Annotated in this window: 52 protein-coding genes and 1 riboswitch (1 of these 53 cut by a window edge); of the genes, 32 read left to right on the top strand and 20 right to left on the bottom strand. The window is 63.4% G+C overall.

The window, feature by feature from the left end; all coding sequences use genetic code 11:
- Window positions 1-348, top strand: the 3' end of a protein-coding gene (locus AC1D08_RS02450) for a UdgX family uracil-DNA binding protein (protein WP_477225148.1). 1,116 nt of this gene lie to the left of the window's left edge; only the last 348 of its 1,464 coding nucleotides appear in the window; its start codon lies beyond the left edge, outside the window; the stop codon is at window positions 346-348.
- Between the two features lie 2 nt (window positions 349-350).
- Here AC1D08_RS02450 and AC1D08_RS02445 read toward each other — a convergent pair whose 3' ends face one another.
- The 4 genes from AC1D08_RS02445 to AC1D08_RS02430 all read right to left on the bottom strand — a co-directional run bounded on the left by AC1D08_RS02445 (window position 351) and on the right by AC1D08_RS02430 (window position 4,723).
- Window positions 351-1,610 carry a glycerate kinase type-2 family protein gene (locus AC1D08_RS02445; protein ID WP_457150435.1) on the bottom strand — a complete coding sequence of 420 codons (1,260 nt, stop codon included), beginning with the start codon at window positions 1,608-1,610 and terminating at the stop codon, window positions 351-353.
- On the bottom strand, window positions 1,607-2,110 hold the full coding sequence (locus AC1D08_RS02440) for a heme-degrading domain-containing protein (RefSeq protein WP_457150436.1): 504 nt from the start codon (window positions 2,108-2,110) through the stop codon (window positions 1,607-1,609). The genes AC1D08_RS02445 and AC1D08_RS02440 overlap by 4 nt, the downstream gene beginning before the upstream one ends.
- 80 nt (window positions 2,111-2,190) lie before the next feature.
- Entirely contained in the window at window positions 2,191-3,504 is a 1,314-nt protein-coding gene (gene guaD / locus AC1D08_RS02435) for a guanine deaminase (protein WP_477225146.1), read from the bottom strand.
- A gap of 1 nt (window position 3,505) precedes the next feature.
- The gene (locus AC1D08_RS02430) at window positions 3,506-4,723 is read right to left on the bottom strand and encodes a urate hydroxylase PuuD (RefSeq protein WP_457150438.1); all 1,218 of its coding nucleotides are present in this window, start codon (window positions 4,721-4,723) and stop codon (window positions 3,506-3,508) included.
- A 136-nt stretch (window positions 4,724-4,859) separates the two neighbouring features.
- Between AC1D08_RS02430 and AC1D08_RS02425 the strand changes: the two genes are divergently transcribed.
- The 3 genes from AC1D08_RS02425 (at window position 4,860) to AC1D08_RS02415 (ending at window position 8,195) form a co-directional block, all read left to right on the top strand.
- The gene (locus AC1D08_RS02425; protein ID WP_095083019.1) at window positions 4,860-5,780 is read left to right on the top strand and encodes a LysR family transcriptional regulator; all 921 of its coding nucleotides are present in this window, start codon (window positions 4,860-4,862) and stop codon (window positions 5,778-5,780) included.
- Window positions 5,781-5,919: 139 nt separating this feature from the next.
- Window positions 5,920-6,933, top strand: coding sequence for an LLM class flavin-dependent oxidoreductase (locus AC1D08_RS02420; RefSeq protein WP_477422496.1), 1,014 nt, complete (start codon window positions 5,920-5,922; stop codon window positions 6,931-6,933).
- Window positions 6,930-8,195, top strand: coding sequence for an LLM class flavin-dependent oxidoreductase (locus tag AC1D08_RS02415; RefSeq protein ID WP_457150440.1), 1,266 nt, complete (start codon window positions 6,930-6,932; stop codon window positions 8,193-8,195). The genes AC1D08_RS02420 and AC1D08_RS02415 overlap by 4 nt, the downstream gene beginning before the upstream one ends.
- A gap of 13 nt (window positions 8,196-8,208) precedes the next feature.
- Here AC1D08_RS02415 and xdhC read toward each other — a convergent pair whose 3' ends face one another.
- The 4 genes from xdhC to uraH all read right to left on the bottom strand — a co-directional run bounded on the left by xdhC (window position 8,209) and on the right by uraH (window position 13,369).
- Window positions 8,209-9,099, bottom strand: a complete 891-nt coding sequence (xdhC, locus tag AC1D08_RS02410; protein WP_457150441.1) for a xanthine dehydrogenase accessory protein XdhC — start codon at window positions 9,097-9,099, stop codon at window positions 8,209-8,211.
- Window positions 9,100-9,161: 62 nt separating this feature from the next.
- Entirely contained in the window at window positions 9,162-11,510 is a 2,349-nt protein-coding gene (gene xdhB, locus AC1D08_RS02405) for a xanthine dehydrogenase molybdopterin binding subunit (RefSeq protein WP_457150449.1), read from the bottom strand.
- The gene (xdhA, locus tag AC1D08_RS02400; protein WP_457150442.1) at window positions 11,510-12,991 is read right to left on the bottom strand and encodes a xanthine dehydrogenase small subunit; all 1,482 of its coding nucleotides are present in this window, start codon (window positions 12,989-12,991) and stop codon (window positions 11,510-11,512) included. The genes xdhB and xdhA overlap by 1 nt, the downstream gene beginning before the upstream one ends.
- A gap of 3 nt (window positions 12,992-12,994) precedes the next feature.
- Window positions 12,995-13,369, bottom strand: coding sequence for a hydroxyisourate hydrolase (gene uraH / locus AC1D08_RS02395; RefSeq protein WP_457150443.1), 375 nt, complete (start codon window positions 13,367-13,369; stop codon window positions 12,995-12,997).
- Window positions 13,370-13,572: 203 nt separating this feature from the next.
- Between uraH and puuE the strand changes: the two genes are divergently transcribed.
- The 14 genes from puuE (at window position 13,573) to AC1D08_RS02325 (ending at window position 29,809) form a co-directional block, all read left to right on the top strand.
- Entirely contained in the window at window positions 13,573-14,991 is a 1,419-nt protein-coding gene (gene puuE / locus AC1D08_RS02390) for an allantoinase PuuE (protein WP_457150444.1), read from the top strand.
- A gap of 9 nt (window positions 14,992-15,000) precedes the next feature.
- Window positions 15,001-15,864: a bifunctional allantoicase/(S)-ureidoglycine aminohydrolase gene (locus AC1D08_RS02385; protein ID WP_457150445.1), complete on the top strand. Its 864-nt coding sequence runs from the start codon at window positions 15,001-15,003 to the stop codon at window positions 15,862-15,864.
- Window positions 15,861-16,364: an ureidoglycolate lyase gene (locus tag AC1D08_RS02380; protein ID WP_095083037.1), complete on the top strand. Its 504-nt coding sequence runs from the start codon at window positions 15,861-15,863 to the stop codon at window positions 16,362-16,364. The genes AC1D08_RS02385 and AC1D08_RS02380 overlap by 4 nt, the downstream gene beginning before the upstream one ends.
- A complete protein-coding gene (locus tag AC1D08_RS02375; RefSeq protein ID WP_457150446.1) occupies window positions 16,364-16,957 on the top strand; it encodes a nucleoside deaminase in 594 nt (197 codons plus the stop codon). Before AC1D08_RS02380 ends, AC1D08_RS02375 begins: the two co-directional genes overlap by 1 nt.
- A gap of 82 nt (window positions 16,958-17,039) precedes the next feature.
- Window positions 17,040-19,025, top strand: a complete 1,986-nt coding sequence (locus AC1D08_RS02370) for a CocE/NonD family hydrolase (RefSeq protein WP_477302418.1) — start codon at window positions 17,040-17,042, stop codon at window positions 19,023-19,025.
- Between the two features lie 154 nt (window positions 19,026-19,179).
- Window positions 19,180-20,766 carry an ABC transporter substrate-binding protein gene (locus AC1D08_RS02365; RefSeq protein WP_477225142.1) on the top strand — a complete coding sequence of 529 codons (1,587 nt, stop codon included), beginning with the start codon at window positions 19,180-19,182 and terminating at the stop codon, window positions 20,764-20,766.
- 16 nt (window positions 20,767-20,782) lie between these two features.
- Window positions 20,783-21,742, top strand: coding sequence for an ABC transporter permease (locus AC1D08_RS02360; protein ID WP_477225141.1), 960 nt, complete (start codon window positions 20,783-20,785; stop codon window positions 21,740-21,742).
- 9 nt (window positions 21,743-21,751) lie between these two features.
- Window positions 21,752-22,576, top strand: coding sequence for an ABC transporter permease (locus tag AC1D08_RS02355; RefSeq protein WP_095083047.1), 825 nt, complete (start codon window positions 21,752-21,754; stop codon window positions 22,574-22,576).
- Window positions 22,576-24,231: an ABC transporter ATP-binding protein gene (locus AC1D08_RS02350; protein WP_095083048.1), complete on the top strand. Its 1,656-nt coding sequence runs from the start codon at window positions 22,576-22,578 to the stop codon at window positions 24,229-24,231. Before AC1D08_RS02355 ends, AC1D08_RS02350 begins: the two co-directional genes overlap by 1 nt.
- Window positions 24,232-24,407: 176 nt before the next feature.
- Window positions 24,408-25,997 carry an ABC transporter substrate-binding protein gene (locus AC1D08_RS02345; protein WP_457151936.1) on the top strand — a complete coding sequence of 530 codons (1,590 nt, stop codon included), beginning with the start codon at window positions 24,408-24,410 and terminating at the stop codon, window positions 25,995-25,997.
- Between the two features lie 86 nt (window positions 25,998-26,083).
- Entirely contained in the window at window positions 26,084-26,923 is an 840-nt protein-coding gene (locus AC1D08_RS02340) for an alkaline phosphatase family protein (RefSeq protein WP_457151935.1), read from the top strand.
- A 222-nt stretch (window positions 26,924-27,145) separates the two neighbouring features.
- Window positions 27,146-27,712, top strand: coding sequence for a sigma-70 family RNA polymerase sigma factor (locus tag AC1D08_RS02335; protein ID WP_457151934.1), 567 nt, complete (start codon window positions 27,146-27,148; stop codon window positions 27,710-27,712).
- Window positions 27,709-28,377, top strand: coding sequence for an anti-sigma factor (locus AC1D08_RS02330; RefSeq protein ID WP_457151933.1), 669 nt, complete (start codon window positions 27,709-27,711; stop codon window positions 28,375-28,377). Before AC1D08_RS02335 ends, AC1D08_RS02330 begins: the two co-directional genes overlap by 4 nt.
- Window positions 28,367-29,809 (top strand): S8 family serine peptidase, encoded by a 1,443-nt coding sequence (locus AC1D08_RS02325; protein ID WP_457151932.1) that lies wholly within the window; start codon window positions 28,367-28,369, stop codon window positions 29,807-29,809. Before AC1D08_RS02330 ends, AC1D08_RS02325 begins: the two co-directional genes overlap by 11 nt.
- Here the strand turns inward: AC1D08_RS02325 and AC1D08_RS02320 are convergent.
- Both AC1D08_RS02320 and AC1D08_RS02315 read right to left on the bottom strand, forming a co-directional pair.
- Window positions 29,781-30,311, bottom strand: coding sequence for a hypothetical protein (locus AC1D08_RS02320; RefSeq protein ID WP_457151931.1), 531 nt, complete (start codon window positions 30,309-30,311; stop codon window positions 29,781-29,783). The two genes, AC1D08_RS02325 and AC1D08_RS02320, sit on opposite strands and share 29 nt — an antisense overlap.
- A 21-nt stretch (window positions 30,312-30,332) precedes the next feature.
- A complete protein-coding gene (locus AC1D08_RS02315) occupies window positions 30,333-31,151 on the bottom strand; it encodes a class I SAM-dependent methyltransferase (protein WP_457151930.1) in 819 nt (272 codons plus the stop codon).
- Window positions 31,152-31,229: 78 nt separating this feature from the next.
- On the opposite strand from AC1D08_RS02315, the gene AC1D08_RS02310 reads away from it, so the two are divergent.
- Window positions 31,230-32,138 carry a LysR family transcriptional regulator gene (locus AC1D08_RS02310; protein WP_457151929.1) on the top strand — a complete coding sequence of 303 codons (909 nt, stop codon included), beginning with the start codon at window positions 31,230-31,232 and terminating at the stop codon, window positions 32,136-32,138.
- A 36-nt stretch (window positions 32,139-32,174) separates the two neighbouring features.
- On the opposite strand, the gene AC1D08_RS02305 is transcribed toward AC1D08_RS02310, so the two are convergent.
- Entirely contained in the window at window positions 32,175-33,197 is a 1,023-nt protein-coding gene (locus AC1D08_RS02305) for a substrate-binding domain-containing protein (protein WP_477422493.1), read from the bottom strand.
- A 362-nt stretch (window positions 33,198-33,559) separates the two neighbouring features.
- Between AC1D08_RS02305 and AC1D08_RS02300 the strand changes: the two genes are divergently transcribed.
- From AC1D08_RS02300 to AC1D08_RS02280, 5 genes are all read left to right on the top strand, one after another.
- On the top strand, window positions 33,560-34,915 hold the full coding sequence (locus AC1D08_RS02300) for an ABC transporter substrate-binding protein (protein ID WP_477392860.1): 1,356 nt from the start codon (window positions 33,560-33,562) through the stop codon (window positions 34,913-34,915).
- Between the two features lie 254 nt (window positions 34,916-35,169).
- A complete protein-coding gene (locus AC1D08_RS02295; RefSeq protein ID WP_095083068.1) occupies window positions 35,170-36,183 on the top strand; it encodes a carbohydrate ABC transporter permease in 1,014 nt (337 codons plus the stop codon).
- Between the two features lies 1 nt (window position 36,184).
- On the top strand, window positions 36,185-37,339 hold the full coding sequence (locus tag AC1D08_RS02290) for a carbohydrate ABC transporter permease (protein WP_457153518.1): 1,155 nt from the start codon (window positions 36,185-36,187) through the stop codon (window positions 37,337-37,339).
- A gap of 4 nt (window positions 37,340-37,343) precedes the next feature.
- Complete coding sequence (bglA, locus tag AC1D08_RS02285) at window positions 37,344-39,008, top strand: beta-galactosidase BglA (RefSeq protein ID WP_457153517.1); 1,665 nt, start codon at window positions 37,344-37,346, stop codon at window positions 39,006-39,008.
- A 41-nt stretch (window positions 39,009-39,049) separates the two neighbouring features.
- On the top strand, window positions 39,050-40,162 hold the full coding sequence (locus AC1D08_RS02280) for an ABC transporter ATP-binding protein (protein WP_457153516.1): 1,113 nt from the start codon (window positions 39,050-39,052) through the stop codon (window positions 40,160-40,162).
- A 75-nt stretch (window positions 40,163-40,237) separates the two neighbouring features.
- On the opposite strand, the gene AC1D08_RS02275 is transcribed toward AC1D08_RS02280, so the two are convergent.
- Entirely contained in the window at window positions 40,238-40,477 is a 240-nt protein-coding gene (locus AC1D08_RS02275) for a DUF680 domain-containing protein (protein ID WP_095083076.1), read from the bottom strand.
- A 69-nt stretch (window positions 40,478-40,546) separates the two neighbouring features.
- Window positions 40,547-40,747, bottom strand: a complete 201-nt coding sequence (locus tag AC1D08_RS02270) for a DUF680 domain-containing protein (protein ID WP_095083078.1) — start codon at window positions 40,745-40,747, stop codon at window positions 40,547-40,549.
- 511 nt (window positions 40,748-41,258) lie between these two features.
- Window positions 41,259-41,460, top strand: a riboswitch (cobalamin riboswitch).
- A 114-nt stretch (window positions 41,461-41,574) separates the two neighbouring features.
- On the opposite strand from AC1D08_RS02270, the gene AC1D08_RS02265 reads away from it, so the two are divergent.
- Window positions 41,575-42,822 (top strand): aromatic ring-hydroxylating oxygenase subunit alpha, encoded by a 1,248-nt coding sequence (locus AC1D08_RS02265; protein WP_477422491.1) that lies wholly within the window; start codon window positions 41,575-41,577, stop codon window positions 42,820-42,822.
- 80 nt (window positions 42,823-42,902) lie between these two features.
- Entirely contained in the window at window positions 42,903-44,003 is a 1,101-nt protein-coding gene (locus tag AC1D08_RS02260) for an FAD-binding oxidoreductase (protein ID WP_457151091.1), read from the top strand.
- A gap of 63 nt (window positions 44,004-44,066) precedes the next feature.
- On the opposite strand, the gene AC1D08_RS02255 is transcribed toward AC1D08_RS02260, so the two are convergent.
- The 6 genes from AC1D08_RS02255 to AC1D08_RS02230 all read right to left on the bottom strand — a co-directional run bounded on the left by AC1D08_RS02255 (window position 44,067) and on the right by AC1D08_RS02230 (window position 50,235).
- The gene (locus tag AC1D08_RS02255) at window positions 44,067-44,813 is read right to left on the bottom strand and encodes a ferredoxin reductase (protein WP_477302439.1); all 747 of its coding nucleotides are present in this window, start codon (window positions 44,811-44,813) and stop codon (window positions 44,067-44,069) included.
- Window positions 44,810-45,421, bottom strand: coding sequence for a sulfite oxidase-like oxidoreductase (locus AC1D08_RS02250; RefSeq protein ID WP_457151074.1), 612 nt, complete (start codon window positions 45,419-45,421; stop codon window positions 44,810-44,812). Before AC1D08_RS02250 ends, AC1D08_RS02255 begins: the two co-directional genes overlap by 4 nt.
- Window positions 45,422-45,570: 149 nt before the next feature.
- Window positions 45,571-47,094, bottom strand: coding sequence for a DegQ family serine endoprotease (locus tag AC1D08_RS02245; RefSeq protein WP_477422489.1), 1,524 nt, complete (start codon window positions 47,092-47,094; stop codon window positions 45,571-45,573).
- A 256-nt stretch (window positions 47,095-47,350) separates the two neighbouring features.
- Window positions 47,351-48,070, bottom strand: coding sequence for an MBL fold metallo-hydrolase (locus AC1D08_RS02240; RefSeq protein ID WP_457151092.1), 720 nt, complete (start codon window positions 48,068-48,070; stop codon window positions 47,351-47,353).
- Between the two features lie 52 nt (window positions 48,071-48,122).
- Window positions 48,123-49,289, bottom strand: a complete 1,167-nt coding sequence (locus tag AC1D08_RS02235) for a diphosphate--fructose-6-phosphate 1-phosphotransferase (RefSeq protein WP_457151076.1) — start codon at window positions 49,287-49,289, stop codon at window positions 48,123-48,125.
- Window positions 49,290-49,470: 181 nt separating this feature from the next.
- Window positions 49,471-50,235: a L,D-transpeptidase gene (locus AC1D08_RS02230; protein ID WP_477422487.1), complete on the bottom strand. Its 765-nt coding sequence runs from the start codon at window positions 50,233-50,235 to the stop codon at window positions 49,471-49,473.
- Window positions 50,236-50,315: 80 nt separating this feature from the next.
- Between AC1D08_RS02230 and AC1D08_RS02225 the strand changes: the two genes are divergently transcribed.
- The 4 genes from AC1D08_RS02225 to xylB all read left to right on the top strand — a co-directional run bounded on the left by AC1D08_RS02225 (window position 50,316) and on the right by xylB (window position 54,323).
- Window positions 50,316-50,597: a hypothetical protein gene (locus AC1D08_RS02225; RefSeq protein ID WP_457151078.1), complete on the top strand. Its 282-nt coding sequence runs from the start codon at window positions 50,316-50,318 to the stop codon at window positions 50,595-50,597.
- A 94-nt stretch (window positions 50,598-50,691) separates the two neighbouring features.
- Window positions 50,692-51,315 (top strand): LysE family translocator, encoded by a 624-nt coding sequence (locus AC1D08_RS02220; protein ID WP_457151079.1) that lies wholly within the window; start codon window positions 50,692-50,694, stop codon window positions 51,313-51,315.
- 149 nt (window positions 51,316-51,464) lie between these two features.
- Complete coding sequence (locus tag AC1D08_RS02215; protein WP_457151080.1) at window positions 51,465-52,787, top strand: tetratricopeptide repeat protein; 1,323 nt, start codon at window positions 51,465-51,467, stop codon at window positions 52,785-52,787.
- An 81-nt stretch (window positions 52,788-52,868) separates the two neighbouring features.
- Window positions 52,869-54,323, top strand: a complete 1,455-nt coding sequence (gene xylB / locus AC1D08_RS02210; protein WP_457151081.1) for a xylulokinase — start codon at window positions 52,869-52,871, stop codon at window positions 54,321-54,323.
- Window positions 54,324-54,361: 38 nt separating this feature from the next.
- Here xylB and AC1D08_RS02205 read toward each other — a convergent pair whose 3' ends face one another.
- Entirely contained in the window at window positions 54,362-54,724 is a 363-nt protein-coding gene (locus AC1D08_RS02205; protein WP_457151082.1) for a nuclear transport factor 2 family protein, read from the bottom strand.
- Between the two features lie 113 nt (window positions 54,725-54,837).
- Here AC1D08_RS02205 and xylA point away from each other — a divergent pair, with 113 nt between their 5' ends.
- Window positions 54,838-56,163 (top strand): xylose isomerase, encoded by a 1,326-nt coding sequence (gene xylA, locus AC1D08_RS02200; RefSeq protein WP_477422485.1) that lies wholly within the window; start codon window positions 54,838-54,840, stop codon window positions 56,161-56,163.
- 145 nt (window positions 56,164-56,308) lie between these two features.
- Entirely contained in the window at window positions 56,309-56,785 is a 477-nt protein-coding gene (locus AC1D08_RS02195) for a GNAT family N-acetyltransferase (protein WP_457151084.1), read from the top strand.
- Window positions 56,786-56,789 lie beyond the last annotated feature (4 nt).

Genomic DNA, 56,789 nt, shown 5'->3' with positions numbered 1-56,789 from the left:
GCAGTCAAGCACTTCAAGTTCGAGCCGCGCGGCAAGCGGCGCATCCATTCCAAACCGAATGCCGGCGAGGTTCAGGCCTGCCGCTGGTGGACAGACAAGGAGTTCGAGCTGATCAAGCCGAATCTGGCCGTGGCACTCGGCGCAACGGCGGCCTTGTCGCTGCTTGGCAAGGCGATCCCGGTGACAAAAATGCGCGGCCAGGTGATCGAACGCGAGGACGGCTTGCGTGTCTTCATCACCATCCACCCCTCCTTTATCCTGCGCATCCAAGAGCCCGCGGACAAGGAAGCTGAACGCCAGCGGTTCCTGCAAGACATGAAGCAGGTGAAGCGGCTGATGGCCGCTTGAGGTTACCGGATCAGAATTGCCCGCAGGTCGTTTACATTCGTGCCAGTCGGGCCGGGTACGAATAGATCGCCTATCGCATTGAAGGCCGTCCAGGCATTGTTGCCCGCAAGCATCGCCTTGGCGTCGACGCCGGCCGCGCGCATGCGCGACACGGTCGAACCGTCGGCGAAGGCCCCGGCATTGTTTTCCGAACCGTCGATGCCGTCTGTGTCGGCGGCGAGCGCGTGAATGCCTTGCGCGCCGTTGATGCCGATGGCGAAGGCGAGCAGGAATTCCGAATTGCGGCCGCCCTTGCCTTTTGCGCGCAAGGTCACTGTCGTCTCGCCACCGGACAGGATCAGCACTGGCTTTGCGAATGGCCGGTTGCGCGTCGCCACTTCGCGCGCGATGGCCGCATGGACGCCGCCGACCTCACGCGCCTCGCCTTCGATGGCATCGGAAAGGATGACGGCTTCGATGCCTTGCCGTTTCGCCTCAGTGGCCGCTGCTTCGAGCGAGACGCCGGCCGAGGCAATCAGATGCACCTCGTTGCGTGAAAAGCAGGGATCATTGGGGTTTGGTGCATCGGCGGCAGGCGTGCTGATATGCGCCATCACCGCAGCCGGCAGTTTCATCCCATAGGCTGCAATCGACGCCATCGCGTCTTGACGGCTGCCGGTATCCGGCACGGTCGGACCGGAGGCAACCAGGGCAGGATTGTCGCCGGGAATGTCGGAAACGACCAGGGACACCACCTTGGCCGGCCAGGCGGCGGCAGCCAACCGTCCACCCTTGATGGTGGAAAGATGTTTGCGGATGGTGTTCATCGCTGCGATCGGCGCACCAGACGCGAGGAGCGCCTCATTGACGGCAATCTCGTCGGCCAGCGTCAGGCTGCCGGCGGGCGATGGCAAAAGCGCCGAACCACCGCCGGAAATCAGCGCCACGACTAGATCATCCGCTGTCAGCCCTTGGACCTTGGCGAGCAGGCGTTGCGAGGCTTCCAGGCCCGCGGCGTCCGGCACCGGATGCGCCGCCTCGATGATCTCGATGCGCTCGCATGTCGCGCCATAACCGTAGCGGGTGACGACCAGCCCCTCGATCGGCCCGTCCCAGACCTTCTCGAAGGCCGCTGCCATCTGCGCGGAGCCTTTTCCCGCGCCAATGACGATGGTGCGGCCCTTGGGCCTCGCCGGCAAATGATCCCGGATGGTTCGCTCCGGATCGGCGGCGGCGACGGCGGCGTTGAAGATGGAGGTGAGGAACGTCTTGGGGTCGCTCATTGTTCTTCCGGGGGCAGTGCCAGACCGCGCTTGTCGATGCCCAAATGATCGCAAAGTGCCTCGACGACGACGCCGTGATCCTGGCGCTCCGGCAGGCCGGAAACGGCGATCACACCGATGACGCCGGCGCCCTTGACCGTGACCGGGAAACCACCTCCGGCCAGCACATAATCAGCAATATCCAGCCCTTCGCCGATCTTGAAGGTGCGATCGGGGCGCTGTTGTTCCAGCACCATGCGGTAGGTGCTTTTCAGGAACCGCTTGACCACATTGATCTTGCGCCGCGCCCAGTCGGGATTGGAGGCGTTCGAACCTGGCATCGCGGCATAGAACAGCGGGCGGTCGAAAGTCCTGATGTCGACGATAACAGGCAGGTTCTCGGCCAAGGCTCGATCACGGATGGCCGAGCCGATCTTGAAGGCCACGGCCTCATCGAAGGCGGGAAAGACAAGAACGTCTTCCTGTCTCGTGATCAGAGCGATGTCTTCGGCAACGGCCATGTCGTTCCCCTGTCAACTTCGCCGCACGCTTTGACCGATGGCTGCCGCCGGGTCAAGCAAGGAAACACATCGGAGGGTGCCTAAATCGCCATGTCGGATTTGGCCGCTCGCCCGGCCACATAGACCTCGCGCACGGCGCGATCGTCGCCCAGCGTCTGCAAGAGAAACAATTCCTGTGCCAGCGTCTCGACCGTTTCCATCCTGAGCCGCATCGCCGATGTAGCCCTGGCATCGAGTACGACGATGTCGGCGTCGCTGCCTTCATCCAGCGAGCCGACCTTTTCCGCCACCGACAGCGCCTCGGCATTGCCGCGCGTCATCTGCCAGAAGGACTGGAAGGGATTGAGCTTCTCGCCATTCAGCGCAATCACCTTGTAGCCTTCGTCCATGGTGCGCAGCATGGAATAGTTGGTGCCGCCGCCGACATCGGTGGCGGCGGCGATCCGGATCGGTTTGTCGCGGCGGCGAAGGCGCTGGTAGCCGAACAGGCCGGAGCCGAGGAACAGGTTCGAGGTCGGACAGAACACCGCCACCGAACCGCTGTCCGACAGCGCATCCGCCTCACGGTCCGACAGATGGATGCAATGGCCGAACAGGCTCTTTGTCCCCAACAGCCCAAAGTGCTCGTAAACGTCGGTGTAGTCGCGCGACCACGGATAGAGTTCCTGGGTGAAGGCGATTTCGGCGTGGTTTTCCGACAGGTGCGTCTGCATGTGCAGGTCGGGGTACTCCCGGCACAGCGCGCCGGCCATCTCCATCTGTTCCGGTGACGAGGTGATGGCGAAGCGCGGTGTGATCGCATAGTGCTGGCGACCCTTGCCGTGCCATTGCGCGATCAGGGCCTTGCTGTCGTCGTAGCCGGATTGCGGCGTGTCGAGCACACCGTCGGGTGCATTGCGGTCCATCATCACCTTGCCGGCGATGTTGAGCATGTTGCGGTCATGCGATTCGGCAAAGAAGGCCTCGGCGGATGCCTTGTGCACCGAGCAGTAGGCGGCCACCGTCGTGGTGCCGTGGCGCACCATCTCGTCGAGGAACAGCCGTGCGACGCGGCGGCCATGCTGCGCATTGGCGAATTTCGTCTCTTCCGGGAAGGTATAGGTGTTCAACCAGTCGAGCAGTTCGGCGCCATAGGAGGCGATGATCTGCATCTGCGGGAAATGCACATGCGCGTCTATGAAGCCCGGCAGCAGCAGATGCGGCCGATGGTCGATCTTTTTCGCTGCGTCGCCTGCCTGTTTCTCGACGTCTGCATAGGCACCGGCGGCGACGATCCGGCCGTCGCGGATCAGCAGGCCACCATCCTCCTCGTAGCGCCAGGCGGAATGGTCATCGATGGTTTGCGGCCAGCGCACGAAGGACAGCGTGCGGCCGCGCAGAAGTGTCGAGGTCATGCTATTTCCCTGCGCCTTCGAACCAGGCCACCAGCAGCGCCCGTTCCTTGTCGGTAATCTGCGAGACGTTGGCCGGCGGCATGGCGTGGCTGCGGCCGGCCTGCAGATAGATCTCGCGGGCATGGTTGGCGATGTCGGCGTCGGTGTCGAGCATCACCCCCTTTGGCGCGTGGTAGATACCCTCATAGACCGGCTCCGCCGCGTGGCACATCGAGCAGCGGCCAAGCACGGTATCGCGCACGGCCGGGAAATGCGCTGATGCGACATAGATCTGCGCGGCGGCCGATTCTTTCGGCTCGCCGGTCAGCACCTTCGGCGCGGTCGACAGCCAGATGATGATGATGAACAGGACAACGGCTCCCAGCCAGGTCCAGGTCGGGTTACCCTTGCGCGCATGGACGCTGTTGAAATAGTGCCGGATCAGCACGCCGATGATGAACACCAGCGAGGCGATGACCCAGTTGAACTGCGTGCCAAACGCCAGCGGATAGTGGTTCGACAGCATCAGGAACAGCACAGGCAGCGTCAGGTAGTTGTTGTGCAGGGAGCGCTGCTTGGCGATCTTGCCGTATTTCGGATCGGGCTTGCGGCCGGCGATGAGGTCGGCAACAACGATCTTCTGGTTGGGGATGATGACCATGAAGACGTTGGCCGACATGATCGTCGCGGTGATGGCGCCGAGATGCAGGAAGGCGGCACGGCCGGTGAACAGATGGGTGAGGCCCCAGGCGATGAACACCAGCACGCAGTAGAGCACCAGCATCAGGCCGGTGTCGCTTTTTCCCAGCGGCGAACGGCACAGCAGGTCATAGACCACCCAGCCGACGCCGATCGTCGCCAGCGACAGCAAGATGCCGACCGGCACCGACATTGGCAACACATTGGGATCGATCAGGAACAGATCGGCTCCGGCATAATAGACGACGCACAGCATCGCAAAACCGGACAGCCAGGTGGCGTAGGATTCCCATTTGAACCAGGTCAGGTGCTCAGGCATCTCGGCCGGCGCCACCAGATATTTCTGGATGTGGTAAAAGCCGCCGCCATGCACCTGCCATTCCTCGCCGAAGGCGCCGACAGGCATGCCAGGGCGCTGCCGCAGGCCGAGATCGAGCGCCACGAAGTAGAAAGACGAACCGATCCAGGCGATGCCGGTGATGACATGCAGCCAACGCACGGCGAAGCTCAGCCAGTCCCAGAAAATCGCGAAATCCATCATTGAAGTCGTCCCTGCCGATGACGCGACTTTACGGTGTCGCGCGCAAACGGAAAGAGGCGAGGTGCGCGATGACTTTCAAAAAAAAATGGAAAATACTAGGTTGTTGAACGCAGCTGGATGAGAGCCACGAAACCGCATGGCCTATCTCGACAACATCGCCGTCTTCGTTCGCGTCGTCGAGCTCGGCAATTTGTCGGCGGCAGGCCGCGACATGCGCATTTCGCCGGCGGTCGCCTCCAACCGCATCAAGGAGCTGGAGAAGCATCTGGGCGTGCGGCTGTTCAACCGCACCACACGGCAATTGATGCCGACCGAGCATGGCACGGTTTTCTATTCGGGCGCCAAGCAGGTGCTGGAGGCGATCACCGAAGCGGAAGCCGCCGTTTCGGCACTGTCCGGACAACCGCGCGGCACCATCCGCGTGACGGCACCGCTCGGCCTCGGCCGCCGGCTGGTGGCCTCGGGCATCCCCGATTTCCACGACAAATATCCCGACATCGAAGTGCGGCTGAGGCTCTCGGACCACAATGTCGATATCATGAAGGAAGGCATCGACGTCGCCTTCCGGCTCGGCATCATCGAGGATTCCAGCCTCAGGATGCGCGGCATCATGGAATGCGAACGCGTACTGGTGGCAGCGCCGAAGTATCTGGAAGCGCGCGGCGAACCCGTTGAGCCGCAGGAACTGATCGGCAAGAAGCACGACTGCCTGATGCTGCGCTATTCCGGCGCGCGCGAATATGTGTGGACGTTGCAGACCCCCACCGGCCAGCAGAAATTCGAGGTGCACGGGCCCTACGACACCGACGATGGCGACGTGCTGACCGGCTGGGCGCTGTCCGGCCGCGGCATCATCAACAAGCCGCGCTTTGAGGTCGAGCCGTTCATCCGCGACCGGCGGCTGAAGGTGATCCTTAGCAACACGCCGCCGACGCCGGTGCAGTTCGCCGCCGTCTATCCGCACAAGAAGCTGCAGGACCCCAAGGTGCGGCTGCTGCTCGACTTCATGGCCGAGCGCTGCCAACGGCTGATCAAAGATCTTCTCGCTGGCAAGTAAGGGTTGGCTGGCAAGCAAGGCTGGTTCGAAAGTGATGGCTGGCAAGCAAGTGACCGGCAGTTGGCCCAGCGCCGGCGGTTGCCATCGCTGGACGTGACGAACATAGTTCCGATGGTATTTCGCCTTGCAGGGACCATCGATGGACAACGGCGCCACAATGCATCTTGCCGTTTCACCGCTTCCGGGAACCTCCGAGCCATCGCCAGGAGCCGAGCCGGACTTCAGCCTTCTGGCGCGGTTTGTCCAAAGGGCCGAAGTGGCCGGTCTGGACATGGTGATTTTCGCCGATTCCGCGCCGGCTTCCGGCAGCGATGCCGCGACGATGCCCTTCGAAGCGACGACCTTGGTGGCCGCGCTGGCGACGGTAACGATCACGATCGGGCTGGTCGCGGCGGCCTCGACGGTTGCCCACCAGCCCTACAATCTGGCGCGCCGTTTTGCTTCGCTCGACATCATCAGCCATGGCCGCGCTGGCTGGAACGCGACGATGGCGCAGGCCCCGCGTGAGGCAGCCAATTTCAGCCGCCCGGACGGGTTTTCCGCTGACGATTTTCGCCGCCGCAGCGAGGAATATTTCGCCATCGTTCAGGGCTTGTGGCAAGGCTGGGACGAAGACGCGCTCAAGTTCGACAAGAGCGGCGGCCGCTTCCACGATCCCGAAAAGATGCACCTGCTCGACCACAGGGGCGAATTCTTTTCGGTGCGCGGGCCGCTGAACGTCGCGCGCTCGCCACAGGATACGCCGGTGCTGGTGCTGTCCGGCCTGTCAGCGGCAGACATGGACATTGCCGCTCGCACCGCCGATGTCGTCCTGCTGGACAGCGAACCGATCGAGAGCGTGAAAACCCGCCATGACGATCTGAAGCGCCGCGTTGCCGCCTGCGGACGCGACCCGGATGTCGTGAAGGTGCTGATGAATGTCTCGCACGTCATTGATGAAAAGCTTGCCGTCACCGCCGATCGTCTCGACGACATGTTCCGGTCGAAAAGCTGCGATGGGTTCAACATGCAGATGCCGGCGGAGCTTTCGGCACTCGACAATTTTGTCGATATGGTTTTGCCGGCGCTGCGGCGACGCGGCCTGTTTCGAGAAAGCTATCGCGGGACAAATTTGCGGTCGCATCTTGGGATTGCCGGCGGAGGTGATCGATGACCGCCGCTTCCCGCCAGATGAAGCTTGGCGCCTTCCTGTGGGCGACAGGCCATCATATCGCCGCCTGGCGCCATCCCAACGCACATGTGACCGCCGGCATCGACATCGACCATTACATCCAGCTGGCGCGCACAGCGGAGGCGGCGAAGTTCGATATGGTCTTCTGCGAGGATGCCGCCGGCCTGCGCGAAGCCAATGTCGCCATCGCCAGCCAGACCTCGCGCTCGATCGGCTTCGAGCCGATCAGCCTTCTGTCGGCGCTGGCCGTCCAGACCAGCCGCATCGGCCTCGTCTCCACCGCGTCGACAAGCTACAACGAGCCCTACGGCCTGGCGCGGACCTTCCTGTCGCTCGACCATCTGAGCGGCGGTCGGGCCGGCTGGAATCTGGTCACTTCGGCCAGTCCCATCGAGGCCGCCAATTTCGGTTCGACCGGCTTGCGGCCGCATGCCGATCGCTACGAGCGGGCGCGTGAGTTCGCTGATGTGGTCACCGGACTTTGGCGCGGCAATCCAGATGGGGCTCCCGGTCACGATGGCCAGAGCTTTTCGGTGAGGGATCCGCTCGATCTGCCGCGTTCGCCGCAGGGCGCACCGGTGCTAGTTCAGGCCGGCGCCTCGGATGTCGGCCGCGACCTTGCCGCCCGCACCGCCGATGTGGTGTTCACGGCGGCGCAGACCTTCGAGGAAGCGAAGGCCTTCTACGACGATCTCAAGGGGCGCCTGGTGGCCTATGGGCGAGAGCCCGACGACATCAAGATCATGCCCGGCGTCGCACCAGTAGTGGCTGAAACCGCGGCGCAGGCCCAGGAAAAATACGAGGAATTGCAGGAGCTGATCCCCGACGATGTCGGCGTTGCGCTGCTGTCCAGCTACCTCAGCATCGCCGATCTGTGGCGCTATCCGATCGATGGGCCGCTGCCCGAGCTGCCGCCCAGCGAAGGCATGCAGAGCCGGCAAGCGCTGGTCATCGAGCAGTCGCGCCGCGACAACCTCTCCATCCGCCAGCTGGCGCGGCATTTCGCCGGCGCCCGCGGCCACTGGCGCATCGTCGGAACGGCGGCCGAGATCGCCGACGAGCTGCAGGCGCGGTTCGAAGGAGGTGCTGCCGACGGCTTCAACGTCATGCCCTCATATTTCCCCGGCGAACTCGATGCCTTTGCGACACTCGTCGTGCCGGAACTGCAGCGGCGTGGCCTTTTTCGCAAGGATTATGAAGGCCGCACGCTGCGCGACCATCTGGGCTTGAAGCGGCCGATGTAGCTGCGATGTAAGATTATCCGGCTAACACCCTGTCACGCTGGACCTGACGACCGGCGTTTGACGCTGCGCTGTGAATGACCATCGCGGTCATGATTTCTGCGGCCGCGAGTGCGGCGATGACAGGCGGGCGCTTGTCCTTGACGGCATCGCCGCCGATCGGCGAGACGAAGCGGGCAAACTCGGCCTCGCTGCCGTCCGCCGATTTCAGGAACCAGTTCTTGAACGTCGCTTTCTTGGTCTTCGAGCCGATCATGCCGACATAGGCGGTATCGTTGCGCTTCAACGCTTCGGCGACGATCAGGAAATCCAGCGCATGGTCGTGGGTGAGGATGGCGAAAGCGGTGCCGGCCGGCGCATCGCGCACCATCGCTTCGGGCATCGGCGTCAACCGGGTCTCGACGGTTTCCGGCATGCCTTCGAGCGCCTCGGCCCGCGTCTCGATGACGACGGCGTGCACAGGGAGAAGGGCCACCGCGGAGGCCAGCGCCTGGCCGACATGGCCGCCGCCGAAGATATAGACATAGGGCAGGTGTGCCTCTTCTGTCTCAGCCGATGCAACCAGCTCGGCTGCCAGCCCTGCGTCAACGAGCCGGATCAACACTTCGACGCGCCCGCCACAGCATTGGCCGATCTCGGGGCCGAGCGGCACGTCTAAGGTCGCGCAGACCTCGTCAACCTCGATGCGGGCATCCCTTGAGGGGGAGACAAGCATCTGCCGCGCCTTGTCGATCGCCATGTATTCGAGCTGGCCGCCGCCGATCGTGCCAAGAATCGTCGCCTGCGAGACGAGCATCAAGGCGCCCTTCTCGCGTGGCGTCGAGCCCTTGGTGCCCGCCACTTCGACCAGGGCAACCCGGCCGGCGGTACTGAGAAAGGCTTTCAGACTTTGCACTTTCGAGTTCATTTCTCACGTTCCCGAATGGGAAATGTAGGCTTTTTCGGCCTGAATTGCACGTTTTGCCGATTTCAGGCGGTCTTGACCTCGTTCTTCAGCCGCTCGATCGCCATCAGCACCCGTTCCGGCGTCGCCGGCGCATCGAGACGCGGGCAGATCCTGTGGTCGGCGACGCTGGCCACCGCGTCCGACAGCGCGTGCAGCACCGACATGCCGAGGGGGAACGGCGGTTCACCGACTGCCTTGGAGCGGTGGATCGTCGGCTCGCTTGCTTCCGGCCAGTCGGCCAAGGTGACGTTGAAGATCTTCGGCCGGTCCGACGCCAGCGGGATCTTGTAGGTCGAGGGCGCGTGCGTGCGCAGCCGGCCCTTGCCGTCCCACCACAGTTCCTCGGTCGTCAGCCAGCCCATGCCCTGGATGAAGCCGCCCTCGATCTGGCCGATATCGATGGCGCGGTTCAGCGAGCGGCCCGTGTCATGCAATATGTCGGTGCGCTCGACCATGTACTCGCCGGTCAGCGTGTCGACCGAGACTTCCGAGCAGGAGGCGCCATAAGCGAAGTAGTAGAAGGGGCGGCCCTGGCCCTTGTCACGGTTCCAGTGGATCTTTGGCGTTTTGTAAAAGCCCGCCGCCGAAAGCTGGATACGGGCCATATATGCCTGTTTGACGAGGTCGGCGAAGGCGATCTCCTGGTTGCCGATGCGCACCCGGTTGGGCAGGAACAGCACCTGGTCGCGCGGCACCTGATATTTTTCGGCCGCGAAATCGGTCAACCGATCCTTGATCTGGCGAGCGCCATTCTGCGCCGCCATGCCGTTGAGATCGGAACCGGATGACGCTGCGGTGGCCGAGGTGTTCGGCACCTTGCCGGTCGTCGTCGCGGTGATCTTCACCTGATCGAGATCGATCTGGAACTCTTCCGCCACCACTTGCGCCACCTTGACGTAGAGGCCCTGCCCCATCTCCGTGCCGCCGTGGTTCAGATGCACCGAGCCATCGGTGTAGACATGCACCAGCGCGCCGGCCTGGTTGTAGTGCGTGGCCGTGAACGAGATGCCGAACTTGACCGGCGTCAGCGCCAGGCCACGCTTGATGAAACGGCTGTTGGCATTGAAGGCCGATATCTCGCGCCGCCGCCGCGCATAGCTGGCGCTTTGCTCAAGCTCGGCGACGATGCGCTGTATGATGTTGTCCTCGACCGTCTGGTGGTAGGGCGTGATATTGCGGTCGCTTGTGCCGTAAAAATTCTTCTTACGAATTTCGAGCGGATCCTTGCCGACGGCGAAGGCAACCTCGTCGATGACGCGCTCGGCGCCGACCATGCCTTGTGGACCGCCGAAACCACGGAAAGCGGTGTTCGACACGGTGTTGGTGTAGAGCGGCGCTGACTGTGCATGCACCGCCGGCCAGAAATAGGTGTTGTCACAGTGGAACAGCGCGCGATCGGTCACCGGACCCGACAGGTCCGAGGAGAAGCCGCAGCGCGCCGCGAACATGAAATCGACGCCGAGAATGTTGCCCTCGTCATCGAAGCCGACTTCGTAGTCGACGAGGAAGTCATGACGCTTGCCGGTGGCGATCATGTCGTCGTCGCGGTCGGGCCGGATTTTCACGGCGCGATGGTGCTTTTTCGCGGCGATGGCGGCCAATGCCGCAAACTGGTTGCCTTGCGTTTCCTTGCCGCCGAACCCGCCGCCCATGCGGCGGATTTCCACCGTGATGGCGTTGCTCGGCACGCCGAGCGCATGGCTGACCATGTGCTGGACTTCGCTCGGATGCTGGGTCGAGGAATAGATGGTGACGTCCTCGTCCTCGCCGGGCACGGCCATGGCGATATGGCCCTCGAGATAGAAGTGCTCCTGACCGCCGACGCGCATCTGGCCTTTGAGCCGGCGGGGCGCGGCCTTGATCGCTGCCGCGGCGTCGCCGCGCTTCAGGGTCAGTGGCGGCGTGACTAGCTTGTCCTTACGGGGATCAAGTTCGCCGATGTCGGTGACGAAAGGCAATTCCTTATATTCGACCTTGGCCAGCCTGGTGGCGCGGCGTGCCTGCTCGCGCGTCTCGGCAATGACGCAGAAGATCGGCTGGCCGTAGAACTGCACCTTGCCGTCAGCCAGCACCGGCTCATCATGGCGCCCCGTCGGCGAAATGTCGTTTTCGCCAGGCACATCTTTGGCCGTCAGCACGTCGACGACCCCGGGGGCGGTGCGCACAGCCGACAGGTCCATGCTGGTGATGGTGGCATGGGTGGCAGCCGAAAGCCCAAGGCAGCCATGCAGCGTGCCGGCCGGTTCCGGCATGTCGTCGATGTAGACGGCGGTGCCGCTGACATGCTTGTGGCCCGAATCATGCCGCTGGTCGGTGGCGACGCCGCCGGTGATCTTTTCGGCCTTGGGATTGGGGGTGGCGTGCTTGTTCATCATGCCGCCTCGTGCCTTGAAACCTGGATCGGCTCCCTGGTGCCGCTGGTCTCGGCGAAGAAGCGCAGCAAAAGGTTGCGCGCCGCCAGGGCGCGATATTCGGCCGAGGCCCGCATGTCTGTCAGCGGGGTGAAATCATCAGCATACTTTGCCATCGCAGTCACAACCGTCTGTTCGGTCCACGGCTTGCCGACCAGCGCTTTTTCGACAGCCGACGCCCGCTTCGGTATCGCCGCCATGCCGCCATAGGCGATGCGCACATCGGCGACCGTGCCATCCTTGGCCAGGTTCAGGAAGAAGGCGCCAAGGGCAGCCGTGATGTCCTCATCGCGGCGCTTGGTGATCTTGTGGACAGCGAATTTCGTGCCTTTGGCGGGGATGGGAACGTGCACCGCCTCGACGAACTCGCCAGGCTGTCGGTCCTGCTTGCCATAGGCGACAAAGAAGGTTTCCAGTGGGATCGTCCGCCGCTTCTTGCCCTTGCGCAGCGTCAGGCGCGCGCCGAGCGCGATCAGGGGCGGTGGCGTATCGCCGATCGGCGAACCGTTGGCGATGTTGCCGCCGATGGTGCCCATGTTGCGCACCTGATCGCCACCGATGCGATCGAACAGCGGCCCCATCGCCGGGATGCGCTTGGCGAGCGTCGAGAACGCGTCGGTGTAGGTGACGCCGGCGCCGATGGTGATGACGCCGTTGGCTTCGGCGATGGTGCAAAGCCCGTCGAGATCACCGATGAAGACCGCCGGCGAAATATCGCGCATGTGCTTGGTCACCCACAGGCCGACATCGGTCGAGCCGGCAACGATGGTGGCGCCGGGTTCCTTGTCAAGCACGGCGGCGAAATCGTCGACGTTGGCCGGCACGACGAGCCGCTCCTTGCCGACGCCGATCTCGATCCGCGCGCCGTCATGCATGGCCTGGAGCCTTGCCGTGATTGTCTTGCGCTCGACCGCCAGCGGGTCCTTCGCCGCCTTGCCGTAGCTGGAGATGGCGCGGGCCGCGCGCATGATCGCCTCGTAGCCTGTGCAGCGGCAGAGATTGCCTTGCAGCGCCTTTTCGATGGCTTCATTCGACGGGTCGGGCGACCTCATCCACAGGCCATAGAGCGACATGACGAAGCCCGGCGTGCAGAAGCCGCACTGCGAGCCATGGAAATCGACCATCGCCTGCTGCACCGGGTGCAACTGGCCGGGAAGACCGCGCAAATGCTCGACAGTCACGACATGGGTGCCGTCCAGCGAGCCGAGGAAGCGGATGCAGGCGTTGACGCTTTCATAGACGAGACCGCCTGCCGAGAGCTTTCCGACCAGCACGGTGCAGGCGCCGCAATCGCCCTCGGCGCAGCCTTCCTTGGTGCCGCGCAGCGAACGGTCGAGCCGCAGCCAGTCGAGCAAGGTCGCGTCTGGCGCCACCGACGAAAGCGCGACGCCCCTGCCATTGAGAATGAAGCGTATCTCGTTGCGGATACGGACCTTGGCCATGCGTCAGCTCCCCCTGTAGGTCGAATAGCCGTAGGGCGAGACGAGCAGCGGCACATGATAGTGCACGGGTTCGGCCATGCCGAAGCGGATCGGTATCACGTCGAGAAAGGCCGGCTTGGGCAATTTCGTCCCCTGCTGGCGCAAATAGTCGCCCGCGGCAAAGATCAGTTCATATTCGCCGGCGCGGAACTCGGCGCCGGCAAGCAGCGGTGCGTCGCAACGGCCATCATCATTGGTGACGACGGTCTTCAGATGTGTGCGCGTATCGCCCTCGAGGTGATAGAGCGCGATCGACAATCCCGCCGCCGGCCTGCCGGTCGCGGTGTCGAGGACATGGGTCGTCAGACGCCCGCCATCGGCTTTCGACGTTTCTGCCACTGGCCGCCTCCCATTTCCTGTACGAGCGAACTGGCCCGGTACAGTCGAACATTGCTGATGAATTGTGCGCCAATTAAAGGCGATGCATAAGTCCCGGTCGAGCGGAGTGCGACAAAAACACTTTCAAAAATTTTCGGGGGAATGCGCGAGCAGCCCTTTCGATATCCTGATCATACATCGGGCAATGCCCGGCGGGAGGGACGATGCGTTACATCAGAGACATGTGCGGCTATGGAGCCAATCCGCCGGATCCGAAATGGCCTGGTGGTGCGCATGTCGCCGTGCAGTTCGTCGTCAACTACGAAGAGGGCGGCGAGAACTGCGTGCTCCACGGCGACAAGGCTTCGGAAGCCTTCCTGTCGGAGATCGTCGGCGCCGCACCCTGGGTGGGCCAGCGCCACTGGAACATGGAATCAATCTACGAATACGGCGCCCGCGCCGGTTTCTGGCGGCTGCTCAGGCTGTTCACCGAGGCCGAGGTGCCGGTGACCTGCTACGGCGTCGCCACCGCGCTCGCCCGCTCGCCCGACCAGGTCACGGCGATGCAGGAAGCCGGCTGGGAGATCGCGTCGCACGGGCTGAGATGGATCGACTATCGCGACCACAGCGCCGAGGACGAGCGCCGCGACCTCGAAGCGGCGATCAGCCTGCACTACGAGGTGACAGGCCAGCGCCCGACCGGCTGGTACACGGGGCGCACATCGGTCAACACGGTGCTGCTTGTGGCTGAGGAAGGCGGCTTCGCCTATGTGTCGGACACCTATGACGACGAGCTGCCCTATTGGTTCGAGCACGAAGGAGGCGCCCAGCTCATCATCCCCTACACGCTCGACGCCAACGACATGCGCTTCGCGACGCCACAAGGCTTCAATTCAGGCGACCAGTTCTTTGCCTATCTGAAGGACAGTTTCGACACGCTCTATGCCGAGGGCAAGGCCGGCCGGCCGCGCATGATGAACATCGGCCTGCATTGCCGCCTCGTCGGGCGGCCGGGCCGGGTGGCGGCGCTGAAGCGCTTCGTCGACTACGTGAAGTCGCACGACAAGGTCTGGCTGGCACGGCGCATCGATATCGCCCGCCACTGGCAAGAAAACCACCCCTATCGACCCGCAGCACTCAGACCGTCCAAGATGGAATTCGAGACGTTCGTCCACACTTTCGGCGGTGTCTTCGAGCATTCGCCCTGGATCGCCGAACGCGCCTTCGAGTTGGAGCTGGGCCCGGCGCATGACTCATCCGGCGGCCTGCACAACGCGCTTTGCCGCGTCTTCCGTTCCGCAAGCGAGGCCGAGCGGCTTTCAGTGCTCAACGCCCATCCCGACCTTGCCGGCAAACTGGCCAAGGCCAAACGGCTGACGGCGGAATCGACCAAGGAACAGGCCTCAGCCGGACTCGACGCGCTGACCGACAAGGAGCGCGAACTGTTTTCCAAGCTCAATGCCGCATACGTCACCACCTTCGGCTTCCCGTTCATCATCGCGGTGAAAGGCAAGACCAAGGAGGAGATCCTGGCGGAATTCGAGGCACGCATCGGCAACAGCCGCGGCGTTGAATTCGAGACCGCCTGCAAACAGGTCGAGCGCATCGCGCTGCTCCGCCTCAAGGACATGCTTCCGCAATAGGTTTAACCCATGGATACGATCAGGATGCCCGACCGAACCTATTACGCGCCGCATGGCGGCCACCCTGGCCAGAGTGAGCTGCTGACCGGCCGCGCCGTCTTCACCGAGGCCTATGCCGTCATCCCCAAGGGGGTGATGCAGGACATCGTCACCAGCGCCTTGCCGTTCTGGGACAAGACCCGCGTCTGGATATTGTCGCGGCCGCTGTCCGGCTTTGCCGAGACGTTTTCGCAATACATTGTCGAGGTCGCGCCCGGTGGCGGCAGCGAGAGGCCGGAGCCCGATGCAGGCGCCGAAGGGGCCTTGTTCGTGGTCGAAGGCGAGTTGACCGTTCTGCTTGCCGGCAAGAAGCATGTGCTCAGACCGGGCGGCTTCGCCTTCCTACCGCCGGCCAGCGCCTGGACGGTTCGCAACGAGAGCAAGACCGAGGTCCGCTTCCATTGGATCCGCAAGGCTTACGAGGCGGTCGACGGTCTAGAGGCGCCGGAAGCCTTCTTCACCAACGAACAGGACATCGCGCCAACGCCGATGCCCGGCACCGAAGGCCGCTGGGCGACGACCCGTTTCGTCGATCCTGCCGATTTGCGCCACGACATGCACATGACCATCGTGACGCTCGAGCCCGGCGCGGTCATTCCCTTCGCCGAGACGCATGTCATGGAGCACGGGCTTTATGTGCTGGAAGGCAAGGCGGTCTACCGCCTCAACCAGGACTGGGTCGAGGTCGAGGCCGGCGACTTCATGTGGCTGCGCGCCTTCTGCCCCCAGGCCTGCTATGCCGGCGGCCCGGGCAAATTCCGCTATCTGCTCTACAAGGACGTCAACCGCCACGCCAAGCTCGGCGGTGCCGGCATTGCTAGGCGGGCGCCGTGACCCGCATCGTCGCGCGGCCGCTGACCCGCGAGAGCTTTGCCGCCTTCGGCGACGTCATCGACATGGGCGGCGACAATCACTACCCGATCAATGGCGGCAAGGCCGAGCGCTACCACGATCTTGCCACGGCGCAAGCGACAGGGCCGAACGCCCGCGTGCTGATCTCGATGGTGCGCGGCACGCCTTACGAATTGCCGCTAAAGCTGACCATGGTCGAGCGCCATCCATTCGGCAGCCAGGCTTTCATTCCGCTGTCGCCCCGGCCGTTCCTTGTCGTCGTCTGCCACGACGGCGATGGGGGACCGGGTGAACCGCAGGCCTTCATCACCGCGCCCGGACAAGGCATCAACTATTCCCGCAACCTCTGGCACGGCGTGCTGACGCCGCTCGGCGAGGCGCAGGATTTCCTGATCGTCGACCGCGGCGGCGACGGTTCCAACCTGGAAGAATTCCATTTCTCGCACGCCTACGAGATCCATCTCCCCGACGAGAGCTTGTAATGACCGACATTTCCCTGATCGACCGCCTGCTCGACGTGATCGAGCACGACATCGTGCCGAAGACGGCCGACGGTGTTGCCCATGGCAACAAGCTGTTCGGCGCGGCGATCCTGCGCAAGGACGACCGTTCGCTGGTACTGGCCGAAACCAACAACGAGATCGAAAACCCGCTCTGGCATGGCGAGGTGCATTGCCTGAAGCGCTTCTATGAAATGCCAAAGGCCGAGCGCGTCGATACGAAAGACGCCATCTTCATCGCCACGCATGAACCCTGCTCGCTCTGCCTATCGGCGATCACCTGGACCGGCTTCGACAATTTCTACTATCTGTTCAGCCATGAGGATTCGCGCGACAGCTTCGCCATCCCGCATGATCTGAAGATTCTCAAGGAAGTCTTCACCCTCGATCCCGGCGGCTACAATGCCGAGAATGCCTACTGGAAGAGCTTTTCGATCCGCAGATTGGTACGGTCACTCCCCGAGGCCGAGCGCCAGCGGCTGGAAACGCGCATCGGCGAGATCTCGGCACGCTATGACGACCTGTCCGGCGCCTACCAAGCGAGCAAGGGCGACAACGACATTCCGCTGAATTGACGCGGACTGACCAGCCGAATTCGTTGGCTGGCCCACGACGCGATGCCACGGGCTCCATCATCTGGCGATCCTGGAGTCCCGCATGAAAATTGTCACCGAGTTCCCCCGCAAAGTCGTCGAATTTCCAGTAATGGGGATTGTCATGCCGGACGGCTGCCGGCTGTCGGCGAGGGTGTGGATGCCGGAAGACGCCGGCGACGATCCGGTGCCGGCGATCCTCGAGCACCTGCCCTACCGCAAGCGGGACGGCACCATTCTCCGCGATCAGCTGACGCATCCCTATTTCGCCGGCCACGGCTACGCCTCGATCCGCGTCGACATGCGCGGCAATGGCGATTCCGAAGGGCTGATGGACGACGAATATTCCGAACAGGAATTGCAGGACGCCTGCGACGTCATCGCCTGGGCGGCTTCGCAGCCCTGGTGCAACGGCAATGTCGGCATGATGGGCATTTCCTGGGGCGGCTTCAACTGCCTGCAGGTGGCGGCCAAGCAGCCCCCGGCGCTGAAGGCGGTTATCAGCCTGTGCTCGACCTCCGACCGCTATGCCGACGATATCCACTACAAGGGCGGTTGCCTGCTGATCGAGAATTTCGGCTGGGCGTCGACCATGCTGTCCTATTCGTCGCGGCCGCCGGACCCGCTCTTCACCGGCGACAAAAGGTGGCGCGACCTTTGGCTGACCCGGCTGGAGAACCAGCCTTTTCTCGCGCCGCTGTGGCTGAAGCACCAGCACCGCGACGCCTATTGGAAGCGCGGCTCAATCTGCGAGGATTATTCCGCCATCCAGGCCGCCGTGCTGTCGATCGGCGGCTGGCACGACGGCTACCGCAACACCGTCTCGCATCTGGCCACCAACATCGAAGCGCCGGTGAAGGGCATCATCGGACCGTGGATCCACAAATACCCGCATTACGCGGCACCCACACCGCGCATCGGTTTCCTGCAGGAGGCCCTGCGCTGGTGGGACCGCTGGCTGAAGGATATCGACACTGGTGTCGAGGTCGATCCAGCCTATCGTGCCTATGTCATGGACAGTGTCCGCCCCGCGCGCTGGCATCCCAAGCGGCCCGGTCGCTGGGTGGCTGAGCAGGAATGGCCGTCGCCTGCCATCAAGACGCAATCGATCGAGCTTGTCTCCGACGGTAGCAAGCCCGCCATCGTTGCTTCGCCGCAGAGTTGCGGCCTTGCCGGCGGCGAGTATTTTCCGTTCACCTTCGGCCCCGAACTGCCCGGCGACCAGCGCCCCGATGACGCTTTGTCGGTGTGTTTCGACCAGCCGGAACTCACTGAGGCGATCGACATCGTCGGCGCGCCCGAAGTCGAGGTGCGGCTGTCCTCCGACCGACCGCAGGCCAACATCGCGATCCGGCTGTGCGACGTGCACCCTGACGGTGCCTCGGAACTGATTTCCTACGGCGTGCTCAATCTGACACATCGCAATTCGCACGAATTCCCCGAGGCGCTGGTACCGGGCGAAACCGTGTCGGCGCGCGTGGTGCTCGATCAATGCGCCTATCGCGTGCCGGCAGGCCACCATCTGCGCATTGCCGTGTCGAATACCTATTGGCCGATGATCTGGCCGTCGCCGGAGCCGGTTCGGCTCGCCTTGTCGGCCGCCGTGCTGGCCCTGCCGCTGCGGCCGCTGGCGACAGGCAACGAAGTGACGTTTGCCGAGCCGGAAAGCGCCACTCCCTGGGCGACCGAGACGATCCGCGCCGCCAATTCCGAGCGTCATGTCGATCGCGACGAGAAGACCGGAATTGTGACGCTTTCCATAACGGATGATTTTGGCAAGGTGCGCGATCTTGCCCATGGCCTGGCCAATGGCAGCATCGCCCGCGAGATCTGGACGATCCATCCGGACGATCCCCTGGCGGCCTCTGGAAAAACGCACTGGACGCAGACCCTGTCGCGAAATGGATGGTCGGTGCGCACCGAGACATTCGCGGAAATGCGATCGGACGCGCAAAACTTCATCCTCAGCGCCAGAATCGAGGCCTATGAGGGCGAAACTCTCGTTTTCGAGCGTAACTTCGAGGAAAGGGTGCCGCGCGTCCTCCTGTGACCACGGATTTGGTTGGTCCAAATGCGACGTACGATTTACGCCACGGCATGTCGCATTCGGTCTTGCTTACCGCTTTCCCTTGCGGTMATTATTCTCCTCACAAGAAACAAGAAAAACGACCGCAGAGTCGAACCAACAGAGTGAGGAACTCAACATGTCAAACGAACTGGAATTCCTTAGCCGGCGAGTCGCTTCCGGCAAGTTGAGCCGTCGCGATTTTCTCGGTCGGGCGGCAGCACTCGGCGTCACCGCGACCTTCGCCAACTCGCTGCTTTCAGGTGCGGCGCGCGCTGCCGGCCCAATCAAGGGCGGCACGCTGAAGGCCGGCCTCGTCGGCGGCGAATCCACCAACAGCCTCGATCCGGCGCTGATGATGACGCAGGTGCCGTTCGCCTTCGGCAAGTGCTGGGGCGAAATGATCGTCGAGCTGTCGCCGGAAGGCAAGCTTGAGAACCGCATCGCCGAGGAGATCGGCTCCTCGGACGACGCCAAGGTGTGGACGTTGAAGATCCGCGACGGCGTCGAATTCCACAATGGCAAGACGGTGACCGCGGCAGACGTCGCCGCGACCCTCGAGCGCCATTCGGACGAAAAGTCGAAATCCGGCGCGCTCGGCTACATGAAGGGCATCGAGACCATCAAGGCAAACGGCAAGGAAGTGGTGCTGACGCTGAAGGAGGCCAACGCCGACCTGCCCTATCTGCTCAGCGACTATCACCTGATCGTGCAGCCGAACGGCGGCAAGGACAAGCCGGATGCCGGCATCTCGGCCGGCCCGTACGTGGTCAAGACCAACGAGCCCGGCGTACGCCATGGCGGCGAGCGCTTCGCCAATTACTGGCAGGGCGACAAGATGGGCCATGCCGACCAGATCGAAGTCATCGTCATCAACGATGCGACCGCCCGCACGGCGGCCCTGCAGGGCGGCCAGGTCAACATGATCAACCGCGTCGAGCCGAAGATCGTCGACCTGATCAAGCGCCTGCCGGGCGTCACCATCCGCAACCACGCGGGTCCTGGCCACTACGTGTTCATCATGCACTGCAACACGGCACCATTCGACAACAACGATCTGCGCATGGCACTCAAGCTGGCCATCGACCGCGAGGAAATGCTGGACAAGATCCTGCGCGGCTACGGCTCGCTCGGCAACGACTTCCCGATCAATTCGTCCTATCCGCTGTTCACGGAGATCGAGCAGCGCAAGTACGATCCCGACAAGGCCAAGTTCCACTACAAGAAGTCGGGTCACGACGGCACCGTGCTGCTGAGGACCTCGGACGTCGCCTTCCCGGGCGCTGTCGATGCCTCGCAGCTGTTCCAGCAGAGCGCGGCCAAGGCCGGCATCAAGATCGAGCTCAAGCGCGAGCCCGGCGACGGCTACTGGAACGAGGTCTGGAACAAGCAGCCCTTCTGCGCCTCCTACTGGGGCGGCCGCTCGACGCAGGACCAGATGTACTCGACCGCCTATCTGTCGACCGCCGACTGGAACGACACGCGTTTCAAGCGTCCGGACTTCGACAAGATGGTGCTGGCGGCGCGCGCCGAACTCGACGAGACCAAGCGCAAGCAGATGTACCATGACATGGCTGTCCTGGTGCGCGACGAGGGCGGCCTGATCCTGCCGATGTTCAACCAGTTCATCGATGCGACCGGCGCCAAGGTCGATGGCTGGGTCGATGATCCGCATCAGGAATTGATGAACGGCTACGCCCTGGCGAAGTGCTGGCTCCAGGCCTGAGCCCGGCTTTGCGGATATGTCTTCACCCATCCTGAAGCTAATTGCCCAGCGCGTTGCGCTGGGCATCGTCCTGTTGTTGGCCGTTTCGGTCCTGATCTTCGCCGGCACCCAGATCCTGCCCGGCGACGTCGCGCAAGCCATTCTCGGGCAATCGGCAACACCGGAGTCGCTCGCCAATTTGCGCGAGCAGCTCGGCCTCAACGATCCGGCCTATATCAGGTATTTCCGCTGGCTCGGCGGCGTGCTCACCGGCGATCTTGGCACAGCCATGACGAGCGGCCAGGACATCGCGACGTCGATCAAGGACCGGCTGTGGAACACGCTGTTTCTCGCCTTCTGGGCGGCGATCGTCGCCGTGCCGCTGGCGATTATCCTCGGGCTGATCGCGGTGCGCTACCGCAATGGCTGGGTCGACAAGCTGATCTCCGGACTGGCGCTGGCCTCGACCTCGTTTCCCGAATTCTTCATCGGCTATGTGCTGGTCTATTTCTTTGCCGTGAAATGGCAGATCTTCCCCGGCATTTCGACCGTCTATGACGGCATGCCGTTCGGCGAGCGCATGCAGGCGATCGCCTTGCCGGCGACAGCGCTGACGCTGGTGGTGCTGGCCCACATGATGCGCATGACGCGCGCGGCGATCCTCAACGTCATGCAGTCGGCCTATGTCGAGACGGCCGAACTGAAAGGCCTGTCGGCATTCAACGTCATCCGCAGGCACGCCTTCCCCAACGCGATCGCGCCTATCATCAACGTCGTGATGCTCAACCTCGCCTATCTCATCGTCGGCGTCGTCGTGGTCGAGGTGATCTTCGTCTACCCGGGCATGGGGCAGTATCTCGTCGACCACGTCACCAAGCGCGATGTGCCGGTGGTGCAAGCGGTCGGCCTGATCTTCGCCGCCGTCTACATCAGCCTGAACATCATTGCGGACATAGGGGCTATCGTCGCCAATCCGCGCCTCAGACATCCAAAATAGGGGGCGGATATGCTCGATATCAAACGCATCCCCATCCCCGCGCTGATCGGCATCGTGCTGACGTCACTGTTCGTGCTGGCGGCGCTCTTCGCACCCTGGATCGCGCCGCACGGCAATGGCGAGATCGTCGGCGACGTCTGGGAACCGATGTCGGCAACGCATTGGCTCGGCACCGACAATCTCGGTCGTGATCTCCTGTCGCGCATGATCTACGGCGCTCGCATCACGCTGTTCATCGCCGTGCTTGCCACCGCCCTGTCGTTCTCGCTCGGCGCCATCCTCGGTTTCTCGGCGGCGGTGTTCGGCGGCTGGTTCGACACGCTTTTGTCGCGCCTCGTCGATCTCCTGATGTCGATCCCGACGCTGATCATGGCCCTCGTCGTGCTCTCCGTGCTGCCGACCAACCTGGTGACGCTGATCCTGGTGATGGGCGTTCTGGACTCGACCCGCGTCTATCGCCTGTCACGGGCCGTCGCCGTCGACATCAACGTCATGGACTACGTCGAGGCGGCGAAGCTGCGCGGCGAAGGCAGCGCCTGGATCATTTTCCGCGAGATCCTGCCCAACGCGCTGTCGCCGCTGGTTTCGGAACTCGGCCTGCGTTTCATCTATGCCGTGCTGTTCCTGTCGACGCTGTCGTTCCTCGGCCTTGGCGTCCAGCCGCCGGATGCGGACTGGGGCGGCATGGTCAAGGAAAACAAGGACGGCATCGTCTTCGGCATCGCAGCCGCGCTCATCCCGGCGGCGGCAATCGCCATGCTGGCGATTTCCGTCAACCTGGTTGCGGACTGGGTGCTCAACCGGACGACCAGCCTGAAGGGAGGACGCGGGTGATGGCTGACAGCAAAGCGAACTCTGGCCTCCTGCTCGACATCCGCAATCTGCGCATCGAAGCCACTGTCTTCCCGCCAGGCGAGCCGCCGAAGAACATCGTGCTGGTGCACGACGTCTCGCTGACTCTGCAAAAGGGCAAGGTGCTTGGCCTGATCGGCGAATCCGGCGCCGGCAAGTCGACCATCGGCCTCTCGTCCATGGGCTATGGCCGCGGTGGCGTGCGCATCACCGGCGGCGAGGTGATCCTCAACGGCCGCGACATCCTCAAGGGCGGCAAGGACGGCTTCCGCAAGCTTCGCGGCCGTGAGGTCTGCTACGTCGCGCAATCGGCGGCCGCCGCCTTCAACCCGGCGCACAAGCTGATGGACCAGGTGGTGGAAGCCACCCTGCTGCACGGTACGGCGACACGCGCCGAGGCGGAGAAGCGCGCCGTTGCGCTGTTCAAGAAGCTCAGCCTGCCCAACCCCGAAACCATCGGCGAGCGCTTTCCGCACCAGGTCTCGGGCGGCCAGCTGCAGCGCGTGATGACGGCGATGGCGCTCTGCTCCGAGCCGGACCTGATCGTCTTCGACGAACCGACCACGGCGCTCGACGTGACGACGCAGATCGACGTGCTGGCTGCGATCAAGGACGCCATCCGCGACACGCATGTGGCGGCGCTCTACATCACCCACGACCTTGCCGTCGTCGCTCAGGTCTCGGACGAGATCATGGTGCTGCGCCATGGCCGGCTGGTCGAATGGGGTGGCACGCGCCAGATCATCAAGGAGCCTCGCCAGGAGTACACCAACGCGCTGGTGTCGGTGCATGAGATCGAGCACGCCGAGCAGAAGCCCGGCACGACGCCGTTCCTGTCGGTGAAGAACGTCACCGCCGCCTATGGCCGCAGCCATATCAAGGTGCTGAAGAACGTCTCGGTCGACATCTATCCGGGCCAGACGCTGGCCGTGGTCGGCGAATCCGGCTCCGGCAAGTCGACGCTGGCGCGCGCCATCACCGGGCTTTTGCCGCCGGAAGAAGGAACCGTCACCTTCGATGGGCGCCCGCTGGCAAACCGGCTGGCCGACCGGCCGAAGGAGGATCTGCGTCAGTTGCAGATGATCTACCAGATGGCCGACGTGGCGATGAACCCGCGCCAGACCGTCGGCACCATTATCGGCCGGCCGCTGGAATTCTATTTCGGCATACGCGGCCGCGAGCGCGACAAACGCGTCGCCGAACTGCTCGACAAGATCGAGATGGGCAAGGGCTTTTCCGATCGCTACCCGGCCGAGCTTTCCGGCGGCCAGAAGCAGCGCGTCTGCATCGCCCGTTCGCTCGCCGCCAAGCCGAAGCTGATCATCTGCGACGAGGTGACATCGGCGCTCGACCCGCTGGTTGCGCATGGCATCCTGAAGCTGCTGCTCGAGCTGCAGAAGGAGGAGAACGTCGCCTATCTGTTCATCACCCATGACCTCGCCACGGTGAAGTCGATCGCCGATTCGATCGCGGTGATGTATCGCGGCGAAGTGGTGCGCTATGGCCCGAAGAGCAAGGTGTTGAGCCCGCCCTTCGACGACTATACCGACCTTCTCCTGTCGTCGGTGCCAGAGATGGAGATCGGCTGGCTGGAAAAGGCGATCAAGGGACGGCGCATGGCGAGCGCGGGAAACTAGGGCAATTCCGGGAAAAGTGTGCGCCGTTTCCCGTCCGGAACTGCGTCAGAGCAGGGATAGACCCGACCCGCTGGTCCAGGCACGCCTGCCGTCATCCGCATGCAACACTAGATTGCCACACGTCCCTTTGGACGGGCGCCGCCCGTGTGACGTTGTTTTAGAAAAGGGGGTAGGACATGAACACTGAACTCGACCATCTCGCTGAACTCGCCGGACAGGGCCGGATATCGCGTCGCGACTTCCTCGGCCGTACCGCGGCACTTGGCGTCTCGGCGGCACTGGCCACGACGTTGGCCGGCAAGGCCTTCGCCCAGACGCCGGTCAAGGGCGGCATCATCAAGGCCGGACTGCAAGGCGGCGAATCGACCAACAGCCTCGACCCGGCGCTGAACCTCAGCCAGGTCACCTACAATTTCGGCAAGCAGTGGGGCGAATTCCTCGTGCGCCTGACACCCGAAGGCGGCGTCCAGAACCTGATCGCCGAGGAGATCGGTGCTTCCGATGACGCCAAGACCTGGACCATCAAGGTGCGCGACGGCATCGAATTCCACAACGGCAAAACCGTAACCGCCGAGGATGTCGCGGCCACGCTTGAGCGCCACGCCGACGAAAAATCGAAATCGGGCGCGCTCGGCGTGCTGAAGAACATCAAAGCCATCAAGCCGAGCGGCAAGGAAGTGATCGTCACGCTCGGCGACGCCGATGCCGACTTCCCCTATCTGATGGCCGACTACCACCTTGTCATCCAGCCGAATGGCGGCAAGGACAATCCCAACGCCGGCATCAGCGCCGGGCCTTACAAGGTCACCGTCAACCAGCCCGGCGTGCGCCATGGCGGCGAGCGCTTCGCCAATTACTGGCAGGGCGACAAGCTGGGCCATGCCGACCAGATCGAGATCGTCGTCATCAACGACGCGACCGCGCGGCTGGCTGCCTTGCAAGGTGGACAGGTGCAGCTGATCAACCGCGTCGAGCCGAAAGTGGTCGATCTGGTCAAGCGCATCCCCGGCGTCACCATCGAGAACGTGTCGGGCCGAGGCTACTATCCGTTCAACATGTTCTGCGACACCGCGCCCTTCGACAACAGCGACCTGAGGATGGCGCTGAAGCTGGCCATGGACCGCGATGAATTGCTGGAGAAGATCCTGCGCGGCTATGGCTCGGTCGGTAACGACTTCCCGATCAACGAAGCCTATCCGCTGTTTTCGAGCGATATCGAACAGCGTAAGTTCGACCCGGAAAAGGCTGCGGCAGCCTACAAGAAGTCCGGCCACAGCGGCTCGATCCTGCTGCGCACCTCCGACGTCGCCTTCCCAGGCGCCGTCGATGCGGCCCAGCTCTACCAGCAGTCCTGCGCCAAGGCCGGCATCAAGATCGAGATCAAGCGAGAGCCCGGCGACGGCTACTGGTCGGAGGTCTGGAACAAGCAGCCCTTCTCGCTCTCCTATTGGGGTGGGCGGCCGACGCAGGACCAGATGTATTCCACCGGTTATGTCTCGACCGCCGACTGGAACGACACGCGTTTCAAGCGGCCGGAATTTGACAAGATGCTGTTCACCGCCCGCGCCGAACTCGACCAGGCCAAGCGCAAGGCGATCTACCACGACATGGCGGTGCTGATGCGCGACGAAGGCGGGCTGATCGTGCCGTTCTTCAACCAGTTCATCGACGCTGCCGCCACCAACAAGATCGCCGGCTACGTCAAGAACCCGAACGGCGAGATGATGGACGGTTATGCCCTTGGCGCGTGCTGGCTGACCGCCTAGCCTATCCTTGGTTCATAAACGGAACGCCGTGTGCCCAGCGGTGCACGGCGTTCTGATTTCAACTGGTCAATCGCAGGGAGCCGCCCGTGGCGCTCAAGACAAAACTTTTGCTGATCATCCTCGATGGCGTCCCCTACAGGAACTGGCGCCGGCTGATGGGCAATCTCGAGGGCTGGGTGCAATCGGGCGAGGCAAGCGTCTGGAAGATGCGCTCGGTGCTGCCGTCGACCTCCGCCTGCTGCTACGCCTCGATCCACACCGGGGTTTCGCCGCAGGTGCATGGCATCCTGTCCAACGAGAACCGGTTCCGCGTCGAACAACCCGACATCTTCTCCGAAGTCAGCAAGGCTGGTGGCAAGACGGGTGCGGTGACCCATTCCTATTGGTCGGAATTCTTCCGCGCCCATCCCTTCGACCTGGTCGAGGACATGGAATTCGACGAGCCGGGTGGACCGATCACGCATGGGCGGTTCCACACCATGACCGGCTACAATCTTCGCAACCAGATGACGCCGAGCGACGTCGATTTGTTCGCGACGCTGACCATGCTGACCAGGCGCCACGGCATCGATTACGGCATCCTGCACACCTGTACGCTGGACTCGATGGGCCACCGCTTCGGCCATGACTGTCACGAGATGGATCATGCCGTCTATGCGATGGACGGCATGCTGGCCGCCTTCCTGCCGCGCTGGATCGAGGCTGGCTACGAGGTCATGGTCACCGCCGACCACGGCCAGACCGATCGCGGCCACCATGGCGGCCATGACGACGAGATGCAGGATTTCGCGCTGTATTATTTCGGGCCCGGCAAGGGTCCGCAGGCCGAGACGCTGCTCGACCAGCTGCAACTGGCGCCGACCATCTTGAGCCGCCTCGGGGTGCCGGTGCCGGCGACAATGAAGGCCAAGTCTTTCCTGGACTGAAGGGGTGCCGGCGACGCACGCCAACATTGAAAATAAATAGCGAACGCCGACGCCGCCCCTCATCCGCCTGCCGACACCTTCTCCGGTACAGGAACGTGGAGAAGGGATGGTCTGGCAACCGCCCGACTCTTCGGTTAGCCTCCGCGAATTCCTTGGCGGAGGATGAACCTTTTTGGACCGATCAGCGACAGAGCAGACAGGAGCCAGGCGGCTCGACCGGCCATGACGGCAGCGACGGAGACCGATCGCGCTCTTGTCGACCGGGTCGCGAAGGGCGACCGTGCCGCCGTGCGGCTCCTGTTCATGCGTCACCACGCGCGGGTCTACCGCTTCGTGGCGCGCCAGACGGGATCGGAAATGATGGCAGACGACATCGCGAACGAGGTGTTCCTCGAACTGTGGCGGCAGGCGCCAGCCTTCGAGGGGCGCTCCGAAGTCTCGACATGGCTGCTCGGCATCGCCCGGTTCAAGGCGCTGTCTTCGCTGCGCAAGAAAAAGGAAGACTGGATCGACGACGAGGCTGCCGCCGCGGTGCCCGACAGCGCCGACACGCCGGAAGTCGTCACCATGAAGGAAGACAAGGCTGCCGCCCTGCGACGCTTCGTCGACGCGTTGCCGGAAGAGCACCGCACGGTGATCGATCTTGCCTATTATCATGGGCAGTCGGTGGGCGAGATCGGCGAGGTGCTCGGCATTCCGGTCGCGACCGTCAAGACCCGAATGTTCTACGCCCGCAAGAAACTCGGCGAGGCCCTGAAGGCCGCCGGTTACGACAGGGGGTGGCCATGAGCGCCGCTGAAAAGATGTCGCGCCGCGACGAAATGGAAACGCTGCTGCCGTTCTATCTGAACGGCTCGCTGGAAGGCTCGGACCTGGAAGCCGTCGAGGAATGGCTGGCCAGCGATCCCGCGGCGCTGGCCGCCCTTGGCGAGGCCGAAGCCGAATTCTCCGGCACCACCGCCGCCAACGAAGCGATCCGCCCGCCGGCCGATGCGCTGAGCCGCTTCGCCAAAGCGCTCGACGCCGAGGCCGGACCTGCACGCGCGTCCGCGGGCGCGTCCTGGCTGGCGCAGGCATGGGGCCGCTTCATGGCGGTGCCGGTCGGTGTCGCCTGGGCGGCGGCCGCGGTTCTGCTGGCGCTGATCATCGTGCAGTCGTTTGTTCAGCCCGGCGGCAAGGGTAAGGATTTCGAGATTGCCGGGGCGGAAGGCGATCTGGCGAAAATGCCGTTCGCCCTGGTCAAGTTCAAGCCGGATGCAAGGATGTCCGATATTTCGGGCTTTCTGGGCAATAACGGGCTGAAGATCATCGGCGGACCGACCGCCGATGGCGTGTTCCGGCTTGGTATTCCCGCCGCCAACGCCGCCGACTACACCAAGCAGCTCGGCCTTATTGCCGCCCAGCCTTTCACCGAGACTGTGATCGAGGGAAGGAAACCGGTTGATGGCGGCTGAGGCGGCGGTCATTCGATTTGCGGCAATCCTGGCGGCGGCGATGACAATCGCCGCCGTGCCTGCGTCGGCGCAGACCAACGCCACCAACCCCGATCCGACGAAAATCGACTGCAGCGACGCGAGCAATGCGGCAAGCGCCGACTGCGCCAAGGATGGCAGCGACACAAAGAACGGATCGGGCGCGGCGCAGCCCGGCGCTGTTTTCCTGCCAGCCCTGATCGTCGACCTGTTCCCCAATCCGGTTGCCCCCCCGGCACTGCCGCCGACACCACGGTCGGATCCGGCGACGCCGCCTGCCGACAGCCAGGCCGGCCCGCCGCCTGGCGGCCCGATCGTCTCGCCGACCGATCTCATCGCCGTTCTGCCGCCGCGCGCGGTGGCCGGCGATTTCGTGCCGGACGAGGTGCTGGTGACAGTCGACGGCGATGCCGGCGCGGTGCAGCAGATCGCCGCGTCCTACGGCCTCCAGGTGCGCTCGCAGCGCCAGTCGCTGCTGCTTGGCACCACGCTGGTGCGGTTCGGCATTCCCGACGGCCGCCCCGTCGGCGTCGTGCTGGCGCAATTGGCCGCCGACGGCCGCACCCAGCGACGCGAACCCAACCATGTCTATTCGCTGCAGCAGGCCGCCAACATCGTCAATTATGCCTTCGAGCGCATCGCGCTCGATTCCAAACAGGCCAGCGGCGAAAACGTCCGCATCGCGGTGATCGACACCGGTATCGACGACAGCAATCCGGCGCTCTCAGGCGTAATCGCCGGGCAGTTCGACGCCATGCCCGACGTGCCGATCGAAAAGCGCGATCACGGCACTTCGGTCGACGGTCTGATCGCTGGCGTCGGCGCGCTGGAGGGCATGGCGCCCGGCGCCAGGATCTATCACGCCCGCGCCTTCGAGGGCGGCAAGTCGACCATGGACGTCATCCTGTCGGCCCTCGACTGGGCGGCGAGCCAGGACGTACGCATCATCAACATGAGCTTCGTCGGACCGAAGAACGACCTGCTCGGAGTCGCCTGCCGCAATGCGCGGGCGCTCGGCATCGTGCTGGTCGCCGCCGCCGGCAACAACGGGCCGAAGGCGCCCTATGGCTACCCGGCGGCATTCGACGGCGTCATCGCGGTGACCGCCACCGACGCCAAGGATGGGCTGATGCCGCAGGCCAATCGCGGAGCCTATGTCTTCATCTCGGCGCCTGGCGTCGAGATGGTGGCGCCGAGCGGCGCCGGCTCGGACGTGGTCACCGGCACCTCGTTCGCGGCAGCGATCGTGACCGGCGCCATTGCCAATCTCATCCATGCCGCGCCCGACCGCTCGGCCGACGGCATCGAGAAGGCGCTGGCGGCAACGGCCAGGGATCTCGGCCCCAAGGGGCGCGACAATGATTTCGGCTACGGCCTGCTCGACATCAAGGCCGCCGAGGCGGCGAAGGAGTAGTCCGCGACGGCTCAAGTCGCGGTTTGGGACGCGCCAGAAAATAGAATGCGGCGATGTGCGTGATCATCAGCAGCGGAACATAGATGACCGGGATCGCGTAGGTGGCGCCCAATTCCCCCGCGCGAGCGGGAAGGTCGATCTGGACGGCATGGTAATAGTCGATGATGAGGTCAACTATCCCGACGAGATTGAAGGCGACGACGAACGCCCAGAACAGCTGAGGTATCCTCACCGTGAGCAGCGACAGCATGGCCAGCACCCCGGTTGCGAAGTCGCCATAGGCGGCGAACACGGCGAAGCTGGCCGGCAGATCGGGGCTGACGACGCCCGGGACGAGGAAGACGAGCCCGAAGAAGCGGAAGCTGTGCAAGGTAGCAATAGCGCGTTGCGCCGCGACCCTGTCCATCGATCTCAGCCACGGCAGACCGTAGGCACGGAGGCAAAGCAGCCACGCGACATAGCCCAGAACGAGATGGGTTTGGAACAGGACTTCTGTAGACATTTGACCTCCTCAACGGTTGGTTCACACAACCTCGAACACCGCGGTCAGGACGCCGAGCCGCCCTTCCATGAGATTTCGTCCCAGGTTGGCCGCAAGCTCCGCGAAGTCCTGCCCCATCACCACGCCGAGATTTGGCGAAGGCGGCGGTCCCGAAACGCGGAGCTGTGCGAACCAGGCCTTGGCGACCTCGGTGTCGTCTTGCCATGCCAATATGCGGAAGCCGGCTGGTTCGATCGCTTCGCGCGTCGCACTGATTGTCAGGAGAAAGCTCGTCGCCGGCGTTCGCGCCCAGGGGAGCGGATAGCGTGGCTCGCCGACGCCCGACACGACGTCGAAGGTGGCAAACCTGCCGCCTGGCTTCAGCACGCGCCTAATCCCGCGATAGAGCTGCGCCCGGTCGGAGATGTTCATCGCCACATGCTGCAGCAGCACGATGTCGAAACGGCCATCATCGAATGGGAGCTCCCGTGCACTGGCGGTCTGGAACGACAGCTGCCCGCTCTGTCCCGTGCGGTCGGTCAGATAACGCGCGGCATCCACGAAAGGCTCGCTGATATCCACGCCAGTGACCCGGCAACCATAGGTCGCGGCCAGGAAGCGCGCCGGCCCGCCGATGCCCGAACCGACGTCCAGCACTGACATGCCGGCGGCGATCCCCGCCAATTGGGCAAGCTCGGCGGTGGCGGCAAGCCCACGGGTATGAAATTGGTCAAGGGCGCCCAATTGCTGGGGCGTGAGAAGTTGATCATCCGGGCCAAGGGCAGCCAGTACCGTCTTCAGCCGCTCAGTCAGGCCGGTCGCGCGATAGTGGTCGCGCACTCCATCAAGTTCATCGGTCATTGCAAGATGTCTCCAGGCTTCACCTCCTACCTAAGCCCGCTTCCATAATTCGACTATCCGCTGTAATCACAACAACCCATGAAGCAGAACTACACAGTCCGACACGGTGCGCTGGAGGGCGTCGAGGCGTTCCTGGCTGTCGCCAGGCACCGCAACTTCCGCCGTGCCGCCGCGGATCTCGGCGTGACGCCGTCCGCCGTGAGCCAGGCGGTGCGCGCGCTGGAAGCGCGTATGGGCACGGCGCTGTTCGTCCGCACGACGCGCAGCGTCGGCTTGACCGAGCCTGGCCAACGGTTCCTCGACCGTGCCGGCCCTGCCTTCGAGGAACTCGTCGCTGCCGGCGAGGCGGTGCGCGACGCCAGCCAGCGGCCGACCGGGCTGCTGCGCCTGTCCGTGCCCCGCGCCGTCGTGCCATTGATCCTGGAGCCGATGATCGCATCGTTCTGCCGAGCCTATCCCGAGATCGAGCTGGAGATCGCCGCGAGCGACGAGATGGTCGATCTCGCGACCGGCGGGTTCGATGCCGGTATCCGCCTTGGCCAGTTCATCGCGGCTGACATGGTGGCGGTGCGGCTCACGCCGCCGTTCGCGTTCGTGGTCGTCGGCAGCCCTGACTATCTCGAGCGCCACGGCCGCCCCGAGCGTGTCGACGACTTGCGCCACCACGCCTGCTTGCGCTTGCGCCGTTCGAACGGCGCGATCGCGCCCTGGTCCTTCGTCGACGGCAACGAGGCGATCGAGGCGATGGTCTCAGGCCCGTTGATCGCACACGACTATCCGACGCTGCTTGGTGCCGCCATGCAGGGCGTCGGGCTGGCGCAGACGCCTCGACCCGTTGCCGAAGGTCCGATCGCCGAAGGAAAACTCACGTCGGTTCTGGACGGCGTTGCAGGTTCGACGCCGGGCGTCTTCCTCTATCATCCCGGCAAGCGCCAGGTCTTGCCGAAGCTGCGCGCCTTCATCGACCACCTCAAATCCCCAGCCTGAGACGCCGGCGAACCGTCGTTGGGAGTTGTCCGGTCCCTAGGCCGGCGCACCGGCGACCGAGCCTCGGACCACCAGGTCGACCGGCCAGACCTCGCCGCGGGCGCCCTCTTCCAGCCCGGAGATCCGCGCTGCCAGCCGCTCGGCGACGCGCGCACCGGCGAGACGGATCGACGAGCGCGTCGTCGACAGCGGCACGGAGAAATTCTCCGGCCTCAGCCAGGGAAAGACGTCGTCATGGGCGATCAGCGATACGTCGCCTGGGATGGTCAGGCCGAGATCGCGCACCGCGCGCACCACGCCCAGCGCCATGATCAGGCTGGAGCAGACGATTGCTGTCGGCGCATCGCCCGCCTCCAGCAAGCGCCTGGTGGCGCGATAGCCGTTCTCCTCGGTCATGACCACCGAGCAGACATGGCGTTCGCCCAATGCCAGCCCGCTCGCCGCCAGCGCTCGGCGCACGCCGCGCTCGCGATGGATGGCAAAGGTCTCGCGGTCGTCGCCGTTGATCAGCGCCAGCCGCCGGTGGCCGAGCTGGATCAGCAGCCGCGACGCCTCGTGAAAGGCGCCCTCATTGTCGATGTCGGTGAACGGATAGTCGAAATCGAAGCCTTCGCTGCGGCCATGCACGATGAAGGGAATGCCGAGCGTGTTGACCAGCCCCACGCGGCGGTCGGCGGGCCTCGGCGAGGAGATATAGACGGCGTCGACCTGCCGGTTGGCGACGATGCGCCGGTAGGTCGTTTCTTGGTCGTCGGCGTCGGCCGGCGACAGCACCAGGTCCAATTCATGCGAGCGGGCATAGTCGCCGAGGCCGGATAGGAACTCGACGAAATGCGGATCGATATCGACGGACGCACCGGTCGGCAGGACATAGCCGATCATTCCGGTCTTGCCCGTCGCCAGCCGGCGCGCGCTGGGGTTGGGGCGATAGCCGTGGCGCTTGGCGGCATCCATCACACGCCGGCGCGTCTCCTCGTTGACCTCGGGATAGCCGTTCAAGGCACGGCTTACCGTGGTCTGCGAAAGCGCCAGCATATGGGCGAGCTGCTTGAGGTTCACAGGAGGCCTCCGCGCCTCAAAGCGCTTTTAATTCGATTGGATCCGAGCGCCACGCGGGACGCTGCAATTTGATGACAAGCATAGGCGCGCTTTGGGCGAGTTTGAAACAAAAATTGCTGCTGCACCGCCATAAATACATGCTGCAGCGCACTTTTTACACGTCGCCAGCTCAAAATTAAATCGATTAGCCGGTCACCCTCTTGACTTCCGAGCGATTCAATGGCGAGATCGAAAAAGCCAAAGCGCTTTGGAAGACTCTTCGAAAGGTTGCGGTTCCTTTCCGACTGAGTCACAGTCCTGCGGCGTCGGCGGGCGGAATGGAGGTTCCGTCCGGTGTTTGTGGCCCACTGGGAGGAATACCGATGAAGAAAATGCTTTTGCTGGGTGCTGCGTTTGCCACGCTCGCCCTGAACGCGCCCGCGCATGCCGAACTGAAGTTCAAGCCGGGCGAGGATCCCCGCTTCAACTGGGCGAATTACGAAGAGCTCAAGAAAGTCGATCTCAAGGGTGAGACGCTGTCGATCTTCGGACCGTGGCGCGGTGAGGACGAAGGCCTGGTGCGCGGCGTTCTCGACTATTTCTCGGAAGCCACCGGCGTCGAGATCAAATACTCCTCCTCGGAGAACTATGAACAGCAGATCGTCATCGACACGCAGGCCGGCAGTCCGCCCAACATCGCCGTGCTGCCGCAGCCGGGCCTGATCCAGGACCTGGCATCGAAGGGCCTGCTGACGCCACTGGGCGACGACACCGCCAAATGGGTCAAGGACAATTACGGCGCCGGCCAGTCGTGGGTCGACCTCGGCACCTTCAAGGACAAGGACGGCAAGCCGGGCTTTTTCGCCTTCCCCTACAAGGCCGACGTGAAGTCGCTGGTCTGGTACTCGCCGGATAATTTCGAGGAAGCCGGCTACAAGGTACCGAAGACGCAGGAAGAACTCGCCGATCTCGAAAAGAAGATCATCGCCGATGGCGGCAAGCCGTGGTGCATCGGCCTCGGCTCCGGCGGCGCCACCGGCTGGCCGGCGACCGACTGGGTCGAAGACCTGATGCTGCGGACCCAGACGCCTGACGTCTACGACAAATGGGTGAAGAACGAGATCCCGTTCAACGATCCCGCCGTGGTGAACGCCATCGACATCTTCGGTAAGATCGCGACCGACGACAAGATGGTCGACGGCGGCGCCAAGGCGGTTGCGGCGACCGATTTCCGCGATAGCCCGAAGGGCCTCTTCTCAGTGCCGCCCAAGTGCTACCTGCACCATCAGGCGTCGTTCATTCCGACCTTCTTCCCGGAAGGCACCAAGGTCGGCCAGGACGCGGACTTCTTCTACTTCCCGCCCTATGCCTCCAAGCCTGAACTGGGCACGCCGGTGCTCGGCGCCGGTACGCTGGCGATGATAACGAAAGATAGCAAGAGCGCCCGCGCGTTCATCGAATTCCTGAAGATGCCGCTAGCTCACGAGATCTGGATGGCCGAGGGCGGTTTCGTGACGCCGTTCAAGGGTGTCAACAAGGCTGCCTATGCCAGCGACGCGCTGAGGAAGCAGGGCGAAATCCTCGCCAATGCCTCGACCTTCCGCTTCGACGGTTCCGACCTGATGCCGGGCAAGATCGGCGCCGGCGCCTTCTGGACCGGCATGATCGACCTGGTCGGCGGCAAGTCCGCGCAGGATGTCGCCACCGACATCCAGAAGAGCTGGGACGCGATCAAGTAGCGGTCGGCAAGCAGGGGCCCGTCCGGCTCGGCGATCAAACGGCCGAGCCTGCCATTCTCGCACTGGATCCGGACCCTGCCGGCCCGGATCCGACGGCGGCCCGTGCCGCAGCCTTTCGTCATGAGCGCATTGACATAAAGCGCGATCGGCATGCGAGCAGGTTTCCGCCGCCGACGACGCTCCAACAACTGAATCGGCGCCTGGTCCCGTCACCAAGGTCATTCCTTGTCGGATCATGCGCAGGGAGAGGGACCATGGCGGCTCAGATTTTCTCGGCCATATTCGTCATCATCGTCGGGGTCGGCGGTTGCGTCGCCTATTTCTGGGGCGCCAACAAGCTGGTGGACCTGATATTCCCGTCGCGCGGCGTCGCCGGCGCCGCTGCCATCGACAATCTGCGCCGGCAAGGGCTGGTCAGGCCGTGGCTGTTCGTCGGTCCGGCGATGATCATCCTGACCATCTACCTCATCTATCCGGTGGTCGAGACGCTGCGGCTGTCGTTCCTCGATCGCGGCGGCATAAACTTCGTCGGCCTCGCCAACTATGAATGGGCCTTCGGCGATCGCGAGTTCCGCAACTCAATCCTCAACAACATCGTCTGGCTGGCTGTGGTGCCGGCCGCCTGCACCTTCCTCGGGCTGATCATCGCCGTGCTCACCGACAAGATCTGGTGGGGCACGGTCGCCAAGAGCCTGATCTTCCTGCCTTTGGCGATCTCCTTCGTCGGCGCCAGCGTCATCTGGAAATTCATCTACGAGTACCGTGGCGAGGGCCAGACCCAGATCGGCCTGCTCAACGCCATCATCCAGCATTTCGGCGGCCAGCCGCAGGTCTGGATATCACTGCCGTTCTGGAACAATTTCTTCCTGATGGTGATCCTGATCTGGATCCAGACCGGCTTTGCCATGGTCATCCTGTCTTCGGCCTTGCGCGGCATCCCGGAAGAAACTCTGGAAGCCGCCGTCATCGACGGCGCCAATCCGTTCCAGATCTTCTGGAAGATCATGGTACCGCAGATCTGGGGCACCATCGCCGTCGTCTGGACGACGATCACCATCCTGGTGCTCAAAGTGTTCGACATCGTGCTGACCATGACCAACGGCCAGTGGAACAGCCAGGTGCTGGCCAACCTGATGTTCGACTGGATGTTCCGTGGCGGCGGCGATTTCGGCCGCGGCGCCACCATCGCCATCATCATCATGATCGCGGTCATTCCGATCATGGTCTGGAACATCCGCCAGGCGAACAAAGAGACGGGAGGACATTGAGATGGCCGTTGCGACCGGAAATTCCTTCGCCAGCCGCTTCGGCGTCCATATTGCCGTCCTCATCTTCGTCGCCATCTGGACCATACCGACGCTCGGCATCCTGGTCTCGTCGCTGCGCGACAAGGACCAGATCATCGCCTCGGGCTGGTGGAATTCGTTCTCCAGTTCCACCCAGACGGAAGCCAGCCGGCTGCCGGCGGCCTCGATGCAAGTCGAAAAGGACGGCAAGTTCGTCCTTCAAGGCAACATCTTCGGCAACAGCCCTGTCCGCAACATCAGCGCTTTCGGCGTCAAGTCGGCAGCACCAACGCAATACCCCGCCGGCACATCGGCCGATCTCGGCGACGGCGTCACCCTGCAGCTCAATGCCGACGGCAGTTTCATCATGCAATCGCCGAAGGCCTTCGAAGGCGATCGCGGCCAGCGCGTCTATTATGCCTCGTCGGCGCCACCTAAATTCACCACCGACAACTACAAGACTGTGCTGTTCTCGGAAGGCATCGGACGGTCGTTCATGAATTCGCTGACTGTCACCATACCGGCGACCGTCATCCCGATCCTGATCGCCGCCTTTGCCGCCTATGCACTGGCCTGGATGCGCTTTCCCGGCCGAGCGCTGCTGATCGCGGTCATCATCGGCCTGCTGGTGGTGCCGCTGCAGATGTCGCTGATCCCGCTGTTGAAGCTCTACAACGGCGTCGGCGCCTTCTTCGGCATGCCGTCGAAAACCTATCTCGGCATCTGGCTGGCGCATACCGGCTTCGGCCTGCCCTTCGCCATCTACCTGTTGCGCAGCTACATTGCCGGCCTGCCGCGCGAAATCATGGAATCGGCGCGCATCGACGGCGCCAGCGATTTCGAGATCTTCGTCAAGATCGTGCTGCCGCTGTCGTTCCCGGTGCTGGCCTCGTTTGCCATCTTCCAATTCCTGTGGGTATGGAACGATCTGCTGGTCGCGATGGTTTTCCTGGGTACGGAGGCAGACCAGATCGTGCTGACCGCCAAGCTCAACGCGCTGCTTGGCTCACGTGGCGGCGACTGGGAGATCCTTACGACATCGGCTTTCGTGACCATCATCGTGCCGCTGATCGTGTTCTTCTCGCTGCAGCGCTATTTTGTCCGCGGGCTGCTTGCCGGCTCGGTGAAAGGAGGCTGAGACCATGCAATCCGCTTTGAAGGCCAGTTCGAAGCCTGACCTCGCCGTCGATCGCGACTGGTGGCGAGGTGCGGTGATCTACCAGATCTATCCGCGCAGCTACCAGGACTCGAACGGCGACGGCATCGGCGACCTGAAGGGCATCATCGGCCGGCTCCCCTACATCGCGGCACTCGGTGCGGATGCCATCTGGATCTCGCCGTTCTTCAAATCGCCGATGAAGGATTTCGGTTACGACGTCACCGATTACTGCGACGTCGATCCGATGTTCGGCACGCTGGCCGACTTCGACGCGCTGACCGCCGAGGCACACAGGCTGGGCTTGAAGGTGATGATCGACGAGGTGCTGTCGCACACTGCCGACAACCACCCATGGTTCAAGGAAAGCCGTTCGAGCCGCACCAACGCGAAGGCAGACTGGTATGTCTGGGCGGACGCCAGGCCGGACGGCACGCCGCCCAACAACTGGCTGTCGATCTTCGGCGGCTCGGCCTGGCAATGGGACACCAGCCGCCAGCAATATTACCTGCACAACTTCCTGGCCGAGCAGCCCGATCTCAACTTCCACAACCATGAGGTCCAGAACGCGCTGCTCGACGTCACCCGCTTCTGGCTGGAGCGCGGCGTCGACGGCTTCCGGCTCGACACCATCAATTTCTACTTCCACAGCCAGGGCCTGGAGAACAATCCGCCGCTGCCGCCCGAGCAGCGCAACGACCAGACCGCACCCGCGGTCAATCCCTACAACTACCAGGACCATCTCTACGACAAGAGCCGTCCGGAAAACCTCGGCTTCCTCGAACGCTTCCGCGCCCTGCTCGATGAGTATCCGGCTACCGCGGCGGTCGGCGAAGTCGGCGATTCGCAACGTGGGTTGGAAGTGGTGGCGGCCTATACCGCCGGCGGCAAGCGCGTGCACATGTGCTACTCGTTCGACTTCCTGGCGCCGGAAAAGATCAGCGCGGCCAAGGTCCGCTCGGTGCTGGAATCGTTCGGCAAGGTCGCCAGCGACGGCTGGTCGTGCTGGGCCTTTTCCAACCATGACGTGATGCGCCCGGCCTCGCGCTGGGCGGCAGGCGAAGCCGACACGACCGCCTATCTCAAGGTCATCTCGGCGCTGCTGATGTCGCTGCGTGGCTCGGTCTGCATCTACCAGGGCGAGGAGCTTGGGCTCGGTGAGGCCGACCTCCACTTCGAGGATTTGCAGGACCCCTACGGCATCCGCTTCTGGCCGGAATTCAAGGGCCGCGACGGCTGCCGCACGCCGATGGTGTGGGACGGCAGCGCCAGGAATGGCGGCTTCTCCTCGGCCAAGCCATGGCTGCCGGTGCCGGCCAAGCACCTGTCGCAAGCGGTCAATGTCCAGCAGGGCGACGAGAGCTCGCTGCTCGAGCACTACCGGCGCTTTCTCACCTTCCGCCGTGCCCATCCGGCGCTGGCCAAGGGCGACATCACATTCATCGAAAGCGAGGGCGACACCGTCGCCTTCACACGCCGCGCAGGCAATGAGCAGGTCGTCTGCGTCTTCAATCTGGCAGCCAAGCCAACCAGGATTGAGCTTGGCAACCGATCGCTGCAACCTTTGCCGGGACACGGATTTTCGGGGCAGGCGAGCAGCGGTTCCATACAGCTCAACGGCTACGGCGCCTGGTTTGGGCGCATCGACTGAACTTCAGATCACTTGAATTTCAAATCACTGGGAGGAAACCAATGGCCGATGTCACGCTAAGACAAGTGAAGAAGTCCTACGGCAATCTGAACATTCTCCACGGCATCGACCTCGATATAAAGTCGGGCGAGTTCATCGTCTTTGTCGGCCCGTCGGGCTGCGGCAAGTCGACATTGCTGAGGTCGATCGCCGGGCTGGAGGAAATCACCTCCGGCGAACTCAAGATCGCCGGCGAGGTCGTCAACGACGTGCCGCCGTCGAAGCGGGGCATCGCCATGGTGTTCCAGTCCTACGCGCTCTACCCGCACATGACGGTGTACGACAACATGGCGTTCTCGATGAAGATCGGCAAGGAGAACAAGGCCGAGATCGACCGCCGCGTGAAGCAGGCCGCGGAAATCCTGCAGCTGACCAAATATCTCGATCGCCTGCCCAAGGCCATGTCGGGCGGCCAGCGCCAGCGCGTCGCCATCGGCCGCGCCATCGTGCGCAACCCGAAGGTGTTCCTGTTCGACGAGCCGCTGTCGAACCTTGACGCGGCGCTGCGTGTCGCCACCCGCATCGAGATCGCCAAACTCAAGGAATCGATGCCCAACACGACCATGATCTACGTCACCCACGACCAGGTCGAGGCGATGACGCTGGCCGATCGCATCGTGGTGCTCAAGGAAGGCCATATCGAGCAGGTCGGCGCGCCGATGGACCTCTACAAGAAGCCCGGCAATTTGTTTGTCGCCCAGTTCATCGGCTCGCCGGCCATGAACATCCTGCCGGCGACCATCGACAAGACCGGAAACCCGACCGTCGTCAGCCATGTCGGCGGCCGCAAGGCAAGCGTGCCGATCGCAACGCCGGCTTCGGCAAAGGGTGCCGCGGTGAGTTTCGGCGTGCGGCCGGAAGATCTGATCATCGCCAGCGGCACGGAGTATCTGTTCGAGGGAACGGTCGACTATGTCGAACAACTCGGCGAAGTCCAGCTTGTCTATGTCGACATCGGCCGCGCCGACCTGCCGCTGGTGACCAAGCTGCCTGGCAATGTCGAGGTCAAGCGCGGTGCGACGCTGCGGCTGAGCGCGGACGCCAACGACCTTCACATCTTCGACGCGGACGGGCACTCCTTCTCGCTCCGTCAGCCGGAAGTAAAGGCGGCTTGAGACAGAACCAAGTCTCGACACGAAAAGAGCGGCGGGCCAGGCCCGCCGCTCTTTTTTGGAAATCAACTTCGGCTGTTAGCGATTGCCGAAGAGGTCGCGGTCGGCGCTCTGAGGGGCGGACTTCTCTACGTCACCCGACGAATTGAGCAGCTTGCCGACGAAACCACCGCTGTTGCGGATCGAGCCCGTTTGAGAGTTGTCAACCGAACCGACGGCAGGCTGGTTGGCGCCATTCGAACCGTAGTTGTCGCTGGCGGCGAAAGCGCTGCCGGAGATCGCCACGACGGCGGCGGCAGCAAGCATGATCTTCTTCATTTCAAATCTCCTGAATTCTGGATTTCGCCAGGACGGCGGGAGAGCCCGCCGCCTTCTGGGAATCGGCTGTTAGTTATTGCCGAAGAGGTTACGGTTGCTACCCTGGGCAGGCGTCTGAGCAGCCGGCTCCGACTTCTTGGTCGAAGCAGTGTACGAGCTGTCGACAGCAGCGGTGGCTGCCGGGGCATTCGAACCATAGTGGTCGCTGTTCGCGAAGGCGCTGCCGGAAATGGCCAGAAGGGCGGCGGCAGTGAGGATGATCTTTTTCATTTTTTGGTACTCCAGTATTTCTTATTTTTACCGTCCGTCTAGCGGCGTGTCTTGGGAAGAAATCGCGTCGTTCGGACAGCCCCGATGTGGGAGAGCCATCCAGCCATTTCCAATCACGAAGTTGTTCCGCGTGGACCAAGAATCCACCACTTGAAATTGCGCCAGGGGTTTCCACACTCAATGTTTTTCTAATTCATATCAAAGAGTTGTACAAAACAGGTACCCCGATCACCAACTGTGTCGGAGGCCCAGCGTTCACAAGTCCTGCACGCACAGTCAACAGAAACGAACCGTTCGGTTCGATTTTAGCGGCAGCTAATAGTCACTTTTCGATACCGTTAACCTTTTCTGCTTCCTGGCAAGGGGTCGGTTTCGGCGAGATTGGAGCCGGCTATGGTTGCCCAAGAGAAAGGCTTCCGCTTCGCGATCACCGACCGGAACGTTTCGCAAGCGTGTCGCGCCGCATGGATACGATGTCGTTTTCATGCCGATGACGCGCCCGCGATCGTGATTAGATCATGTCATCTCAGGTGCCGCTTCGTGACGACGAGGCGGAGAATTGGGAAGCCGGTCAGAATCCGGCGCTGCCCCCGCAACGGTGGTGGAGTTCAAGTCGCAACGGGAGACCACTGGGCGTCAGCCTGGGAAGGTGTCGCGATGGTCCGCAAGGACAACTCCAGAGCCCGGAAACCAGCCCGAGATGTCTAGACTCGACTGATCGCGGTGGGCGGTCAAGAGGCGGATAGTGCATGTCCGGCGCATCGCCGGCCTGCGTCCAATCCTTCCTCCGTCACCACCAGTTCAGTCCTTAGAAACGAGGACAGGACATGGATGCTCGCAACGACATGCTGAGGCTCTTGAGTGGCCGGCGGCAAGGCTTTTCGCTAGGACAGCCCTTCTACACCGATCCAGACTATTTCAAGCTCGACATGGAGCTGATCTGGTATCGCGACTGGCTGTTCATCGGTCATGATTGCGAGCTGCCGAAGCCGGGCAGCTACATCACGGCGCAGATTGGCGACTATCCAGTCGTGCTTGTCCGCGACCAGAAGGGCAATATCAACGCCTTCCACAATTCCTGCCGCCATCGCGGCAGCCGCGTCTGCAATTCCGACAAGGGCACGGCGGCAAAGCTGGTCTGCCCCTATCACCAATGGACCTACGAGTTGGACGGAAGGCTCTTGTTTGCCAGGCAGATGGCCGACGTTTTCGACAAGAGCCAGTTCGGCTTAAAGCCCGTCGCCTGTGAAAGCGTCGGCGGCTACATTTTCATCTGCCTGGCCAAGGAGCCGGCGGATTTCGCACCGATGCGCGCGATGATCGAGCCCTACCTTTTGCCGCACCGGCTGCGCGAGGCCAAGGTGGCGTTCGAATCGACCATTGTCGAGAAGGGCAACTGGAAGCTGGTCTGGGAAAACAACCGCGAGTGCTATCATTGCGCCGGCAATCATCCGGAGCTCTGCAAGACTTTTCCAGAGGCACCCACGGTGACCGGCGTGCAAGGCGCCGACAGCGACCCGGAAATGCTTGCGCACTGGGCGAAATGCGAAGCGGCCGGCCTGCCGAGCAAATTCCGCATCGATCCGGCCGGACAGTACCGCGCCACCCGCGCGCCGCTGCTGCGCGATGCCGTCAGCTACACGATGACGGGAAAGCGTGCGGTCAAGAAGAACCTGTCCGACAGCGTTTCGACCGACCGCATCGGTTCCTTGCTGCTCTATCACTATCCGACGACCTGGAACCACATTCTGGGCGACCACGCCGTCACCTTCCGGGTGTTGCCGATCAGCGCCACGGAGACCGCGGTGACGACCAAATGGCTGGTTCACAAGGATGCGGTCGAAGGCATCGATTACGATCTCGACGAACTCACCCACGTCTGGACCGAGACCAACGACCAGGACCGGCGGATCGTCGAGGAAAACGCCTTCGGCATCCTGTCGCCTGCCTACGAGCCCGGCCCTTATTCGGAGCTGCATGAGGGTGGCGTCATCCAGTTCGTCGAGTGGTACGCGTCGTTCATCGGCCCGCGCCTTGCCGAAGGCGGCCGGCCGGCGCTGCGCAGCGTTGCATAGTGCATGTCGCCCAAAAGTGCGCAGCGGTTTTGGGAACTCGACATGCACAGGGCAAGAGTGAGGACAAGAGGATGAATGCGATGACGGATCTCGGCCTCTATCGCCATCTCGACCAGATGACGCCCTGGAACGACCGGCTCCAGGTGCTGGAAGTGATCGGCGTCAGCGACGAAGCGCCTGATGTGAAGACCTTCACCTTCCGCTCCGACAACCAGACCTGGTTCCGCTACAAGCCGGGCCAGTTCGTGACGCTGGAACTGCCGACCGCCAACGGGCCGCTGATGCGCACCTATACGCTGTCGTCTTCGCCATCGCGGCCGTTCTCGATCGCGGTGACGATCAAGGCTCAAGCGGGCAGCATCGGCACACGCTGGATGTTCGACCATCTGACGCCGGGCTCGCACGTCAAGGCCTATGGGCCGACAGGCGACTTTTCGCTGCACAGCCACCCGGCCGCCAAGTACCTGTTCATTTCAGCCGGCTCGGGCGTGACGCCGATGATGTCGATGCTGCGTTGGCTGAACGACTGCGCACCATGGACCGATGTCGGCTTCGTCAATTGCGCGCGGCGCCCGGAAGAGATCATTTTCCGCAAGGAGCTCGAACTGCTCGGCAGCCGCATGCCGGGCCTGTCGCTCGGCTTCATGATCGAGGAGCGGTCCAGCCGCGAGGGCTGGTTTGGCCATATGGGCCGCATCGACGCGATCCGGCTGCCCTTGCTGGCGCCCGATTTCCGCGAGCGTGAAATCTTCTGCTGCGGCCCCGATCCCTTCATGCGCGCGGTGCGCGGCATGCTGGACGCCGCCGGCTTCGACATGACGAAGTACCATCAGGAGAGCTTTGCCGCGCCTGTCGTGGAGGAGATCCCGGCACCGTTCACCTCGCCGGTGGAAGACGGCCCCGCCATTGTCGTCGAGGCCGCGACACCGATCCGGTTTTCGCTTTCGGATGTCGAGGCCGAATGCGTCGCCGGCCAGACCGTGCTGCAGACGGCCCGCGCCTCGGGTGTGCGGATTCCGGCTGCCTGCGAGTTCGGCCTCTGCGGAACCTGCAAGGTGAAGAAGGTCGCCGGCGATGTCGAGATGAGCCACAATGGTGGCATCCTCGATCACGAAATCGACGACGGCTTTATCCTCGCCTGCTGCTCGAAGCCGCTTTCTGCACTCGAAATCGAGGCGTGACCGGCGGGCGATGCCAAGGCTCAGAACGACGACACGGGAAACCTCTCGAAATGCCGTGTCCGTTCAAACTCCGTAGCGCTCGGTGCGGATGATCTCCGCTGCGACGCCGGCATCGATCAGCGCTTGGGCGGCGGCCGAAACGAAGGCGTTGGAGCCGCAGACGAAGGCGATATCAGGCGGTCCGGGCAGGTGCGCCATGGATTGCACCATCATGGCAACGTCCACCCGCCGCGAATAATCGGCTGGACGGCGTGCGGCTTCGCGCGTCAGGGTCAGCACCAGGTCGAAGCCGTCCTTGCGATCGTCGAGGGCAACCAGTTCGTCACGAAAAATCACCTCGTCCCAGATCCGCGCTGAAAGGACCAGGGTGATGGGCACGCTCGAATTGCGCCTGGCGCGATGACGGACCATCGCCATCAAAGGCACGACGCCCGAACCACCCCCGACCAGCAAAACCGGCCCGCCATCGACATCGGGCCAGATGAAATGCCCACCGAGCGGCCCGCGCAGTTCGACCTCGTCGCCAATTGCTGCGACGTCGTGGAAAAAGGGCGAGACCTCGCCATCGTCGAGTTTTTCGATCGCCAGTTCGATCACCCCGCCATCTCCGGGCGCGGAGGCAATGGAATAAGAGCGGCGCGCCTGATAGCCGTCCGGCGCCGTCAGCCTGACGTCGACATGCTGACCGGCAAGATAGGTGAAAGGCCGCGATGGCTGGAAAAAGAAGCTGGTGACACGCGGCGTGCGCTTTTCGATACGGACGATCCTGACTGTCTGCCAGGGCGATTGCACTGCCGCAGCGTCGCTCATGGATCGTTCGTGTAGCGCTGCTCGCGCCAAGGGTCGCCATAGATGTGATAGCCGCGCAATTCCCAGAAACCCGGCTCATCGCGCTCGGTGAACTGCAGGCCGTTCAGCCATTTGGCCGATTTCCAGAAATAGAGATGCGGCACCAGCAGCCGCGCCGGGCCGCCATGGTCAGGCGTGATCGGCTTGCCTTCGTAAAGCAGAGCCACCATCGCCTTGCCGGCGGTGAGGTCCTTGGTCGGCACGTTGGTGGAATAGCCGTCGAAGGAATGCGCCAGCGTGAAGGCGGTCGGCGGCTCGATGCCGGCATCGGCGAGGATGTCGTCAACAAGCACGCCTTGCCATGGCGTGTCGAATTTTGTCCATGCGGTCACGCAATGGATGTCGCGCGTCATCTTGGTCAAGGGCAGCGCGTTGAACTCGGCCCAGTTCCATTTCTTGATCGGCCGCGGCCCGTGCTTCAGCGTGAACGACCAGTCCTCGGTGCGCACCCGCGGCGTCGGGCCGGCTGACAGGACCGGAAATCCCTGCTCGAGATATTGCCCGGGCGGGATGCGCGCATCGCCGTCGATCGGCGGGCGCCGTCCTGAAGAAAACCCTCGGGTGACCATCGCGGCAATCCCCCTGCATCAGGCCACTATCGGCCTTATGCAATGTTCTCGAAGATGACGTGGCGGGCAACCGAAATCTTGATGGACAGGATCGGCAGGCCGGCGTCGCCGCGCCCGCCGATCGCTGCCTTCACGTCAGCGCCCCGGCGTCAGCCATTGGCAAACGGCACCGCGACATAGATCTGGCTGCCCTCGCGCTCGACCAGCAGAAGCACCGATTTGCGGCCGGACTTGCCGGCTTGGGCGATCGCCTGCGTCACTTGCCTGGCGGTTTTCACCGGCGCCTGATTGACGGCAACGATGATGTCGCCGGGCTGGATGCCCGAGGCCGAGGCCGGTTTGTCGGGATTGACGCTTGCGACCAGGGCGCCATGCTGATTGGCCGCCAGGTTCAACTCCTGGCGGACATCAGGGGTGATGTCCATCAGGCCAAGCCCGATTGCCGGGACGCGCGAGCCCTGCTCGGTACTCGGCGCGCCGGACCCGTCGGTCACGGATGCGGTCTTCACATCGTCGCCGTTGAGCCCGACATCGACGGAAATATCCATGGCCTTGCCCTTGCGCCAGATATCCAGCGTCTCCCTGGCGCCCGGCGCGACATCGGCGACGGCCCGCGACAGGTCCTTGGGATCCTTCACATCCTGTCCGGCAAAGCTGGTGATGACGTCGCCGGTCTCGACGCCGGCCTTCGCAGCCGGCGAGCCTTCATTGACCTGCGAAACCAGTGCGCCGCCAGGATGGTCGAGCCCGATGGCGCTGGCCACATCCGGCGTCACCGGCTGTATGTCGACACCGAGGTAGCCATACTGGATGGAGCCATCCTTCATCAGCTTGGCGACCACCTTCTGGGCCTGGTCGGACGGGATGGCGAAGCCGACGCCGACACTGCCGCCATTGGGCGAATAGATCGCCGTGTTGATGCCGACGACATTGCCGCTGACATCGACCAGCGGACCGCCGGAATTGCCATGATTGATCGGCGCGTCGATCTGAATGAAGTCGTCGAACGGCCCGCTGTGCAGATCGCGGCCGCGTGCTGACACAATGCCTGCCGTGACCGTGGTGCCGATGCCGAACGGATTGCCGATTGCCAGCACTTGGTCGCCGGTCATCAGCCTGTCGGAATCGCCCCATTTGACGGTCGGCAAGGGCTTGTCGGATTTGATCTTGAGCACGGCGAGATCGTTCTTGGCATCGCGGCCGACGAGCTTGGCGGGAAGCTCGGTGCCGTCGTCGAGCGTTACCTTGATGGAAGAGGCGCCATCGACGACGTGATTGTTGGTGACGATGGTGCCATCGGCAGCGACGATGAAGCCTGAACCGAGCGCTTCGGCACGCGGAGCCTGCTGCGGCGGGGCCTGTGGAGCGGGTATGCCCTGGTCGCCGAAGAACTGGCGGAAATACTCGTCGAACGGCGAGTTGCCGAGAGGCATGCCGTCGTCCGCGCTTTCCGGCTGTGCCTTCATGACGGTGGTAACTGTCACCACCGCGGGCTTGTCGGCGGCCACGATGGGAGCGAACGAGCCGTTGGGTGCAGAGATGCCGGCGACAGGTGTCTGGGTTGTCGGAACGGCGTTGCTCGCACTTTGAGCGAAAGAGATGACAAAGGGAGATATGATTAGCGCAGCGCCCAGCGAGGCCGCGACGCGATGTCTGCGAATGATATCTGACATGGTCGTTTGTCCGGGCGAGAGTTGATCCTGCGCTGTGGCCGCCTCTCTTGGAAACTGGCCATCCCGCGTGTCGAGGGTCGCGATTGCCCGTCTCGCCTTGCATGGCAGCCGACCGGATCGACAGCCTGCATCTAGGGTGCGGATTGGCCCGATTTAGGGTTTTCAGGCGACCTTACGAAGATTTAATTTCCAGGCGGCGACAGGTCACAATGTCGTGGGGTGGCGGCAAGACGGTCTTCCCAGCCCCGCGGAGGGATCAGATCGCGTCGGTTCGCCCGAGATATGCTGTGGCGATGTCTTGCATGCGCTTGCCGTCGAAGCTCGGCCCGTGGCCGCCATGGCCGATGCGGATCGGGACGTCGAGCAGGCGCTGCATCGTGCGGCGATAGGCCGTTCGATCGGAGTCCGGCAGGTCGTCGATCAACGTGTCGTCGTAGATGGCGTCGCCGCTGAAGAACAGGCCATCGGCCTCGTCGAGCAGCGCGATCGAATCCGGCGAATGTCCGGGCAGGTGCAGCACGCGAAACTGACGGTCGCCGAGATCGATCACGTCGCCCTCGTCAAGGGTTCGCGTCAATGGCGCTGAGGGGATCCTGTAATCGGCTGCCTTCCAGCCCGGCGCGGGCAGTTTCGAGACGGCACCCTCAAGGTCGCGGAACATGTAGGCATAGGTCGCGGCGTCATCCATGGTCTCGAACTGCGCGGCACTCATCCTTGGCCCGGCCCGCAACGGGAACTCGTGCAGCGAGCCGACATGGTCGAGATGAATATGGGTTGCGACGACGAGCAGCGGCTTGCCGTCGGACAACTCGATCTCCGGCGCCAGCGGACAGATGCCCATGCCGGTGTCGACCAGAAGGTCGACATCGCGCCCGCGCAGATGCCAGATATTGGCGCGCACGTATTCGTGCACGAACGGCTCGGTCAGCATCGTCGTCTTCTCGTCCACGATGCTCTTGCTGAACCAGCCCGGCATCAAGTGTGAGCCCGGCATCACGTGTGAGCCCGGCATCACGTACAAGCCGGCATCAGACGAACGGCTTCCCGACCTTGTATTTTTCAGGCACCAGCCGCTTGAGATAGGCCATGCCGGCCTCGGACAGCTGATTGACATCGGGCTTCATGAAATCGTCGGGCATATGGCGGGTCTTGCCGGCGACGTTCTTCAGCGGCACCTTCTTCAGCACCGTTTTGGCGCCGTCATATTGCAGCGCCACCGAGCCGCCGCCCTGTTCGGCGACGCTGACCGCAAAGGCGCCGGCATCGAATGCCTCCTGCGCGTCGACAGCGCTGATGGCGCCGACATAGCCGCGCGGCATGTAGCCGAGTGCATCGACGCGGGCCCGCTTGCCGGGCAGGCCTTCGGCCAGCGCGCGCTCGAGCGCGGCCGGCAGGTCGCTGCCCGACAGCTTGACGTTGCCGTGCGCGTCGCGCTCGAGCTTCTCCGGCGGCACCAGGCTTTCGACCAGCGCCTTGCCATCGGCGGTGCTGACACCTTCCGACACGGCGACGATACAGCGCTTGTGGCGGTCGAGCGTGGCGCGCACGTCGTCGATGAAGCCGGCCGCGGAGAACGGGCGCTCCGGCACGTAGACGAGGTGTGGGCCGCTGTCGGCGTCGAGTTGCCAGGCCGCGGCGGCGGCCGTGAGGAAGCCGGCGTGACGGCCCATGACGATGCCGACATAGATGCCGGGCAGGGCGCGGAAATCGAGGTCGACGGACAGGAAGGCGCCAGCGACGAACTCGGCCGCCGAGATGAAGCCCGGCGTGTGGTCGTTCTCCTCGAGATCATTGTCGATGGTTTTCGGCGCATGGACGAAAGCGATCGTGCCGCCGGCGGCGTCGGTCAGGATCTGCTGCGTGCCGGATGTGTCATTGCCGCCGATGTAGATGAAGGCGTCGGCGCCGGCCTTCTTCAGCCCGTTCAGGATGACCTCGCAATAGGCGGCGTCCGGCTTGTCGCGCGTCGAGCCAAGGGCCGCACTTGGCGTCCCGGCGATCAGCCGCAGCCGGTCTTCCGGGATGGCGGAGAGGTCGACATAGTTGCCGTCACGAATGCCGCGCACGCCGTGAATGGAGCCCAGCACCTTGGCGCCGGGATGCCGCTTGCGGATCTCCAGCGTCGCTCCGACCACCGTCTGGTTGATGACGGCGGTCGGGCCGCCGCCCTGCGCGATAACGAAAGTTCCGGCCATTCCTGACGTCTCCCGAGCGATGAAATTCGTAGGCACATTCGCCTGTCTTTCGCCATCGCGCAACGGGAGAACCAGAGCATGATCCCGAAAAGCATGCCCCCGGCCCGAGGGTGGGAACCGGCTTTCGCCAGAGATCATGCTCGAACAGAAAGAGAAGCGGCCGCGCCGGCGGCCGGCAGGATCACATGACGACGACCGGGTTTTTCTTGGAGACGCGGCTGTAGAGGTCGATGATGTCCTGGTTGATCAGGCGCACGCAGCCCGAAGACATCGCTTGGCCGATGCTCCACCATTCGGGCGAACCGTGGATGCGATAGCCGGTGTCCTTGCCGTCCTGATAGATATAGAGCGCCCGGGCGCCAAGCGGGTTGGTGAGACCGCCGGGCTGGCCGGCCTGCCATTTCACCAGTTCCGGCTTGCGGGCGATCATTTCGGGCGGCGGCGTCCAGGTCGGCCATTCCCTGCCGTACTGGATGTTGGCGCGGCCGGACCAGCGGAAGCCGTCCTTGCCAATGCCGACTCCGTAGCGGATGGCTTCACCGCCCGGCTGGACGAGATAGAGCATGCGCTCCTGCAGATGGACGACGATGGTGCCGGGCGCCTCGCCGGTCGTGTCGACCACGATCTGGCGGCGGAATTCCGGCTTGACCTTCAGATAGGGCACTTCCGGCACGTTGAAGCCGCCATCGGTCAGCCCCGCATACATCAGGTCGGGGCTGGTGATGTGCTTGTCAACGCTGATGCTTGGCCGGATCGGCACTGAGCCGGTGACCGTGTCGTCGAGATCCAGCACCGGCAGACCGCCGCCCGAGGTCGAGCAGCCGGCAGCACTGAGCAAAGCCAGCGCCCCTGCGCCGGACAGGATGGCGCGACGGGAAAGATGATGATCGGTTTCGATTGCGTCGCCATTTCGCGGCGGCATCAGACCTTGCGGCAACTCACGCATATACCCAAACCCTACGCTGTCGGCGGGAAGCACGGTCCGGCCGGATGAAACGCATTTTCATCATTCATGGTTGATAAAGCGTGAAGGCCTTGCGCAGCCTGCGTTTGCGCGCTGCCTTGCTGGCGTTCGAGCCGCCGCCCGACCGCCGACCGAAGGGCTGCTGCACAAAAAGGTCTCCGTCAGGTCATATTCCCGGCGCCGGCGCTTCCTACCCCCCAGGCGGCTACCGAGGGGGACCCATGTGCAAGACCTTAAAAACCGACATCAAGCTTTTTGCCGCGGCCATTGCCGCAGCAGCAATCGTTCTCTGTGCCGATGTCAGCCTGGCCGATATCGTGAACACGCTGAGCGGCGCGAACTGACACCGACCTGCCGTTGGCGAAATTAGGGAATCACCCTTTACATTCTCCCGCTGCCAAGGATTTATCCTCTTCTTTACGCTCAAAGGAGACGAGCATGTCCTTCGAAAACTGGGCCGCCTTCACTGCCGCATCGACGATCCTTCTCATCATTCCAGGTCCGACCATCCTTCTGGTCGTGTCCTACGCGCTGGGCCAAGGCTGGCGTACCGCCTTGCCGATGGCGGTCGGCGTGGCGCTCGGCGACTTCACCGCCATGACGCTGTCGATGCTGGGCATCGGCGCGCTGCTGGCCGCTTCGGCCACCGTCTTCACCGTCCTGAAGCTGATCGGCGCCGGCTATCTGATCTATCTCGGCGTGAAACTGTTTCGCGCCGGCGGCGCGCTGAAAGCCGAACCACGCACCGACGTGGTGTCCTCGGCCAAGATGATGGCGCATGCCTGGCTGGTCACCGCGCTCAACCCGAAAAGCATCACCTTCTTCGTCGCCTTCCTGCCGCAGTTCCTCGACCGGCATGCCGATTTCTGGACGCAGATGCTGATCTTCGAGACGACCTTCCTGGCGCTCGCCTTCGCCAATGCCTTCGGCTATGCGCTTATCGCGGCGCGCGCACGCAACGTCGTGCGCAATCCCAAGGCGATCCGCATCTTCAACCGGACCGGCGGCACGCTGCTGGTCGGCGCCGGCATCGCCACGGTGGCGATGCGTTCGGGCAATTAGGGACAATGGAGAATTTCGGCTTCACCGTTTGACGCTGAAGCCGAGATTGCCCTGGAAAATGTACCGGTTGGCGAGTCTGTGGCCCATGCTTTAGGATCGCCTTGGGCCGAAGGATCGAGGCTCATCGCAAGCCGATCAAAGGACATTGCATGGCCATCAGGGACGCATTGGATCTAACACTTTCGGGCGCAACGGAGGCGGGGTTCGCGCCCTACAGCCAGGCCGTGCGTGAACTGCTGTGCTTCATCGGCGATCCCGTCGCCTCCATCGACCGTGCCATATCGGCGGATCCCGGTTTCGTCATGGCGCATGTCTTCAAGGGCTATCTCTTCGGCCTCGCCACCGAGCGTGACGCGACGGCGGTAGCCAGGGCTTGCCACGAGGCGGCGCTGCCGCTCGCCGCGACGACGCGCGAAGAGGCGCATGTCTTGGCCCTCGGCCACCTCGCCAACGGGCGCTGGCATGACGCCGCCAGGATTCTCGAGGATATAGCCATCGAGACCCCGCTCGACGCGCTGGCACTACAGGTCGGGCACCAGATCGACTTCTTCACAGGCAATGCGCGCATGTTGCGTGACCGCATCGCCCGCGCTTTGCCGTCCTGGCGGAGCGATATGCCCGGTTATCATGGCATTCTCGGCATGCAGGCCTTCGGGCTGGAGGAAATGGGCGACTACACCAGGGCCGAAATGCTTGGCCGCGCGGCGGTCGAGATCGAGCCGCGCGACGGCTGGGCGCAGCATGCGGTCGCGCATGTCATGGAAATGCAAAGCCGGCAAAGGGACGGTATCGCCTGGATGCGCGCCAATCCCGAGGCCTGGACAAGGGAGAGCTTCCTGCAGGTGCACAATTGGTGGCACCTGGCGCTGTTCCACTACGATCTCGGTGAGACCGACCAGGTGCTGGCGCTCTATGATGGACCGATCTATGGCACGCCATCGGCCATGGCGCTGAACATGGTCGATGCGTCGGCGATCCTGTGGCGGCTGCATCTCGGCGGCATCGATGTCGGTGACCGCTGGACGGCGCTCGCCGCCAATTGGCCCAAGGTCGGCGCCGGCGAATATGCCTTCAACGATGCGCATGCGATGATGGCCTTCGTTGGCGCCGGGCTCGACACCCCGGCGCGGACCTTGCTCGAGGCGCAGCGCGAGGCGATGCATGGCAACGGCGACAATTCTGCCTTCACGCGGGATGTCGGCCATCCGCTGACGCTGGCAATCAAGGCATTCGGCGAGGCCAACTACACCGAGACCGTGCAGCTGATACGGCCGATCCGGGCGATCGCCAACCGCTTCGGCGGCAGCCACGCACAGCGCGACGTCATCGACCTGACGCTGATCGAAGCGGCATTGCGGGCCGGCGACGGCGCGCTCGCCAGGGCGCTCACGGCCGAGCGTTCGATGGCGCGGCCGGACAGTCCGCTGTCTGTGCTGCTTTCGCGGCGCGCCGCCGATTTGTCAGAGAATTGACCCGAAGCGGATCTTGTCTTAAAAACTGGCCAAGCCAGATTTTTTCGAGATCCGAAAAAATTAATGGCATGGGAGGAAATCATGTATCTCGGCCTCGATCTCGGGACATCGGGCGTCAAGGCGCTGCTGATCGATGCCGAGCAGACTGTCATCGGCTCCGGTCACGCATCGCTCGACGTATCGCGGCCGCATCCGGGCTGGTCGGAACAGGATCCGTCTCACTGGATACGCGCCTGCGAAGAAGCAATTGCCGAGCTGAAGGCTTCCCACCCAAGCCAGCTCGCCTCGGTGAAGGGCATCGGCCTGTCGGGACAGATGCATGGCGCGACCTTGCTCGATTCCGCCGACGAGGTGCTGCGGCCCTGCATCCTGTGGAACGACACGCGCAGCCATGCCGAGGCGGCGGCGCTGGACGCCGACCCGCGTTTTCGCCAGCTGACCGGCAACATCGTCTTTCCAGGCTTCACCGCGCCGAAACTTGCCTGGGTGAAGAACAACGAGCCCGCGGTCTTCGCCAAGGTCGCAAAAGTGCTGCTGCCCAAGGATTTCCTTCGGCTCTGGCTTTCGGGTGAACACATTTCGGAAATGTCGGATTCGGCCGGCACCTCCTGGCTCGATGTCGGCAAGCGGCGCTGGAGTGCGGACCTGCTCGCAGCGACATCGCTCGACGAGAAGCAGATGCCGTCGCTGGTCGAGGGCACACAGAAGGCCGGAGCCCTGCGCAGTGAACTGGCTTCGAAATGGGGCATGCAGGCTGGCATCCCGATCGCCGGCGGCGCCGGCGACAATGCGGCTTCGGCATGTGGCATGGGCACGGTCGGTGCAGGCCACGCCTTTGTCTCGCTCGGCACATCGGGTGTGCTGTTTGCCGCCAATGCTTCCTATCTGCCCAACCCGGCAAGCGCCGTCCACACGTTCTGCCATGCGCTTCCGAACACCTGGCATCAGATGGGCGTCATCCTGTCGGCGACCGATTCGCTGAATTGGCTGGCGGAGATCACCGGCAAAGGCGCGGGCGAACTGACCGCCGAGCTCGGCGATACGCTGAAGGCGCCGAGCGGCGTGTCCTTCCTGCCCTATCTGTCGGGCGAGCGCACGCCCTACAATGATGCCGCCATCCGCGGCGCGTTCACCGGATTGGCGCATGAATCGAGCCGCGTGGTGCTGACGCAGGCCGTGCTCGAAGGCGTTGCCTTTGCCTTCCGCGACAGTCTCGAGGCACTCGCCACAGCCGGCACGACCTTGACGCGGGTGACGGCGATCGGCGGCGGTTCGCGGTCGCGCTACTGGCTGAAAGCGATCGCCACCGCGCTTGGCCTGCCCGTCGATATTCCCGCCGATGGCGATTTCGGCGCCGCCTTCGGCGCGGCGCGGCTTGGCCTGCTCGCGCAGACGGGTGCCGATCCGCTCAGCATCTGCACGGCACCCAGGACGGATGCAACCATCGAACCGGATGTGGCACTCGGCGGCGTCTATGCCGATGCCTATCAGCGCTACCGGGCGCTGTATCCGGCGATCAAGGTGGCCACGGCGTGACTGCGTTCTCGCCCACGCCGCGGTCTGCCAGGGCGGCGTTATTGCGCCGGCACCTTGTCGAGAAAGCCAGTGACGTTCTTCAGGCGGCCGTTCTCGATGACACCGATGTCGGTGCCTTCGATGATGGAGGGAGTGCCTTCCGGGCCAAGGTTCCACGAGAAGCGGATGGTGTCGGCAAAACCGTCCGGCGTGCCCTTCAGCGAGAACCGGAAGCCGGCAAAGCGCTGCTGCACGCCGTCGATCAGAGCCGCGACGCCTGCATGGCCGTCGCCCTGCATCAGCGGATCGCGATAGCTGACGTCTTCGGTGAAGGTCGCCTTGAGCAATTCGGCCCGGCGATCCGCGTCGCTCTCGTTCCAGGCGCTGATGTAGCCTTCGGCGATCTTGATGAGGTCGGTCATGGTCTGTCTCCTTCGTTTGACGGTTTTGACATGAGCCTTTTCGACCGGCGGAAGAACGAAACCAATTACGCCTGAGGTAATCAGGGCGAACTATTCGAGAGAGGACAAAGATCATGAGCAGCGGATTTTTCGGCGACATCAAACAGATCAAGTATGAGGGGCCGGATTCGACCAATCCGCTGGCCTACCGGTTTTACAATCCCGACGAGGTGGTGGCCGGCAAGCGGCTGGAAGACCATCTGCGTTTCGCCGTCGCCTACTGGCATTCCTTCGCCTGGCCGGGCGGCGACCCGTTCGGCGGGCAGACCTTCGACCGTCCGTGGTTCCCGAAAGCGGGCGGCGTCGACACGATGGAACTGGCGAAGCTCAAGGCCGATGTCGCCTTCGAAATGTTCTCGCTGCTCGGCGCGCCCTATTTCTGCTTCCACGACGCCGATGTGCGGCCCGAGGGCAAGGACTTTTCCGAAAGTGCGGCACGCCTCGACGAGATCGCTGACTATTTCGCCACCAAGATGAAGCAGACCGGCGTCAAGCTCTTGTGGGGCACGGCGAACCTGTTCTCCAATCGCCGCTTCATGTCGGGCGCCGCCACCAATCCCGATCCGGATGTGTTTGCCTATGCGGCGGCGACGGTGAAAAGCTGCATCGACGTCACCAAGCGGCTGAAGGGCGAGAATTACGTGCTGTGGGGCGGCCGCGAGGGCTATGAGACACTGCTCAACACCGACCTCGCCCGCGAGCAGGAACAGGCCGGCCGCTTCCTCAGCCTGGTCGTCGACTACAAGCATAAGATAGGCTTCAAGGGCACGATCCTGATCGAGCCGAAGCCGCAGGAGCCGACCAAGCACCAGTACGATTATGATGTCGCGACGGTCTATGGCTTCCTCAAGCGCTTCGGGCTGGAGAAGGAGGTCAAGGTCAACATCGAGCAGGGCCACGCCATCCTGGCCGGCCATTCCTTCGAGCACGAGCTGGCGCTGGCCAATGCGCTCGGTATTTTCGGTTCGATCGACATGAACCGCAACGACTACCAGTCGGGCTGGGATACCGACCAGTTCCCCAACAACGTGCCGGAAATGGCGCTGGCCTACTACCAGGTCCTACAGGCCGGCGGCTTCAAGACTGGTGGCACCAATTTCGACGCCAAGCTGCGGCGCCAGTCGCTCGACCCCCAGGATCTGCTGATCGGCCACATCGGCGGCATGGATTCGTGCGCGCGCGGCCTGAAAGCCGCGGCTTGCATGGTAGAGGACAAGGCGCTGTCGGCGCCGCTGGCAGAGCGCTACGCCGGCTGGAACACGGCCGAGGGCAAGGCGATGCTTGCCGGCAAGCGCACGCTGGAAGACATCGCCGAGCGCGTCGTCAAGAAGAAGATCGAGCCGCAGCCAAGGTCCGGCCGCCAGGAGCTGCTGGAAAACATCGTCAACCGGTACGTGTGAAGCCTGATCTCTGGACCGACATCCACCACCTCTGGCTGAAAGCAGCCGTGATCGCCTTCTGCTAGTCACGGATCTTTGTTGGCCTGTGCGAGTTCAAGGTGCCGCGCCGCCGAAAAGGCGACGCGGCGGCTGGCAGGAGGAGGAGATGGCAGAGGATCGAATCATCGTGCGCCGGGCGCAGGCAACCGACATCCCGGCGTTGAAGCAGGTGCTGCAGGAAACATTCCAAGGCACCTGGCTGCCGAACATCACCCAGAAATCGGCGCAGCGCTACGTCGAATTGGATATTGGCGGGCGCTACGTCGACCAGAGCTGGCCGGAATTTGCCGTTGCCGAGATCGATGGCGACGTCGCAGGCCTAATCCATTGGCGTGCGGACTTTATCGAAGCCCTGCACGTCATGGCGTCGCGCCAAGGGCAAGGCGTTGGCCGCAAGCTGCTTTCCCATGCCGAACAGGCGATCGCTGCCGCCGGATTTGCGCAGGCGCGGCTGGAAACCGACACGTTCAATCTGCGCAGCCAGACGCTCTACAAAGCGGTTGGCTATGTCGAGAAAGATCGCTACCCCGACGACGAATGGGACAGAGGCTTCACCACCGTGCTGTTCGAGAAGCGGCTGTAGACGT

The sequence above is a fragment of the Mesorhizobium sp. P2_E6 genome (genome assembly GCF_056403835.1).
Note: the sequence above shows the minus strand (reverse complement) of the source record. Positions and strands in the feature narration are given on the sequence as shown.

Excerpts from the sequence above, each read along its gene's own strand:
- AC1D08_RS02445 (WP_457150435.1), bottom strand. The coding sequence starts at position 1,610 with ATGAGCGACCCCAAGACGTTCCTCACCTCCATCTTCAACGCCGCCGTC.
- AC1D08_RS02440 (WP_457150436.1), bottom strand. The coding sequence starts at position 2,110 with ATGGCCGTTGCCGAAGACATCGCTCTGATCACGAGACAGGAAGACGTT.
- guaD (WP_477225146.1), bottom strand. The coding sequence starts at position 3,504 with ATGACCTCGACACTTCTGCGCGGCCGCACGCTGTCCTTCGTGCGCTGG.
- AC1D08_RS02430 (WP_457150438.1), bottom strand. The coding sequence starts at position 4,723 with ATGATGGATTTCGCGATTTTCTGGGACTGGCTGAGCTTCGCCGTGCGT.
- AC1D08_RS02425 (WP_095083019.1), top strand. The coding sequence starts at position 4,860 with ATGGCCTATCTCGACAACATCGCCGTCTTCGTTCGCGTCGTCGAGCTC.
- AC1D08_RS02420 (WP_477422496.1), top strand. The coding sequence starts at position 5,920 with ATGGACAACGGCGCCACAATGCATCTTGCCGTTTCACCGCTTCCGGGA.
- AC1D08_RS02415 (WP_457150440.1), top strand. The coding sequence starts at position 6,930 with ATGACCGCCGCTTCCCGCCAGATGAAGCTTGGCGCCTTCCTGTGGGCG.
- xdhC (WP_457150441.1), bottom strand. The coding sequence starts at position 9,099 with ATGAACTCGAAAGTGCAAAGTCTGAAAGCCTTTCTCAGTACCGCCGGC.
- xdhB (WP_457150449.1), bottom strand. The coding sequence starts at position 11,510 with ATGAACAAGCACGCCACCCCCAATCCCAAGGCCGAAAAGATCACCGGC.
- xdhA (WP_457150442.1), bottom strand. The coding sequence starts at position 12,991 with ATGGCCAAGGTCCGTATCCGCAACGAGATACGCTTCATTCTCAATGGC.
- puuE (WP_457150444.1), top strand. The coding sequence starts at position 13,573 with ATGCGTTACATCAGAGACATGTGCGGCTATGGAGCCAATCCGCCGGAT.
- AC1D08_RS02385 (WP_457150445.1), top strand. The coding sequence starts at position 15,001 with ATGGATACGATCAGGATGCCCGACCGAACCTATTACGCGCCGCATGGC.
- AC1D08_RS02375 (WP_457150446.1), top strand. The coding sequence starts at position 16,364 with ATGACCGACATTTCCCTGATCGACCGCCTGCTCGACGTGATCGAGCAC.
- AC1D08_RS02370 (WP_477302418.1), top strand. The coding sequence starts at position 17,040 with ATGAAAATTGTCACCGAGTTCCCCCGCAAAGTCGTCGAATTTCCAGTA.
- AC1D08_RS02365 (WP_477225142.1), top strand. The coding sequence starts at position 19,180 with ATGTCAAACGAACTGGAATTCCTTAGCCGGCGAGTCGCTTCCGGCAAG.
- AC1D08_RS02360 (WP_477225141.1), top strand. The coding sequence starts at position 20,783 with ATGTCTTCACCCATCCTGAAGCTAATTGCCCAGCGCGTTGCGCTGGGC.
- AC1D08_RS02355 (WP_095083047.1), top strand. The coding sequence starts at position 21,752 with ATGCTCGATATCAAACGCATCCCCATCCCCGCGCTGATCGGCATCGTG.
- AC1D08_RS02350 (WP_095083048.1), top strand. The coding sequence starts at position 22,576 with ATGGCTGACAGCAAAGCGAACTCTGGCCTCCTGCTCGACATCCGCAAT.
- AC1D08_RS02345 (WP_457151936.1), top strand. The coding sequence starts at position 24,408 with ATGAACACTGAACTCGACCATCTCGCTGAACTCGCCGGACAGGGCCGG.
- AC1D08_RS02335 (WP_457151934.1), top strand. The coding sequence starts at position 27,146 with ATGACGGCAGCGACGGAGACCGATCGCGCTCTTGTCGACCGGGTCGCG.
- AC1D08_RS02330 (WP_457151933.1), top strand. The coding sequence starts at position 27,709 with ATGAGCGCCGCTGAAAAGATGTCGCGCCGCGACGAAATGGAAACGCTG.
- AC1D08_RS02325 (WP_457151932.1), top strand. The coding sequence starts at position 28,367 with ATGGCGGCTGAGGCGGCGGTCATTCGATTTGCGGCAATCCTGGCGGCG.
- AC1D08_RS02320 (WP_457151931.1), bottom strand. The coding sequence starts at position 30,311 with ATGTCTACAGAAGTCCTGTTCCAAACCCATCTCGTTCTGGGCTATGTC.
- AC1D08_RS02315 (WP_457151930.1), bottom strand. The coding sequence starts at position 31,151 with ATGACCGATGAACTTGATGGAGTGCGCGACCACTATCGCGCGACCGGC.
- AC1D08_RS02310 (WP_457151929.1), top strand. The coding sequence starts at position 31,230 with ATGAAGCAGAACTACACAGTCCGACACGGTGCGCTGGAGGGCGTCGAG.
- AC1D08_RS02300 (WP_477392860.1), top strand. The coding sequence starts at position 33,560 with ATGAAGAAAATGCTTTTGCTGGGTGCTGCGTTTGCCACGCTCGCCCTG.
- AC1D08_RS02295 (WP_095083068.1), top strand. The coding sequence starts at position 35,170 with ATGGCGGCTCAGATTTTCTCGGCCATATTCGTCATCATCGTCGGGGTC.
- AC1D08_RS02290 (WP_457153518.1), top strand. The coding sequence starts at position 36,185 with ATGGCCGTTGCGACCGGAAATTCCTTCGCCAGCCGCTTCGGCGTCCAT.
- bglA (WP_457153517.1), top strand. The coding sequence starts at position 37,344 with ATGCAATCCGCTTTGAAGGCCAGTTCGAAGCCTGACCTCGCCGTCGAT.
- AC1D08_RS02280 (WP_457153516.1), top strand. The coding sequence starts at position 39,050 with ATGGCCGATGTCACGCTAAGACAAGTGAAGAAGTCCTACGGCAATCTG.
- AC1D08_RS02275 (WP_095083076.1), bottom strand. The coding sequence starts at position 40,477 with ATGAAGAAGATCATGCTTGCTGCCGCCGCCGTCGTGGCGATCTCCGGC.
- AC1D08_RS02270 (WP_095083078.1), bottom strand. The coding sequence starts at position 40,747 with ATGAAAAAGATCATCCTCACTGCCGCCGCCCTTCTGGCCATTTCCGGC.
- AC1D08_RS02265 (WP_477422491.1), top strand. The coding sequence starts at position 41,575 with ATGGATGCTCGCAACGACATGCTGAGGCTCTTGAGTGGCCGGCGGCAA.
- AC1D08_RS02260 (WP_457151091.1), top strand. The coding sequence starts at position 42,903 with ATGACGGATCTCGGCCTCTATCGCCATCTCGACCAGATGACGCCCTGG.
- AC1D08_RS02255 (WP_477302439.1), bottom strand. The coding sequence starts at position 44,813 with ATGAGCGACGCTGCGGCAGTGCAATCGCCCTGGCAGACAGTCAGGATC.
- AC1D08_RS02250 (WP_457151074.1), bottom strand. The coding sequence starts at position 45,421 with ATGGTCACCCGAGGGTTTTCTTCAGGACGGCGCCCGCCGATCGACGGC.
- AC1D08_RS02245 (WP_477422489.1), bottom strand. The coding sequence starts at position 47,094 with ATGTCAGATATCATTCGCAGACATCGCGTCGCGGCCTCGCTGGGCGCT.
- AC1D08_RS02240 (WP_457151092.1), bottom strand. The coding sequence starts at position 48,070 with ATGCCGGGCTGGTTCAGCAAGAGCATCGTGGACGAGAAGACGACGATG.
- AC1D08_RS02235 (WP_457151076.1), bottom strand. The coding sequence starts at position 49,289 with ATGGCCGGAACTTTCGTTATCGCGCAGGGCGGCGGCCCGACCGCCGTC.
- AC1D08_RS02230 (WP_477422487.1), bottom strand. The coding sequence starts at position 50,235 with ATGCGTGAGTTGCCGCAAGGTCTGATGCCGCCGCGAAATGGCGACGCA.
- AC1D08_RS02220 (WP_457151079.1), top strand. The coding sequence starts at position 50,692 with ATGTCCTTCGAAAACTGGGCCGCCTTCACTGCCGCATCGACGATCCTT.
- AC1D08_RS02215 (WP_457151080.1), top strand. The coding sequence starts at position 51,465 with ATGGCCATCAGGGACGCATTGGATCTAACACTTTCGGGCGCAACGGAG.
- xylB (WP_457151081.1), top strand. The coding sequence starts at position 52,869 with ATGTATCTCGGCCTCGATCTCGGGACATCGGGCGTCAAGGCGCTGCTG.
- AC1D08_RS02205 (WP_457151082.1), bottom strand. The coding sequence starts at position 54,724 with ATGACCGACCTCATCAAGATCGCCGAAGGCTACATCAGCGCCTGGAAC.
- xylA (WP_477422485.1), top strand. The coding sequence starts at position 54,838 with ATGAGCAGCGGATTTTTCGGCGACATCAAACAGATCAAGTATGAGGGG.
- AC1D08_RS02195 (WP_457151084.1), top strand. The coding sequence starts at position 56,309 with ATGGCAGAGGATCGAATCATCGTGCGCCGGGCGCAGGCAACCGACATC.